The organism is Rhizobium subbaraonis (assembly GCF_900220975.1).
Taxonomy (GTDB): Bacteria; Pseudomonadota; Alphaproteobacteria; order Rhizobiales; family Rhizobiaceae; genus Mycoplana; species Mycoplana subbaraonis.
This window is the reverse complement of record NZ_OBQD01000020.1, coordinates 55,350-98,700: the sequence shown is the minus strand read 5'-3', so window position 1 is coordinate 98,700 and position 43,351 is coordinate 55,350. Positions and strand designations below refer to the sequence as shown.

At 63.5% G+C, this 43,351-nt stretch carries 44 protein-coding genes and 2 pseudogenes (1 of these 46 running past the window's edge); 25 read left to right on the top strand and 21 right to left on the bottom strand.

From position 1 onward, the window contains the following. Positions 1 to 288 precede the first annotated feature (288 nt). Positions 289 to 618, bottom strand: a pseudogene (locus CRO48_RS25100) (IS6 family transposase); the annotation flags it as partial. A gap of 123 nt (positions 619 to 741) precedes the next feature. Then, positions 742 to 1,974 (bottom strand): LysR family transcriptional regulator, encoded by a 1,233-nt coding sequence (locus CRO48_RS25095; RefSeq protein WP_097142499.1) that lies wholly within the window; start codon positions 1,972 to 1,974, stop codon positions 742 to 744. Between the two features lie 112 nt (positions 1,975 to 2,086). Here CRO48_RS25095 and CRO48_RS25090 point away from each other — a divergent pair, with 112 nt between their 5' ends. The 7 genes from CRO48_RS25090 to CRO48_RS25060 are packed head-to-tail and all read left to right on the top strand — an operon-like array spanning position 2,087 to position 8,557. Continuing rightward, positions 2,087 to 2,821 carry a PIG-L deacetylase family protein gene (locus CRO48_RS25090; RefSeq protein ID WP_097142511.1) on the top strand — a complete coding sequence of 245 codons (735 nt, stop codon included), beginning with the start codon at positions 2,087 to 2,089 and terminating at the stop codon, positions 2,819 to 2,821. Further along, positions 2,818 to 3,492 carry a 4-carboxy-4-hydroxy-2-oxoadipate aldolase/oxaloacetate decarboxylase gene (locus CRO48_RS25085; RefSeq protein ID WP_097142498.1) on the top strand — a complete coding sequence of 225 codons (675 nt, stop codon included), beginning with the start codon at positions 2,818 to 2,820 and terminating at the stop codon, positions 3,490 to 3,492. The genes CRO48_RS25090 and CRO48_RS25085 overlap by 4 nt, the downstream gene beginning before the upstream one ends. A 47-nt stretch (positions 3,493 to 3,539) precedes the next feature. Continuing rightward, a complete protein-coding gene (locus tag CRO48_RS25080) occupies positions 3,540 to 4,424 on the top strand; it encodes an NAD(P)-dependent oxidoreductase (RefSeq protein WP_097142497.1) in 885 nt (294 codons plus the stop codon). Between the two features lies 1 nt (position 4,425). Continuing rightward, complete coding sequence (locus CRO48_RS25075) at positions 4,426 to 5,940, top strand: tripartite tricarboxylate transporter permease (protein ID WP_097142496.1); 1,515 nt, start codon at positions 4,426 to 4,428, stop codon at positions 5,938 to 5,940. Positions 5,941 to 5,965: 25 nt separating this feature from the next. Further along, positions 5,966 to 6,955 carry a tripartite tricarboxylate transporter substrate binding protein gene (locus CRO48_RS25070; protein WP_176526886.1) on the top strand — a complete coding sequence of 330 codons (990 nt, stop codon included), beginning with the start codon at positions 5,966 to 5,968 and terminating at the stop codon, positions 6,953 to 6,955. Then, complete coding sequence (locus CRO48_RS25065; RefSeq protein WP_097142495.1) at positions 6,952 to 7,458, top strand: tripartite tricarboxylate transporter TctB family protein; 507 nt, start codon at positions 6,952 to 6,954, stop codon at positions 7,456 to 7,458. The genes CRO48_RS25070 and CRO48_RS25065 overlap by 4 nt, the downstream gene beginning before the upstream one ends. A 31-nt stretch (positions 7,459 to 7,489) precedes the next feature. Beyond that, positions 7,490 to 8,557, top strand: a complete 1,068-nt coding sequence (locus tag CRO48_RS25060; protein WP_097142494.1) for a 4-oxalomesaconate tautomerase — start codon at positions 7,490 to 7,492, stop codon at positions 8,555 to 8,557. 267 nt (positions 8,558 to 8,824) lie between these two features. Here the strand turns inward: CRO48_RS25060 and CRO48_RS25055 are convergent, their stop codons facing one another. Then, the gene (locus tag CRO48_RS25055) at positions 8,825 to 9,649 is read right to left on the bottom strand and encodes an IclR family transcriptional regulator (RefSeq protein WP_097142493.1); all 825 of its coding nucleotides are present in this window, start codon (positions 9,647 to 9,649) and stop codon (positions 8,825 to 8,827) included. Positions 9,650 to 9,802: 153 nt separating this feature from the next. Between CRO48_RS25055 and CRO48_RS25050 the strand changes: the two genes are divergently transcribed. From CRO48_RS25050 to CRO48_RS25025, 6 genes are all read left to right on the top strand, one after another. Beyond that, on the top strand, positions 9,803 to 10,576 hold the full coding sequence (locus tag CRO48_RS25050) for an enoyl-CoA hydratase/isomerase family protein (protein ID WP_097142492.1): 774 nt from the start codon (positions 9,803 to 9,805) through the stop codon (positions 10,574 to 10,576). A 59-nt stretch (positions 10,577 to 10,635) separates the two neighbouring features. Then, positions 10,636 to 11,712 carry a polyamine ABC transporter substrate-binding protein gene (locus CRO48_RS25045; RefSeq protein ID WP_097142491.1) on the top strand — a complete coding sequence of 359 codons (1,077 nt, stop codon included), beginning with the start codon at positions 10,636 to 10,638 and terminating at the stop codon, positions 11,710 to 11,712. 12 nt (positions 11,713 to 11,724) lie between these two features. Then, on the top strand, positions 11,725 to 12,804 hold the full coding sequence (locus CRO48_RS25040) for an ABC transporter ATP-binding protein (protein WP_097142490.1): 1,080 nt from the start codon (positions 11,725 to 11,727) through the stop codon (positions 12,802 to 12,804). After that, entirely contained in the window at positions 12,801 to 14,573 is a 1,773-nt protein-coding gene (locus tag CRO48_RS25035; protein ID WP_097142489.1) for an ABC transporter permease subunit, read from the top strand. The genes CRO48_RS25040 and CRO48_RS25035 overlap by 4 nt, the downstream gene beginning before the upstream one ends. Positions 14,574 to 14,587: 14 nt before the next feature. Next, the gene (locus tag CRO48_RS25030; protein WP_097142488.1) at positions 14,588 to 16,117 is read left to right on the top strand and encodes an AMP-binding protein; all 1,530 of its coding nucleotides are present in this window, start codon (positions 14,588 to 14,590) and stop codon (positions 16,115 to 16,117) included. Between the two features lie 637 nt (positions 16,118 to 16,754). Further along, on the top strand, positions 16,755 to 17,219 hold the full coding sequence (locus CRO48_RS25025; protein WP_097142487.1) for an Lrp/AsnC ligand binding domain-containing protein: 465 nt from the start codon (positions 16,755 to 16,757) through the stop codon (positions 17,217 to 17,219). A 133-nt stretch (positions 17,220 to 17,352) separates the two neighbouring features. Here CRO48_RS25025 and CRO48_RS25020 read toward each other — a convergent pair whose 3' ends face one another. The 6 genes from CRO48_RS25020 to CRO48_RS24995 form a co-directional block, all read right to left on the bottom strand. Then, positions 17,353 to 18,078: an ABC transporter ATP-binding protein gene (locus CRO48_RS25020; protein WP_097142486.1), complete on the bottom strand. Its 726-nt coding sequence runs from the start codon at positions 18,076 to 18,078 to the stop codon at positions 17,353 to 17,355. Beyond that, positions 18,075 to 18,833 carry an ABC transporter ATP-binding protein gene (locus tag CRO48_RS25015; protein WP_097142485.1) on the bottom strand — a complete coding sequence of 253 codons (759 nt, stop codon included), beginning with the start codon at positions 18,831 to 18,833 and terminating at the stop codon, positions 18,075 to 18,077. The genes CRO48_RS25020 and CRO48_RS25015 overlap by 4 nt, the downstream gene beginning before the upstream one ends. Further along, a complete protein-coding gene (locus CRO48_RS25010) occupies positions 18,823 to 19,713 on the bottom strand; it encodes a branched-chain amino acid ABC transporter permease (protein ID WP_097142484.1) in 891 nt (296 codons plus the stop codon). Before CRO48_RS25010 ends, CRO48_RS25015 begins: the two co-directional genes overlap by 11 nt. Next, the gene (locus CRO48_RS25005) at positions 19,706 to 20,599 is read right to left on the bottom strand and encodes a branched-chain amino acid ABC transporter permease (protein WP_097142483.1); all 894 of its coding nucleotides are present in this window, start codon (positions 20,597 to 20,599) and stop codon (positions 19,706 to 19,708) included. Before CRO48_RS25005 ends, CRO48_RS25010 begins: the two co-directional genes overlap by 8 nt. 91 nt (positions 20,600 to 20,690) lie before the next feature. Then, the gene (locus CRO48_RS25000; protein ID WP_097142482.1) at positions 20,691 to 21,806 is read right to left on the bottom strand and encodes an ABC transporter substrate-binding protein; all 1,116 of its coding nucleotides are present in this window, start codon (positions 21,804 to 21,806) and stop codon (positions 20,691 to 20,693) included. Positions 21,807 to 21,989: 183 nt separating this feature from the next. Next, on the bottom strand, positions 21,990 to 22,259 hold the full coding sequence (locus CRO48_RS24995; protein WP_097142481.1) for a hypothetical protein: 270 nt from the start codon (positions 22,257 to 22,259) through the stop codon (positions 21,990 to 21,992). Between the two features lie 238 nt (positions 22,260 to 22,497). Between CRO48_RS24995 and CRO48_RS24990 the strand changes: the two genes are divergently transcribed. The 7 genes from CRO48_RS24990 to CRO48_RS24960 all read left to right on the top strand — a co-directional run bounded on the left by CRO48_RS24990 (position 22,498) and on the right by CRO48_RS24960 (position 27,968). Beyond that, positions 22,498 to 22,998 (top strand): gamma-glutamylcyclotransferase family protein, encoded by a 501-nt coding sequence (locus CRO48_RS24990; RefSeq protein ID WP_097142480.1) that lies wholly within the window; start codon positions 22,498 to 22,500, stop codon positions 22,996 to 22,998. Positions 22,999 to 23,097: 99 nt separating this feature from the next. Beyond that, positions 23,098 to 23,967, top strand: coding sequence for an ABC transporter substrate-binding protein (locus CRO48_RS24985; RefSeq protein WP_097142479.1), 870 nt, complete (start codon positions 23,098 to 23,100; stop codon positions 23,965 to 23,967). 20 nt (positions 23,968 to 23,987) lie between these two features. Further along, on the top strand, positions 23,988 to 24,836 hold the full coding sequence (locus CRO48_RS24980; protein WP_097142509.1) for an amino acid ABC transporter permease: 849 nt from the start codon (positions 23,988 to 23,990) through the stop codon (positions 24,834 to 24,836). Continuing rightward, entirely contained in the window at positions 24,833 to 25,621 is a 789-nt protein-coding gene (locus CRO48_RS24975) for an amino acid ABC transporter ATP-binding protein (RefSeq protein ID WP_097142478.1), read from the top strand. The genes CRO48_RS24980 and CRO48_RS24975 overlap by 4 nt, the downstream gene beginning before the upstream one ends. Positions 25,622 to 25,706: 85 nt before the next feature. Further along, positions 25,707 to 26,144, top strand: a complete 438-nt coding sequence (locus tag CRO48_RS24970; protein WP_097142508.1) for a VOC family protein — start codon at positions 25,707 to 25,709, stop codon at positions 26,142 to 26,144. 8 nt (positions 26,145 to 26,152) lie between these two features. Further along, the gene (locus CRO48_RS24965; protein ID WP_097142477.1) at positions 26,153 to 27,088 is read left to right on the top strand and encodes a DMT family transporter; all 936 of its coding nucleotides are present in this window, start codon (positions 26,153 to 26,155) and stop codon (positions 27,086 to 27,088) included. A gap of 229 nt (positions 27,089 to 27,317) precedes the next feature. Then, complete coding sequence (locus CRO48_RS24960; protein WP_097142476.1) at positions 27,318 to 27,968, top strand: GntR family transcriptional regulator; 651 nt, start codon at positions 27,318 to 27,320, stop codon at positions 27,966 to 27,968. 370 nt (positions 27,969 to 28,338) lie between these two features. On the opposite strand, the gene CRO48_RS24955 is transcribed toward CRO48_RS24960, so the two are convergent. The 3 genes from CRO48_RS24955 to CRO48_RS24945 are packed head-to-tail and all read right to left on the bottom strand — an operon-like array spanning position 28,339 to position 30,780. Beyond that, complete coding sequence (locus CRO48_RS24955; protein WP_097142475.1) at positions 28,339 to 29,772, bottom strand: DUF1254 domain-containing protein; 1,434 nt, start codon at positions 29,770 to 29,772, stop codon at positions 28,339 to 28,341. Positions 29,773 to 29,797: 25 nt separating this feature from the next. Continuing rightward, entirely contained in the window at positions 29,798 to 30,451 is a 654-nt protein-coding gene (locus CRO48_RS24950) for a hypothetical protein (protein ID WP_245423656.1), read from the bottom strand. Positions 30,452 to 30,489: 38 nt separating this feature from the next. Further along, on the bottom strand, positions 30,490 to 30,780 hold the full coding sequence (locus tag CRO48_RS24945; RefSeq protein ID WP_141402120.1) for a hypothetical protein: 291 nt from the start codon (positions 30,778 to 30,780) through the stop codon (positions 30,490 to 30,492). 168 nt (positions 30,781 to 30,948) lie between these two features. Here CRO48_RS24945 and CRO48_RS24940 point away from each other — a divergent pair, with 168 nt between their 5' ends. Further along, positions 30,949 to 32,649 (top strand): hypothetical protein, encoded by a 1,701-nt coding sequence (locus CRO48_RS24940; protein WP_097142473.1) that lies wholly within the window; start codon positions 30,949 to 30,951, stop codon positions 32,647 to 32,649. Positions 32,650 to 32,740: 91 nt separating this feature from the next. Here CRO48_RS24940 and CRO48_RS24935 read toward each other — a convergent pair whose 3' ends face one another. The 3 genes from CRO48_RS24935 to CRO48_RS24925 all read right to left on the bottom strand — a co-directional run bounded on the left by CRO48_RS24935 (position 32,741) and on the right by CRO48_RS24925 (position 33,954). Further along, positions 32,741 to 33,127: a type II toxin-antitoxin system VapC family toxin gene (locus CRO48_RS24935; protein ID WP_097142472.1), complete on the bottom strand. Its 387-nt coding sequence runs from the start codon at positions 33,125 to 33,127 to the stop codon at positions 32,741 to 32,743. Then, positions 33,127 to 33,381 (bottom strand): type II toxin-antitoxin system VapB family antitoxin, encoded by a 255-nt coding sequence (locus CRO48_RS24930; protein WP_097142471.1) that lies wholly within the window; start codon positions 33,379 to 33,381, stop codon positions 33,127 to 33,129. Before CRO48_RS24930 ends, CRO48_RS24935 begins: the two co-directional genes overlap by 1 nt. Positions 33,382 to 33,570: 189 nt before the next feature. Further along, positions 33,571 to 33,954, bottom strand: a complete 384-nt coding sequence (locus tag CRO48_RS24925; RefSeq protein ID WP_097142470.1) for a winged helix-turn-helix transcriptional regulator — start codon at positions 33,952 to 33,954, stop codon at positions 33,571 to 33,573. Positions 33,955 to 34,059: 105 nt separating this feature from the next. Here CRO48_RS24925 and CRO48_RS24920 point away from each other — a divergent pair, with 105 nt between their 5' ends. Next, on the top strand, positions 34,060 to 35,073 hold the full coding sequence (locus tag CRO48_RS24920; RefSeq protein ID WP_097142469.1) for a zinc-binding alcohol dehydrogenase family protein: 1,014 nt from the start codon (positions 34,060 to 34,062) through the stop codon (positions 35,071 to 35,073). Positions 35,074 to 35,123: 50 nt separating this feature from the next. On the opposite strand, the gene CRO48_RS24915 is transcribed toward CRO48_RS24920, so the two are convergent. The 3 genes from CRO48_RS24915 to CRO48_RS24905 form a co-directional block, all read right to left on the bottom strand. Further along, positions 35,124 to 35,963 carry an alpha/beta hydrolase gene (locus CRO48_RS24915; RefSeq protein ID WP_097142468.1) on the bottom strand — a complete coding sequence of 280 codons (840 nt, stop codon included), beginning with the start codon at positions 35,961 to 35,963 and terminating at the stop codon, positions 35,124 to 35,126. Between the two features lie 107 nt (positions 35,964 to 36,070). Next, entirely contained in the window at positions 36,071 to 36,694 is a 624-nt protein-coding gene (locus CRO48_RS24910) for a TetR/AcrR family transcriptional regulator (RefSeq protein WP_097142467.1), read from the bottom strand. A gap of 2 nt (positions 36,695 to 36,696) precedes the next feature. Then, the gene (locus tag CRO48_RS24905) at positions 36,697 to 37,161 is read right to left on the bottom strand and encodes a nuclear transport factor 2 family protein (RefSeq protein WP_097142466.1); all 465 of its coding nucleotides are present in this window, start codon (positions 37,159 to 37,161) and stop codon (positions 36,697 to 36,699) included. A gap of 238 nt (positions 37,162 to 37,399) precedes the next feature. Between CRO48_RS24905 and CRO48_RS33640 the strand changes: the two are divergent. Continuing rightward, positions 37,400 to 37,725: pseudogene (locus tag CRO48_RS33640) on the top strand (transposase); the annotation flags it as partial. Between the two features lie 22 nt (positions 37,726 to 37,747). Here CRO48_RS33640 and CRO48_RS24895 read toward each other — a convergent pair. From CRO48_RS24895 to CRO48_RS24885, 3 genes are read right to left on the bottom strand one after another with little or no spacing between them, the layout of a single operon-like run. Continuing rightward, positions 37,748 to 39,211, bottom strand: a complete 1,464-nt coding sequence (locus CRO48_RS24895) for an NAD-dependent succinate-semialdehyde dehydrogenase (RefSeq protein ID WP_097142465.1) — start codon at positions 39,209 to 39,211, stop codon at positions 37,748 to 37,750. 19 nt (positions 39,212 to 39,230) lie between these two features. Next, positions 39,231 to 40,430 (bottom strand): iron-containing alcohol dehydrogenase, encoded by a 1,200-nt coding sequence (locus CRO48_RS24890; protein ID WP_097142464.1) that lies wholly within the window; start codon positions 40,428 to 40,430, stop codon positions 39,231 to 39,233. A 22-nt stretch (positions 40,431 to 40,452) separates the two neighbouring features. Then, positions 40,453 to 41,457, bottom strand: a complete 1,005-nt coding sequence (locus CRO48_RS24885; protein WP_097142463.1) for an Ldh family oxidoreductase — start codon at positions 41,455 to 41,457, stop codon at positions 40,453 to 40,455. Positions 41,458 to 41,551: 94 nt separating this feature from the next. On the opposite strand from CRO48_RS24885, the gene CRO48_RS24880 reads away from it, so the two are divergent. Beyond that, positions 41,552 to 42,244, top strand: a complete 693-nt coding sequence (locus CRO48_RS24880; RefSeq protein WP_176526885.1) for a GntR family transcriptional regulator — start codon at positions 41,552 to 41,554, stop codon at positions 42,242 to 42,244. Then, positions 42,241 to 43,351, top strand: the 5' portion of a protein-coding gene (locus CRO48_RS24875; RefSeq protein ID WP_097142461.1) for a sugar ABC transporter ATP-binding protein. It continues 482 nt past the right edge of the window; the window shows 1,111 of its 1,593 coding nt (coding positions 1–1,111); it begins with the start codon at positions 42,241 to 42,243; its stop codon lies beyond the right edge, outside the window. The genes CRO48_RS24880 and CRO48_RS24875 overlap by 4 nt, the downstream gene beginning before the upstream one ends.

Below are 43,351 nucleotides of genomic sequence, written 5' to 3'. Positions count from 1 at the left end.
TACGTCTATGGCGACGTCAACGGCGACGGCAAGGCCGACTTCGTCATCCACATCGACAGCCTCGTGAACCTCAAGGAAGGGGACTTCCTGCTGTAACGGCAGCATGCATTGCATCATTCGAAAGCAGGGAGCGGCCGTCAGGGGCGCTCCCTGCAGCCTTTTCATCGGATCGCTTGCCGCCCGGCGGAGCGCTTGCGGCTCGGCGTCGGGCGTTGCCCAAACGGAGCGCGGACGCTTGGGGATCTCAGGTTAATCGGGACGAGTGCACAGCCGACAGCCTCGGAATGATCATATGGTTGTCCCGGTCACGCCCCTCCGATGTGCCATCGCCCTGAGACGATGCAGGTGGACGTCGATGGCTGCCTTTTTCAGGTGAGCTGGGAGGAAGAGATTTCGGACCGCGAGACGACTGACGAAACGTTGCAACGCAGTCGATGAACGGAACCGCTGCATCACCCGCTCCCGCTTCCGCGGCGGAAGGCGCGAGTTTTCGGCGCGGTTGTTCAGCACCTTGTGCGATCGATGCTCTACCGTCGGGGTGATCTGGCGCCGTGCAGCGCCACAAGAGCGGACCTTGTCGGCGACACCGCGCTCCAGCAGCATCTCCTCGACCAGACGCGGGCTCAGCGGAAAGCGCAGTGGCTCGTGACAGTGAGGTGGTCGCAAATCTTTCACCCGCGGTTAACCTGAGATCACCCAACCCACACACTGATAGTGCGCCAGAACCAAATCTCTCTGTCCTCAAGAATCGGCCAGAGTTGGCTGCGATCTCAGCTGCTCCAGAAAACGGGACTGCAGCCCGCTCGGCAGCCAGTTTTCGCGCATGGTGATGCCAATCGTCCGCGTGCCGAGACGATGGCGCACATCCTCGGCAACGGGGATGCATTTGAGCAGGCCCTCTCGTTCTTCGATGGCGATCTGTCGGCGGGAAAGCATGGACAGGCGGTCACTCTCCAGGATCACGGCGCGCGTGAGAACGAGGGAGCTCGTCTCGATGCTGGCACGGGGAGGGGTGGAGCACTTCTCGAACAAGGCGTCGAATGCTGCTCGGATCGGGGTTCCCGGTCGCTGGGCCACCCATTCCTGCCGCGCAAGGTCATCGAGAGACGCCTCAAGATCGCGCGCCAGAAGGGGATGCCCGGGCCGCCCGACGATCGCATAGGGATCGTCGAACAGCGCTTCTGTCCTCAGGCCGGCAAGATCGTTTCCCGAGCGCAGTGCGCCGACGAGGATGTCGCTTGCGCCTATGCGCAGTTGCTGGGAGAGGAGCTCGTAGGACCCGTCGGCGATCTCGACCCGGGCGTTGGGATGGGCCGCCAGCAGCGGGTTGATCGCGCGGGCGAGCAACAGGGTGCGGGCAAGTGGCAGGCTGGCGATCTTGATGCGTCCCTCCATTCGGCCTTCGAGTTCCCGCAATTCATCGACCGCCTGTTCAAGCTCGGTCAGGGCCACGCGCCACCGCATGGCGAGCCTCTGGCCGACCGCGTTCGGCGCCACGCCGCTCGGGCTGCGGACAAGGATCGCCTTTCCGACGTTCGCCTGCAATTCGTGAAGGGTCCGGTGCAGCGCTGCGGGCGAGGCGCCGCCACTGCGGGCGGCCTCCGTTATGGAGCCGCTGCCGGAAAGCGCGATCAGGGCCTCGATCTGGCGAAAGCCGATGCGGGCCAGCGCCTTGGAAAGCAGGGCCGGGTCGCGCTGCAAACTAGCGCCGAGAGCCTGGCCGAGCGCGGCGCTGAGCTGGTCGTCCATGCGGCGCAACCGGGCCAGCAGCACCTCGCCGGCCGCCGTCGGCTGGCTGCCAGCGGCATACCGGTCGAGGAGCCTGGTGCCGAAGTGGGCCTCGATGCCGGCCAACGCCACCGTGACGGAAGGCTGTGACACGTTCAGTTCGGCCGCGGCACGGTTAAGGCTGCCGGTCGCGCAGACTTGCATGAAGAGACGCAGGTGGCGAAGGTTGAGGTTAGTGGCGATCATGCTGTTCCCTAAGACGGATTCGCAAAAAGCTATAACACGGCGCAGCTTTCGTATTAGCACCGTGCCCCCGATCGGTGCCAGTGTCGCCATCGAAAATCGGAGGAGCATGGATATGCAGAACAAGACCGGACTCGTCGTCAGCGCACACTCGGCGGACTTCGTCTGGAGGGCCGGCGGCGCGATCGCGGCGCATGCACGGCAGGGTTACGACGTCACCGTCGTCTGCCTGTCGTTCGGGGAGCGGGGCGAGTCGGCAAAGCTGTGGCGCAAGCCCGGCATGACTCTTGAGGCCGTGAAAGCGGACCGCCGCCGCGAGGCGGAAAATGCGGCCCGGGCGCTCGGCGTCCACGATATCCAGTTCTATGATCTCGGCGACTATCCCATGCAGGTCACACCGGCAGCCTTCGACCGGCTGGTCGATCTCTATCGCGCCCTCCGCCCGGAATTCATGCTGACGCATTCGCGGCAGGATCCTTACAACTTCGACCATCCGATGGCGACCGAGTTCGCCCAGCATGCGCGGGTCATCGCCCAGGCGCATGGCCATAAGCCCGAGACGCCGGTGCTCGGTGCCCCGCCTGTCTATCTGTTCGAGCCGCATCAGCCGGAGCAGTGTAACTGGAAGCCTAATTTCCTTCTGGACATCAGCGAGGTCTGGGAGAAGAAGCTGGCGGCGATCAAGTGCATGGAGGGGCAGGAGCACCTCTGGGAATATTATACCCGGGTGGCCCTCCAGCGCGGCGTCCAGGCCTCTCGCAATTCCGACCACAAGATTGTCTATGGCGAGGCCTATGAAGCGGTGTTCCCGCATGTGACGGGCACGCTCGGCCATGGAGCACTGGCATGAGCGTCGTCTATCGCACGATCGACCGTGCACCGCTCGACACCGTGAACGGCCTTGCGGAATGCGGGGTGGCAACGGTGCATGAAGCCATGGGGCGCGTCGGCCTGATGCAGTCACATATGCGCCCCATCTGGCGCGGCGCGCGGGTTGCGGGCACGGCGGTGACCGTCTCGATCCCGCCGGCGGACAACTGGATGATCCATGTTGCGGTGGAACAGTGCCGCGAGGGCGATATTCTCGTCGTCGCCCCCACCTCGCCGTGCGACGCCGGCTATTTCGGGGAACTGCTCGCGACGTCGCTCAAGGTGCGTGGCGTGCGCGGCCTGGTGATCGAGGCCGGCGTACGCGATGTCGCGGAGCTTGAGGCGATGGGCTTTCCCGTCTGGTCACGTTTCATCTCCGCGCAGGGTACGGTGAAGGCGACACTGGGTTCCGTCAACATTCCGATCGTCTGTGCCGGTGCCGCGATCACGCCCGGCGACGTCATCATCGCCGACGACGACGGGGTGATGGTCGTGCCGAGGGCCAAGGCGGGAACTGCGCTGGAGGCATCGCGGGCAAGGCTCGACAAGGAGCAGCAGACCCGCGCGCGACTTGCCGCCGGCGAACTCGGCCTGGACATCTACAAGATGCGCGAGACGCTTGCGGCAAAGGGGCTGACCTACATCGATTGATTGGAAGCCGGGAAAGGTGGAGGAACCTTTTCCGCACGGGAGGACGAATGACCACGATAGCTTTCATCGGCTTCGGCGAGGCGGCGCAATCCATCGCCGGCGGCCTCAGCGGCCGCAACGCCGCGCGGCTTGCCGCCTACGACCTGCGTTTCAAGGATCCGGCAGCTTCTGCCGCACTGCGCGATATCGCCGCGCAGAGGCGCGTCGAACCGCTAGACGACATTGCCGGTATCGCCTCGGCAGATGTCGTCCTGTCACTCGTCGTCGGTGCGGCGACCAAGGCCGTCGCGGCGTCGGCAGCGCCGTATCTTTCGCAGCAGGCGATCTTCATCGACCTGAACTCCGTCGGTCCCGACACCAAGGCGCTGGCTGCAAAGGAGATCGCGACCGGCAAGGGAAGCTTCGTCGAAGGCGCCGTCATGGCGCGCGTACCGCCGTATGGGGAAAAGGTGCCGATCCTGGTTGCCGGCAAGCGGGCGGGCGAGGTCGCCGAGCGGCTGAATGCGCTTGGAATGAACCTCGAAGCCGTGGGCGATACGCCCGGACAGGCCTCGTCGTTGAAAATGATCCGCTCCGTCATGATCAAGGGTGTGGAAGCCCTCCTGATCGAGGCGTTGTCCTCGGCGGAGCGCGCCGGCGTCACCGAACGCATCCTCGATTCCGTTGGGCAAACCTTTCCCGGGCTCGACTGGCGACAGGTTGCGGACTACTACCTGTCGCGCACCTTCGAACATGGCGCACGGCGGGTGACCGAGATGACCGAGGCGGCCGAAACCATCGAGACGCTCGGGTTGAAGGCATGCATGTCGCGGGCCGCCTGCGAGACGATCGCAGCCGCCCATGCGGCGATGAAGGATCAGGGCCTTGCCGTGACGGACGGTTACCGCGGTTTCGTACCAGTGCTGGCGCGCCGCCTGGCAAAGGATCTCTGAGATGGACGGCATTCTTCAGTCGCTTGGCGTCATCTTCTCCTTTTCGGGCCTGGCGGTCCTCATCATCGGTGCCCTGCTCGGCATCGTCATCGGCGCCCTGCCGGGCCTCGGCCCGTCGATCGGGCTGAGCCTGCTCATCCCCTTCACCTACAATCTCGGCCCCGAGCTCAGCATGCTGATGATGATCTCGCTTTATACGTCGGCCGAATATGGCGGGTCGATCAGCGCGATTCTGCTCTCGACACCCGGCACGGCGGCGGCGGCCGCGACCGCCATCGACGGTTACGCCATGGCGCGCAAGGGCAAGGCGAACGAGGCGATCTCGATCTCGCTGACCGCTTCCACCGTAGGCGGTGTGTTCGGCGGACTGGCCCTGCTGCTGCTGGCCATGCCGCTGGCATCGCTCGCCCTCAAATTCGGCCCGGCGGGCTATTTCGCCGTCGGCATCTTTGGCCTCACCTCGGTCGCTGCCCTGTCCGGCGGCTCGCTGGTGAAGGGCCTTATCTGCGCGGCCTTCGGGCTCGCGCTTGCGACGATCGGGATCGATCCGATCGCGGGCACGCCGCGCTTCACCTTCGGCCTGTTCGAACTCTACGAAGGCGTGCCGTTCCTCGCCGCACTCATCGGTCTCTTCGCCGTGTCGGAAGCGCTTGCCATGATCGAGAGCCGTGTCGTTGCAGCCCCTGTCATCAAGGACAAGGTCGGCCATGTCTTCATGTCAGGCGCGCTGTGGAAGGAGACCTGGCGGTCCATGCTTTCAGGCTCGGTGATCGGCACCCTGCTCGGCATTCTCCCCGGCGTCGGCGGCAACATCGCCTGTTGGGTCGCCCGCGACTATGCGCGGGCTCGCGATCGCCATCCGCAGGAATTTGGCAAGGGGTCGGCCAACGGAATCGCGGCGCCGGAAGCCTCCAACAACGCGACGGTCGGTGGTGCACTCGTTCCGCTGCTCGCACTCGGCGTGCCGGGGTCGCCGACGACCGCCATAATGGTCGGCGCATTGATCATGCATGGCCTGCATCCCGGTCCCCAGCTTTTTACCGAAGCGCCGTCGCTGGTCTATGCGATCCTCTTCGGCACGATCATCGCGTCGCTGGTGCAGTATGCCGCGGGCTCCCTGTTCCTGCCGCTGATGGCGCGGGTGATGCGCCTGCCGGATGCGGTCATCGCCGTCGGCATCATGGCCTTTGCCGTGCTCGGCGCCTTCGCCATCCGAAACCTGATGTTCGACGTCTACCTTATGCTCGGCTTCGGCGTGGTCGGCTATCTGATGAAGAAGCTCCGCTTCCCCGTCGCGCCCATCATCCTTGCCATGGTGCTGGGTTACCTCGTGGAATCCAACTACCGCACGGCGCTGGTTTCCTCGCAGGGCGACTACATGATTTTCATAACCGACCCCGTCAGCCTGCTGTTCCTCGTGCTCAGCCTCGTCAGCCTGCTGACGCCGCTGTGGCGCCGGCTCCAGGCACGCCGCATGCGCCGGCTCGAAGGAACGGCGAACGGCGCGGCGCACTAGACACCGTATCAATGGAGGAGAAGACATGACGATAAACAGAAGAACGTTCGGCACGCGAATGGCCGGGGCGGCCCTGGGACTGGCGCTTGCGCTTTCGAGCGTCGCCCTGCCAAATCCTGCCGCCGCAGCAGGCTTCCCGGAAAAGGCTGTGACGCTGGTGGTCTGGGCGGGTGCTGGAGGAGCGCTCGATACCTATGGCCGCAAGCTGGCCGAGCTTCTGGAAAAGGAGTCCGGCTGGACCGTGAAGGTCGACAACCGGCCGGGCGGCAGCGGCGCGGTCGGTGTTTCCCAGATCATGACGCAGCCAGCGGATGGCTACAATATCCTTGTATTCACCGGAACGCTGACCTTCGGTATCGCCCAGGGGCTGATCCCCTTTGAACTCAAGGACTTCCGCATGCTGCGCGCCATGCAGTCGGAGCCGTCCTCGCTGGCTGTCCTGTCCGACAGTCCGTTCAAGTCGGTGGACGACTTCGTGAAATACATGAAGGAAAATCCGAGCGGGCTGAAGGTCGGCGGTCATGCGCCCGGCGGTTTCCACCAGTACATGCTCTATCAGCTGATGAAATCGGGCGGTTTCGAAAGCGGCTGGATACCGCATGACGCCTCGGGCAAGGTGACGCTCGCCCTGCTCGGCAAGCATATTGACGCCGCGATGATGACGCCGTCGACCGGACTGGCTCAGGTCAAGAGTGGCGATATCCGGCTGCTCGGCATCTCCACCGACAAGCGCAGCGAATTCCTGCCCGACGTGCCGACCTTCAAGGAGCTCGGCTATGACGTCGAGGGTGCGGTCTGGCGTGGCATCGCCGTGAAGGCCGGAACGCCGGATGACGTCGTCGGCACCATCCAGGCCGCGGTGGACAAGGTCACGGCCTCCGAGGACTGGAAGAAATTCCAGACAGAGCAGTTGCAGGACAGTCCCGACTGGAAGGAGGAGGAATTCACCGAACGCGCCGAAAGCGATCTCGCCAGCCAGCTCGAGTTCCTCAAGGCGAACGGATACGCCCAATGACAAACCAGGCTTCGGCTGTTCCGGGTTCCAATCTCTCCCCCGCGCCGGGGGGAGAGGCCACCCGCAAGCACTTCTGGCAGAACCTCGTCGCCGCCTGCATCGCCATCGCCTGGAATGCGGGCTTCCTCTTCATGAGCCTTGGGCTGCCGGCCGGCCATTCACGCGGCGATGTCGGGCCGGGCTCGCTGCCCATGCAGGTGTCCGTCTTCGGGCTCGTCGTTTCGGTTGTCTACCTGGTTCAAGTCCTGCGCGGCATCGACTTCGGCGGGTCGAGCGAGAAGATCGACGTGGCGCGCGTGGCCGGCCTGCTCGGCATTTTCGTCGCCGTGGCACTCAGCGCGAACTGGATCGGGCTGGCGCTTTGCCTCGGCATCGGCACGGGAGTGGCGACGCTGCTTTTCCCAGGCGAAAGGCCCCTGGTGCGGGCGCTCGCGACAGGCGCCGGCTTCTGGCTGATCGCCTGGGGGCTTTTCGGCAAGCTGCTCGAGCTTCCACTTCCCTGACCCGGACCATAGATCGATAGGAGTGACGGATATGACGCCGGATGGCATCCCTTGCATGATGATGAGAGGCGGCACGTCGAAGGGGGCCTATTTCCTTGCCGACGACCTGCCTTCGGACCCGGCAGAACGCGACCGGCTCCTACTGCGCATCATGGGCTCGCCGGACGCCCGCCAGATCGACGGCATCGGCGGCGCGGATCCTCTCACCAGCAAGGTGGCCGTCGTGCGGGCCTCGGCGCGCCCGGGCTTCGATGTCGATTTCCTGTTCCTCCAGGTCTTCGTCGACCAACCGCTCGTCAGCGACGGCCAGAACTGCGGCAACATTCTTGCCGGCGTCGGCGCATTTGCCGTCGAGCGCGGGCTGGTGGAGGCCGGCGAAGGCGAAACCGCCATCCGCATCTACATGGAGAACACGGCGCAATCCGCCGTGGCGCGCATCCGCACGAAAGGCGGCCGACCCGTCTATGCCGGCGAGGCGCACATCGACGGGGTGCCCGGATCGTCGGCGCCCGTCTACCTTGCCTTCACGGATGCCGCCGGTTCGAGTTGCGGTGCCCTGCTGCCGACTGGATCGGCCGCGACGGAGATCGAGGGTGTTACCTGTACGTTGATCGATAACGGTATGCCCGTCGTTGTGATGCGCGCTGCGGATTTCGGCCTGACCGGCTATGAAAGCCGCGAGGAACTGGAGGCGAACGAGGCCGCCAGGGCGCGCATCGAACGCATCCGGCTCGCCGCTGGCCCCCTGATGAACCTTGGCGATGTCGCGAAGAAGTCCGTTCCCAAGATGACGCTCGTCGCCCCGCCGACCGGGGGTGGTGCCATCATGACCCGCAGCTTCATTCCCCACCGCGTGCACGCGTCCATCGGGGTCTTCGGTGCGCTCAGCGTGGCAACGGCCTGCATGTTCCCGGATAGTCCCGTCGCAGCCCTGGCCGCGCTTCCCGACGGCGATGCCAAGACGGTCGCCGTCGAACATCCGACCGGCAACCTGGAAATTCTCCTGCTGCTCGACGCGGATGCGCCGGGTGGCTTGAAAGAGTGCTCGTTCCTGCGCACGGCTCGCAAGCTCTTCGACGGTCGAGTATTTGCGGAGTAGCTTCCGCGGGCGAGCGGTGTATTGAGGGGGGAGGGTTGCAGAGGCGGCGGATGGTTTCGCCATGATCTGCAAGCCTCCACCTTGTTTCGCGGATCTCGTCGCGTCCAAAAGGTTGGCGGTCAACGCGGCGATCTGCCGTTCACCCAGGCCGGTGGCCACTCCATTTCACCTGATCGGCAGTCTTTACGACCGGACTTCGATCGCCGTCACCCCGAACCCGGCCTCTGGAGAGCGGGAGACGATGGTCGCCGGGCCCTGCGCTGTCACTTACCTTCGGGCGCCGCCGGCCATTGAGATGGATCGTGCAGCGGCCGTCACCAGCGCGGAAAACCGCTGTTCGGTTTCCTCTGGCGCGTAGCGACTGCGCGATACCGCAATGTTGATCGCACCGTAGGGTTTTCCGTTCGCGTCGAGCACCGGTGCGGCGACCGAAAGGTCTCCGTGAAAATATTCCTCGAAAGCGGTGGCGTAGCCCCGCAGCGCAGATTTTTTCAGCTTCTCCCGCAGCGCGTCCAACTCCCAAGTGGTGTGGGGGGTATAGGGGTGAAGATGGGACCTTTCCAGGACCCCATAGGCGTCCTTCTCCGGCAGGGACGAGAGGATGGCGATCCCCGGGGCGGTACAATAGGCGGGCAGCCGTGTGCCGGTGATGACGTCGTTGTTCAGCACGTGACGGCTCATGAAGCGCGAGACGAAAACGATGTCCGTATCGTCGAGAACCGTGAGGTTGACCGTTTCCTCCGTCTCCTTGCTGAGATGCAGAAGATAGGGCATGCCACGCTCCACCAGGCTGCTCGCCCGTGTGTAATGATAGCCGAAATCCAGCGACTTCACGGTCAGTTCAAACCGCCTCGTATCGGTGTCCTTGCTGAGATAGCCAAGCTTCGTCAACGTATGGGTGAAGCGCTGCGCAGCACTCATGTCGAGACCGGCCTCGTCGGCAATCTGCGACAGGCTGAGATTGGGTCGCGTGCCGTCGAAGGCCCTCAGCACCCTGAAGGCCTTCTCCACCGATTGCACCAGCAGCGGATCGCGATCCTCGCCCGAAGCCTCGATTCCGTCCGCTGTCGCCTTGTCTGACCTGCGCGCCATCTGTCCCCGCAATCGCTTCCCTCGCCGCACATACCGATAGCAGAACCATCGCATCGCGGAAAAGCTTCTTGACATAAAAAATATATATGAACACACTATTCCATATTAGTTATTGCATTGCAATAGTTACTGCATCGAAACGGAGAGAGAAACATGGATCGCTTCATCCTGACGGAACAGCACGGCGAGGTCGGCGTCATCACCCTGAACCGCCCGGAAATCCTGAATGCCTGGCACAGCGCGATGCGCAAGCAACTGGTCGAGGCGTTCCAGGCTTTCGAGAAGGACGAGGGGATCCGCGCGATCATCCTCACCGGCGCCGGAGACCGTGCCTTCAGTGCCGGCCAGGACCTGAACGAGACCAAGACCTTCGACGCCGAGCGCGGCAAGGAATGGGTCGGCGAGTGGGAGCGTCTCTATGACGCGATGCGCTCGCTGTCGAAGCCGCTGATCGCGGCGCTGAACGGCGTGGCCGCCGGCTCGGCCTTCCAGGTCGCGCTGCTCTGCGACTTCCGCATCGGCCATCCGGGCGTGCGCATGGGCCAGCCCGAAATCAATTCCGGCATCGCCAGCACCACCGGCCCCTGGATCATGCGCGAGATCATCGGTCTCGCCCGCACCATCGACCTGACGCTGAGCGGCCGCCTGATGGAATCGGACGAGTGCCATGCGATCGGCATCATCAACCGCATCGTGCCGCAGGAAAAAGTCATGGAAGAGTCGCTTGCGCTTGCGCGCGAACTCGCGGCAAAGCCGCCGGTCGCCATGCGTCTGGACAAGCAGCGCTTCAAGGAAATGACCGAAGCCGGGTTCCGCGACTGCCTCGAAGCGGGTGTCCGCATCCAGCGGGAGGCGTATGCTTCCGGTGAACCGGCGCGGATGATGGAGCTCTTCCTCGCTGAGCGCGCCGCCAGAAAGGCAAGCTGACAGGTCGGGAAGCCGTCCCGGGAGGCGGCGCAACAATCCACAAACCAGAGGGTAAGAGAATGACCAACGACAAGCGAATGCTGATTGACCGCCGCAACCTGCTGAAAATCGGAGGCGGCCTCGGCGTAGCGCTGGCCGCTCCCACCATCCTGACGAGAACGGCATGGGCCAATGAACAGCTCACCGTGGCAGATCCCGGTGGACCCTACGGCCCCGGCTACCGCAAGGCCTTCTACGATCCCTTCGAAAAGGCGACCGGCATCAAGGTCATCAACGTCGCCCGCGACGCCGAGCCGACCGCCCAGTTCCGCGCGATGGTCGAGACCCAGTCCTACAGCTGGGACGTCTGCACGCTGACGCTTTCGGCGCGCGACATTCTCGAAAAGCGCGACCTTCTGGAGCCGATCAACCTCACTGCTGCCGACGCACCCGGCCTGATGCCGGATTCGCTGACGCCGGTCTGGCTCGGCATCGACGTGTACTCGACCATCATGGCCTATCGCACCGACAAGTTCGATGCAGCCAAGGCGCCGGCGTCGTGGACGGACTTCTGGAATGTCGAGAAGTTTCCCGGCCGCCGTGCGCTCCGCAAGAACCCGATCGATACGCTGGAACAGGCTCTGCTTGCCGATGGCGTGGCCCTCGACCAGCTCTATCCGCTCGACATCGAGCGCGCCTATGCGAGCCTGGAGAAGATCAAGCCGCATGTCGACGTCTGGTGGACCGGCGGCGCCCAGTCGAGCCAGCTTATCCAGAGCGGCGAGGTGGACCTGATCGCACTGTGGAACGCCCGAGCCCAGGCCGTCATCGACGGTGGCGCGCCGGTCAAGATCGTCTGGAACCAGGGTCTTTACTCGATCGAAGGCTGGGGCATTCCCAAGGGCTCGCCACGCGCGGAAATCGCCCGCCAGTTCGTGAAGTTCTGCGCCGATCCGAAGCAGCAGGCGGTCTTCACCGAATTCCTCGCCTACGGCCCGACGAACCTGAAGGCCTACGACAGCATCCCGGCCGAGCGGGCGGCAGCTCTGCCGACGTCCGAGGCGAACCTGAAGCTCATGACCATTGCGCGTGAAGACTGGTGGAGCGCCCATCGTTCGGAAATGACGGAACGGTTCAACGCCTGGATCCTCGGTTAAGGGAGAAAACTCATGCTCGCCAAGCCCGATCAAGCCAATCAGCCAAAGCTCCTCGTCGATGGACTGGCAAAAAGCTACGGCCCTGCCGTTGCGCTCAAGCCCACGCATCTTGCGGTCGAACCGGGCGAGTTCCTGACGCTTCTCGGGCCTTCGGGCTCCGGCAAGACGACCTTGCTGCAGATGGTCAGCGGACTGGTCGCCCCCACGCAGGGGCGGCTGTTCATCGACGGAAGGGACGAGACCCAAACGCCGGTCCACAAGCGCGATATCGGCCTCGTCTTCCAGCACTATGCCCTGTTTCCGCACCTGACGGTGGCCGAGAACATCGGCTTTCCGTTGAAAATGCGGGGCCTCAGCTCCGCCGATATCCAGAAGCAGGTCGCGGGCGCACTGGAGATGGTGCAGCTCGGCCACCTGGCCGGCCGGTTCCCGCGCGAGCTCTCGGGTGGCCAGCAGCAGCGCGTCGCCCTCGCACGTTGTTTCGTCTACAAGCCCGCCATCATCCTGATGGACGAGCCGCTCGGCGCTCTCGACAAGAAACTGCGCGAGCACATGCAGTTCGAAATCAAGGACCTGCACCGCAAGACCGGTGCGACGATCATCTACGTCACGCACGACCAGGAAGAAGCGCTGGCGCTCTCGGATCGCATCTGCCTGATGAACCATGCCCGCGTCGAGCAGATCGGGCCGCCGCACGAAATCTATGCGCGTCCGCGCACCGCGTTTGCCGCGGATTTCATCGGCATCTCCAATATATTCCGGGGTCGCGTCGAGTGCGGTGCCGACGGCGCAACGCATCTCGCCACCGCCAGCGGCCGCCTGCGGATCGACGGCGACAACCTTGCAAATGACGCAGAAATGGCGCTCGTCGTACGGCCGGAGCATATCGAGCTCGGCTCTGCCGGCGAAAACGAAGTTCGCGGAAACGTGGCCGAGATCGTCTATGCCGGATCGGAAACCCGACTCCTCGTCGAGGTCGCCGCGGACGAGCGCGTGACCGTCCGCGTCCTGCCGGGCAAGCCGCTGCCTAAGCTTGGCGAGAACATTACGCTGAGCTGGAAGCCCGAAGCAGCCGTACTGGTGACGCCATGACCACGACCGCTGTTTCGCACGCCGTTTCGCCCGCACCCCGCCGCTTCCGCTTCGGCCCGCTCTGGTTGGCCGCACCGGGCCTTGCCTTCCTCGCCGTGTTTTTCCTCGTTCCCGTGGCGCGGTTGATGGGGCTCAGCCTCGAGGACGCCGATACCGGCGCGCTGACGATGGCGCACTACGCGCGCATCTTCGATACCGACGTCTATTTCCGCGTCCTGCTGATTACCTTCCGCATCGCCGCGCTGACGACGCTTTTCTCGCTTCTTTTCGGTTATCCGCTGGCCTACTGGCTGGCACGCCTGCCGGAGCACAGGCGCGGCACGATGATCCTGCTGGTCATGGTCCCGTTCTGGACCAGCTATCTCGTCAAGAGCTTTGCCTGGGTCATCGTTCTCGGACGCACCGGCGTCATCAACCAGATCGGCATGGGAACGGGCCTTCTGAGCGAGCCGCTTGAGCTGTTGCACAACGAGTTCGGGGTGATGGTCGGCATGGTGCATGCCATGACGCCACTCGCCGTGCTGACCATGCTGCCGGTGATGACGGGTATCGACCGCAGGTTGACGCAGGCCTCCGGTACGCTTGGAGCGACGCCTGCCAAGGGCTTCTGGCTTGTCTATTTCCCGTTGTCGCTGCCCGGTGCCGCGGCGGCAGGATTGCTGACCTTCATCTCCTCGCTCGGGTTTTTCATCGTCCCGGCGCTGCTTGGCGGCCGCCAGCAGACCATGCTGGCCCAGCTCATCATCGTGCAGGTGCAGGAGATCCTGAACTGGGCTTTCGCTGGCGCTCTGGCGGCTTTGATGCTGACAACGGCTCTCGTCACGTGCTGGCTCTATGACCGTGTCTTCGGGCTTTCCAGCCTTTCAGGCGAGCCTTCGGATGGAAAATCCGGGCGCAAGGGCGTGCTGCGGGGGCTCGGACTGGCTGTTCTGGACGCATTGGCCGGCGTCAGCAGCGCCGTCAGCACCGGCGCCAATCGGGTGCTGGGGCAGGCGGTCTCCACGCGCATGCTGGCGTTCTACTGTGCGCTGATGTTCGCCTTCCTGATGCTGCCGACACTCGTTGTGCTGCCAATCGGCTTCACCAGTTCGCAGTTCCTCGAGTTCCCGCCGCCGGGCTATGGCCTTGACTGGTTCCGCACCTATTTCACGTCCGATCTCTGGGTCGCAGCAACGATCCGCTCGTTCGGCGTGGCGTTTGCGACCGCCATCGTCGCGACCGCGATCGGCGGTTTCGCGGCCCTGGCGCTTGCCCGGTCCAACTCGCGCTGGCGCGGCCTCATCTTCGCGCTCTTCCTCGCCCCGATGATCGTGCCGCGCATCGTCATCGCCGTCGGCCTGTTCTACCTGTTCGCCCAGATGGGGCTCGTGGCAACCGACGTCGGCCTGGTTATCGGCCATACCGTCCTGGCGCTGCCGTTTGCCTTCGTTGCCATCGCCGCCGTGCTGAAGAGCTACGACTGGCGCCTCGATCAGGCCGCAGCCACACTGGGTGCGAACAGGGTCCAGGCATTGCGCTTCGTCACGGTCCCGCTGATCAAGAGCGGCCTGACCGCCGCCTTCCTCTTCGCGTTCATCACGTCTTTCGATGAGCTGACGGTCGCGATCTTCGTCAGCGGCGGCGTCAAGACGACCCTGCCCAAGCAGATGTGGGACGACATGATCCTCCAGCTCAATCCGACGCTGGCCGCGGTCTCCGTCGTCGTCTTCATCGTCGTGACGACACTTCTCCTTGCAGCGGAACGACTCCGCCGCTCCTCCCAAGCATAGATAGAGTGCCTCCCATGACTGTATCGATCGAAGGCTTCATCGGAAGCTTCAAGACCAAGGCTGCCCGCGTGCCCGACCAGGTGTTCGCGCAGTTCAACGGCGAGCCGATCACCTTCGGCCTGCTGGATGCGATGTCCGGCAACTTTGCCGCCGAGCTGCGCCGGCGTGGGCTGAAGCCCGGCGACCGCATCGCAGTGATGATGCGCAACTCGCGCTTCTCGCTTGCCGTCCTCTTCGGCCTCGCCAAGGCCGGCGTCGTCTGGGTCCCGGTCAACGCCCAGCTTCGCGGCGAGGGGCTGCGCTACATCCTGGAGCATTGCGAGCCCGGTGCCGTCGTCTGCGACGCCGATCTGACGCAGACCGTCCGGGACTGCGGTGCGGCGATCGATCGGGGCGCGATAATCGTCGCGGGGGATGAAACCTCTTCCGGTGCACTCGAGGCGATCCTCAACATGGATGCGAGTTTCGACGCGCCCGCACCTGCCGCCAACGACCTCTTTGCGATCATGTACACGTCGGGTACCACCGGGCGGCCGAAGGGCGTGCTCGTGACCCACGGCATGATCCGTCTCGCCGGCGAGGCTGTGCGCACGCTTTCGCTCGCAAAGGCCGGCGACGTGTTCTTCGTCTGGGAGCCGCTCTATCACATCGGCGGGGCACAGCTCATCGTCCTGCCGATCATCGACGATATAAAGCTCGCAATGGTCGACCGCTTCTCCGCCAGCCGCTTCTGGGATCAGGTCCGCACCTACGGCGCGACGCACATCCATTATCTCGGCGGCATTCCGCAGATCCTCCTGAAGCAGCCGGAAAGCGAGCTGGACAAGAAGCACCCCGTTCGGATCGCCTGGGGCGGCGGCTGCCCGAAGGAGGTCTGGCCGCTGTTCAGCGAACGCTTCGGCGTCGAGATGCGTGAATGCTACGGCATGACCGAGGCATCGAGCATCACGACCTGCAACGACAACGGCGTCGTCGGCGCGGTCGGCCGGGCGATGCCTTGGTTCACCGTCGAGATCCTCGACGAGAACGGCAAGCCTGTGCCGGTCGGCGAGAAGGGCGAGATCGTCGTCCGCACGTCCCTGGAGGGTGCCTTGTTCAAGGGTTATCTGCGCAATCAGGAAGCCACGGAAAAGGCGCTGCGCAACGGCGCGCTGCACACCGGCGACTCGGGCTCCTTCGACGCGGACGGCAATCTCTGGTTCCACGGTCGCCTGACGGACAGCGTCCGCTGCAAGGGCGAGAACGTGTCCGCGTGGGAAGTGGAGCACGTCGTTGCCTCTTATCCGGCGGTGGAAGACTGCGCCATGATCGGCGTTGCCGCCGAGATCGGCGAGCAGGACATCAAGCTCTTCGTCAAGCCGAAGCTCGGTAGCGCGATCGTGCCCGCTGAGCTTTCCATCTGGCTCGGCGAACGGCTGGCAGCCTACCAGAACCCGCGCTACATCGCGGTGGTCGACGAGTTCGAGCGCACGCCCAGCCAGCGGATCATGAAGCACAAGCTGCCGACCGGGCTGAACAATTGCTGGGACCGGCTGGCCATGTGAGTTGCAGCGCACGCTTGGCCAGCGCGCGGAAAGGTCGGCCAGCGACCATGCTGCCTGCTAGGGAGTAAACACTCCAATAGGCACGCGATATCGTTTCGCAGGCTGAGGCGCAACGCCTCGAACACCACCTGCCGCTGTTGTCGGTGAGCGCGACGCACCTGCGTCGCGTCATCCGCATCGGTCTGGCAGGATGCAACATCCTCGGCCGCCGTCATCTGCTTGCCATGGTATCATATGACGGCGTCGAGACGACAATGACCTCCGTCCGGCTTCGCCGCCGAGGACGGCCGTTCCTGGGCCGCAGGCGCCGCGAGAGCTCGAATGATCCCAAATTTGCAGTGGGCGGTCCTCCCTCCCGCCATGGCGTCCACAGCGCATGTGCCTTGTCGCGACGATGATGGCGTCAGCCTGACATGTCGCCGGGAGGTGGTTTTGGCGACAGACCATTCGTTGGGGCTACCGACGGCGGCTGCAATCGTCGTCGGACGTGCGAGCCGGGCGCATCATTTCCGTGGATGCGACAGCATGACCGCCGCTTCGTCGGTCTCGGGGTTGAAAATGCCAACCTCCGGTCTTGAACGCTCGGATCTGTTAATATACGAGACAATATATGTCAGGTTTTTGAGAGCTTCACCCGTTGGCCCTGGACAAGATCGATCGCCGGATACTCACCATCCTGCAGACGGATGGACGCATCTCCAATTCCGACCTCGCCCAGCGTGTTGGCATACCCGCCACATCGATGAGTGACCGTTTCAAGCGGCTGCAGCGCCAGGGTTTCATCACCGGCTTCGCCGCTCGGCTCGATCCGATCCTGATGGGGCTCGATCTCCTCGTCTTCATCGAGGTGCTGCTCGACAAGACGACGCCGGACGTCTTCGAGAAGTTCGCCCAGGCGGTGCGCAAGGCGCCCGAGGTCATCGAATGCCACATGGTGGCGGGTGGCTTCGACTACCTCGTCAAGACCCGCCTGACGAACATGGTGTCCTACCGGCGCTTCCTCGGCGAGGTGGTTCTGGCCTGGCCCGGCGTGTGCGAGACGCGCACCTACGCCGTCATGGAAGAGATCAAGAACGACAGCCCGCTGCCGATCCTGCTCTGACGCCGACGCTGCTTGCGATGCCGCTGCGACGTGCAACCGGCAGCCGGAATCTTGAGATGCGCCGTCAGGCCTGCGACCTTTTCCGTCACAGGCCTGACGGCGCACCCGGCGCATGCGCGCAGCCCGGTCCGCCTCACTCGGCGTGGACTTCCCCGCCGAGGTAGAGCTTGCGCATGGCCGGATCTTCCAGGAGATCCGATGCCTTCGCCGTCATCGCCACCTGGCCAAGCGAGAGCACGTAGGCGCGGTCGGCAATGCCGAGCGCCTCGAAGGCGTTCTGCTCCACCATGAGGATACACATCCCTTCGCTGTCGCGGATCGCGCCGATCGCATCGAAAACCTCGTGCATCATCAGGGGCGAGAGGCCGGCCGAGGGCTCGTCGAGCAGCAGGATCTCGGGGCCGGCGATCAGCGCGCGGGCGAGCGAGAGGATCTGCCGCTCGCCGCCCGAGAGGGCGGACGCCTTACGGTTCTTCTTGCCGGCCAGCGCAGGGTATTGATCCATCAGCGCGGCGAAGCGCTTTTCCTTCTCCGCCTTTGCGAGCTGGCGGGCACCGAGCAGGATGTTCTCGGCGACCGTCAGCGTGCCGAAGACGTTGTCGGTCTGCGGCACGTAGCCGACCTTGTGATGGCGCACCTTCTCGTGGATGGGCACGGCGGTCACGTCGGTGCCGCCGAAGGTGATGCTGCCGGCGCGCGGGCGCACATAGCCCGCAATCGTCTTCAAGAGGGTCGACTTGCCGCATCCGTTCGGGCCGAGGATGGTGACGATCTCCCGGCGGTCGGCGGAAAGCGAGATTCCGGTGAGGATGTCGGCCCCGTCGCCGTATCCGGCCCTGATGTCCTTTGCTTCAATCACAGGGCCACCTTTCCTTTCTCGACGGCCTTGCCGAGGTAGGCCTCGACGACGCGCGCGTTGTCTTCCAGTTCGCGCGGCGCGCAGTCGGCGATGATCTCGCCGCGGTCCAGCACCACGCAGCGCGAGCAGAGCTCGCGGATGAACAGCATGTCGTGCTCGACGACGAGGATGGCGACGCCCTTGTCACGGTACCGCTTCAGGATCGTTACCATGTCAGAGCGGAGGTTCGGGTGGACGCCCGCGGTCGGCTCGTCCAGGCACAGCAGCTTCGGCTTGCTGCGCAAGGCGGTTGCGACCGACAGGAGCTTCTTTTGCCCGCCGGAAAGCGCGCTTGCCGGCAGGTCCGCGACATGCGTCAGCCGGAACGACTCCAGAAGCTCGTCCAGCTCGTCGTCGAAGCGGAACGGCTTGAGCATCGAGGCGAGGCTTGCGTTGCCGCTCGCGCCTGCCTGGAGCACTTCGCGCACGGTCATGCGGTGCGGCATCGAGGGCAGCTGGAACGTGCGGACAAGCCCATGCCCGGTGATGCGCTGCGCCGAAACGTTGGTGATGTTGTCGCCCTGAAGCCGGATCTCGCCGCCATCCGACGGCAGGAAGCCGGAGATGACGTTGAGGGCCGTGCTCTTGCCAGAGCCGTTGGGCCCGAGCAGGCCGACGATCTCGCCGGCACTGACGCCGAAGCTGATGCGGTCGAGCACCTTGTGGGCGCCGAAGGCCTTTGAGACATCCTTGAGTTCCAGAAGCTTACCGGCCATTGCTGCCTCCTACTTTCTCGGGGAAGAGCCCCTTCGGCCGCCACAGAAGGAAGGCGAGCAGCCCGCCGCCGACGATGATGAGCCGGGCGGCGGCGACGAAGTCGGTCGGCAGGTCCAGCGCGTCCTTGACGAAGGGCACGTAGGCCATGGCGAACTGCATGAGGAAGGCGCCGGCGATGACGCCGCGGTTGTTGGCGATGCCGCCGATGATGACCATCGACCAGATCAGGAAGGTCTCGGGCGAGACGAGCTGGTCCGGCCCGACGAAGGTCAGGTAATGCGCATAGAGGAAGCCGGCGAAGGCGGCGATGGCCGCACTGACGAGCATCACCACACGGCGGATCCGGTCGAGATCGTAGCCGAGCGAGCGGGCCAGCTGCGGCTCCTCGCGCATCAGCTTCATCGACAGGCCGAAGGCGCTTTTCACCAGGCGCTGGCAGAAGAGCCAGACGAGCGCGAGCACGGCGGCATAGAGGGCAAGCCGCGCCACGCCGTCATAGGGCTTCAGGCCGGCAAACAGCAGCGGCAGGCCGGATATGCCCTGCGCGCCGCCGGTCAGCGCTTGCTCGTTGGTGACCGATATGCGGATGATCTCGGCGATCGAGAGCGTCGCGATGCCCCAGTAGTCGCTGGAAAGCTTGCGGCCGAGCCGGGCGTAGAAGAGCCCGAGCAGGGCTGCCATGGCGATGCCGGCGGGCAGGCCGAGAAGCGGATGCCAGCCCATGCCGCTTGCCAGTGCTGCGCCATACGTGCCGCAGCCGAACAGCGCGATCAGGCCGAAGTTGACGAGCCCGGTGAAGCCCGCCTGCAGGTTGAGACTGAGGGCCAGCACGCCGTAGAGGCAGGCGATCGAGGCCACGTGGATGAAGAAGTCAAACACGGCTCACCTCGCTGACGAAAAGACCCCTCGGACGGAAGAGCAGGAAGATTACCAGGATCGCGAAGGAGGCGACCGGGGCGTAGCTCGCCGGAAGGAAATAGAAATCCGCGCCGACGAGGGGGCCGACGTTGGTGTTGGTGACGACGGTCTCGGCTGCGGCAATCACGATGGCGCCGACGACGGCGCCGAGAGCGTTGCCGAGCCCGCCGAGGATGGCGGCGGCAAAGACCGGCAGCAGCATGTTGGTGCCGAGGTCGATGCTGACGCTGCCGCGCATGGCGAGCGTGATGCCGCCCAGCGCCGCCAGCATGCCGGAGAGGAAGACGACGACATTGGTGACGCGGCGGGTATCGATGCCCGTGGCGGCGGCGAGTACGCCGTTGGTGGCGGTCGCCCGCATCTCGCGGCCGAGGCTCGTCCTGAACAGGACCAGCGCGAACAGGCCAAGCGAAATGGCGGTGACGACGAGTGTGGTGATCTGGTGGTCGGTGATCCGCGCGCCGAGGATGCGCATGGCCGGCGTGACCTCCAGCTTGAAGCGGTAGGCGGTCGGCCCGTAGGTCAAGAGGAACACCGCCGACAGGATCATGCTCAGCGCCAGCGAGCCGATCAGGGCGATGGCGGAATCGACCTTCAGCAGCCGCTCGAAGATCAGCACGTTGAAGAGAACGGCGAGCAGGCCCACGAACAGGGCTGCGAGCAGGCCGGCGAGGAGGATGGGGAGGCCGGCGGCATGCAGCGACATGGCGACGAAGGCGCCGACGACCGCATACTGCACGAGCGCGACATTGGGAAACTTGATCAGCGAGTAGACGGCGCTCAGCGCGACGGCAATGAGCGCCAGGTCGACCGACCTGATCAAGGTATCGAAGATGAATTGAAACATGGATAAGTCCGTCTGTTGGCGGCGGGCTTCAAGAGCGCTCGAGGCGCTGCGAAAAAGGGGGCGCCGTTGCCAGCAGCCCCCTCTGTTCGAATTACTCGTAGGCGACGAGCTTTTCGCCCTCGACCTTGAACTTCAGGTAGGGCTGGTGCGTGCGCTGGCCGTCGGCATCGAGCTTGATCTCGCCGGTCGCGCCCTTCACGCCTTCCTTGCCGAGGTCTTCGATGGCCTTCAGGACAGCGGCCTTGTCGGTGCTGCCGGCCTTGTTCAGAGCTGCGGCGGCGAACAGGACCGCGTCATGGGCGTAGCCGCCGTAGGCCGACAGGAACGTCTCGCCATAGGCGGTCTCGTACTCGCTCTTGTAGGAGTCCCCGTCTTCGCCGATGTAGCCGACGTCCATGCCGATCAGGCCCTTCTTGAACTCGGCCGGCGTATCCTTGTTCATCATCGTGATGAGGATCGAGTACCAGGGCTTGCCTTCCTGCATGCCGAGCTCGAAGGCTTCCTGCATGATCAGCGCGCCCTCGGTGCCATAGGCGGTGAAGACGTATGCGTCCGGCTCGGCGGCCTCTACCTGCTGCAGTTCGCGGCGATAGGTGGACTGGCCGATCGTGTACATCACGGTCGTTGCGACCTCGCCGCCCTTGGCGGTGAAGTGCTTCTTGAACTCCTCGGCGACGCCCTGGCCGAAGGCGTTGTTCATCGCCAGCACGGCGACCTTCTTCCAGCCATGGTCGAGGACGTCCTGGGCTGCGAATTCGGTCGAGACGTTGTCGAGGCCGACGACGCTGTAGGACGTGGCGCCGATGTCGCGCACCAGGCCGCTGGTCGAGGCCGGATTGATGTGCGGCATGCCTTCCTGGACGAGGTACTGTCCGAGCGGGATCGTGTTGCCCGAGGAGTACTCGCCGATGACGATCGGCACCTTGTCGACCGACACGAGCTTCTTGGCGGCGTCGATCGCCGTCTGCGGCTTGCCGCCGGAATCCTCGACGATCACCTTCAACTGCTTTCCGAGCACGCCGCCGTTGGCGTTGACCTGCTTGACGGCCAGCTCGATGCCCCGGCTCTGGTCCTTGCCGGTCGTGGCGCTGGCGCCGGACAGCGGAATGACCGCACCGATGGTTATGTCCTCAGCCATGGCCGGCGCGATGCCGACGAGGCCGCCAAAAAGCGCTGCGAACGCCGCTGCGAATGCTGTTGTTTTCATTGTTCACCCTCTCTCCGTTCCGTTGCGGGGACGGGTGAAATCTAGGCTGCCTGCGATCGTAGAAATATACGAATAATCTGACACTTGCTCGGAGGCTGCGTATCCCGGCGGCGCTCCTTTCGTGTTTTCTCCGAGGATGCCGCTGAAATTCCATCGGGTGTCGGATGCGGCGATTCATGTGGCTCAGGTCGGCCCTGGAAGGCGGGCAGTCACCTTCCAGCCATTGCCGGTTCGTGCGAGCCGCCAGCGCTTCGCCGGTATGTCCGTGCCCCGCACCGTCCGGTAGGGTGAAACCGACAGGATGATATCGGGGCCGTCGCCGACTTGGGAGCCGCGCGCGATGCTGCCGTCGCTGAACTCGACCGTCGCGTCTGCCGCCGCATCGCTCCGATCGCCTTCGATGCTGACCCTGCAACCGGGAAAGGCATGGGTGTGGTGGAAGCTGAACTGCATCGAACACCTCCGGATCCATCGCAAGGCACCGACGTGCAGGCCCCGCCAACCGCTGCGTGCGTTCTGCCTTTTCAAATCGCAATCGAGCCTGCTTGACAAGATATACGGTAAAATATACGAACAAATATACGAACGATTGGGAGGCGGCTTGAGACATCGCAAGTCGGTGCCGATCCTTCGATAGAATCCTTCAGCAGAGAGGCGGCGCGAAAATGCCCCGCCCGGAAAGAGGTTACGTATGTACTATTTCGCCTATTGCACCTGGCTGCACGACATCGAAATCGCCCGGTTCATGCCGCAGGCAAAGGCCGTGACCAAGGGCTATGCCGCCAATCACGCGCTACGCTTCCATGCTGCCGGCGACCGTACCGATCGCGGCTGGTGCCACTTCCTCAACACCGCGGAAGCCTATGGCAACAAGGCGTTCGGCGTCGTGTTCGAGCACGATCCGAAGCACTTCGAGGAAGACTATGACGATTTCGAGCGTTGCTGCGTCACGGTCTACGGCGACGATGGCAAGAGCTACGACTGCTGGACCTACCGTCTGATCACCCCCGGTATCGCGATGCGTCCGCCGAACTTCTACTGGGAGCATATTCCGGCCGGTCTGAAGCAGTGGGGCTTCCCACAGGACTACATCGACCAGGTCAATGCGGTCTTCGAGGCTGCCGCGCCTTGCCCGCGCGCCGACCGCCCCAATCCGTCGAACATCCCGGGACGCGGCGCCGACACGCGCTAACCGCGAGCGATCGCCCGGTGATCGAATGTGGAGGGCGGCGGAATCATGTCGCCTTCCCCTGCCGCTCAACCATAATGTCAATGAAAAGGGGAATCAGAAATGAAAGCAGGAAATACAGCCAAGGGCCTTGCCGTCGCGGCACTCGCGATGTTTGTGGCGGGCACGGCGCTCGCCCAGGATGCGGCCTCGCTCGTCCCGTCCGAAATCAGGGATCGGGGGACCCTGAAGGTCGGCTCTCAGCAGACCTTCCCGCCGATCGAGTTCCGCGAGCCGGGCAGCCAGGAGGTTTCCGGCGCCAGCGCCGATCTCCTGCGCGAGATCGCCAAGCGCCTGAAGCTCGAACTCACCTTCGTCCAGGCCGAATACGCAGCCCTGATCCCCGGCATCGAGGCCAAGCGCTTCGACATGGCTTCGGGCGGCATCAGCGATACCGAGGAGCGCGAACAGAAGCTCGATTTCGTCAACTACATGCAGTCCGGCGGTAGCATGATGGTCCGTGCCGAGGACGATGCGAACTACAAGACCATCGCCGACTTCTGCGGCAAGTCGGTCGCCACGCTTCTCGGCAGCCGCGTGATCATGGAGAAGGTGGAAGCTGCCTCGGCCGAATGCGTCGCAGGCGGCAAGGAGGCGATCCGCGCCGAGCAACTGCCGTCCGCCCCCGATGCCCGCATGCAGCTCGACCTGAAGCGCGTCGACGCCTATCTCGGCGACTTCCCGGCGCTCGCCTACATGGGCACCCAGTTCCCCGGCAAGTACGCCATCGTCGGCGGCAACTACATCCTGACCCCCTACATCACCTCATGGGGCTTCGCCAAGGATCAGGCGGCGCTGCGCGATGCCGTGAAGAAGGCAACGGACGAGATGCTTGCCGACGGCAGCTACAAGCAGATCATGGACAAATGGGGTGTTGGTGGCGGCGCACTGGCCGAGATCACCATCAACCTGCCGGCAAGCAAGCGTAACTGAGATACAGCAGGGCAATGGCAATGACCGCCGCAAGTGTTCCATCAATTCCCGACCTTCCCATCATCCACAGGCGCCGGTGGGGCTCCTGGGTGCTGGGTGCCCTTGCCCTGTTCGTCGTCGCGTCGATCGTGATTGCGTCCGTCCGGTCGCGGATCCTCGATCTGTCGGTCGTTGGCGAGTACATCTTCAGCCCGATGATCGTGATGGGCGCCTTCAACGCCCTGGTCCTCGGCACGCTCGCGCTGGTGATCGCCAGCATCATCGGCTTTGTCGTCGCCCTGATGCGGGTCAGCGGCAATCCGATCCTAGTGGCGATCTCGGCGACCTATGTCTATCTTTTCCGCGGCACGCCGATGCTGATCCAGCTCGTGTTCTGGTTCAACGCCGTGCCGATCATGTTCCCCAACATCTACCTGGCGTTGCCCTTCATGGACGCGCCGCTGATCAACGCGCCGACGACCGCCGTGGTCACGCCCTTCCTGGCAGCGCTTGCGGGGCTCAGCCTCGCGGAGGGGGCCTACATGGGCGAGATCATCCGCGGTGGCATCCTGGCCGTGGACAAGGGCCAGCGGGCCGCCGCAACGGCACTCGGCATGACGCAGCTGAAGGTCCTTAGCCAGGTCATCATCCCACAGGCCGGCCGCATCATCATCCCGGCGGCCGGCAACCAGTACATCATGCTGCTGAAATCCTCTTCGCTCGCCTCGGCCATCGGCTATCTTGAGCTGCTGCGGGTTGCGACCGACATCTATTCCTCGAACTTCCGGGTCGTCGAACTGCTGGCCGTCGCCGCCTTCTGGTATCTCGTCATGACCGCGTTCGCGACAGCGATCCAGACCGTCCTCGAAAAGGTTTTCCCGCAAAGATGAGCACCGCGCCTGAACAGTCCCACGCCGTCTCCATGGTCGGCGTCTCCAAGAAATGGGGAGCCGTCTCGGCCTTCACCGATGTCACCTTTGATGTGCCGCAGGGCGAGGTCGTGGCGCTGCTCGGCCCTTCGGGGGCCGGCAAGTCCACCCTCCTGCGCTGCGTCAACCACCTCGAAACCATCTCAGCGGGCCGCATCTACGTTCATGGCGACCTCATTGGCTACAGGCTGGAAAAAGAGGCTCTGTATGAACTGACAGACGCCGACATCAGCCGCCAGCGGCAGAAGATCGGCATGGTCTTCCAGCACTTCAACCTGTTCAAGCATATGACGGCGCTGCAGAACGTGATGAGTGGTCCGGTGCACGTGTTGAAAAGGTCGAAGGCGGAAGCCGCCGAGCTGGCGCTCGACCTGCTCGACAAAGTGGGTTTGAAGGCCAAGGCGGGCGCCTATCCCTCGGAACTTTCCGGCGGCCAGCAGCAACGTGTGGCAATTGCCAGGGCGCTCGCCATGCGGCCGCGTGTGCTTCTGCTCGACGAGCCGACCTCCGCGCTCGACCCGGAGCTGGCGCAGGAAGTGGTCGAGACGATCCGCAGGCTCGCCGAGGAAGGGCAGACCATGCTGATCGCCACCCACGACATGAGCCTCGCCCGGGACGTGGCCGACCGGGTGATCTTCATGGAGGGCGGCGGCCTTGCAGAAGATGCCCCCTCGAAGGACTTCTTCACCGCGCCGAAGAGCGAACGAGCCCGGCAATTTCTGGCGCGATTGTTGCAGGCGCACTAGCCCGCCAGACATCCCGTCGTAAACCCGGCGGCTCGCTCATCGGCGAGCCGGCAGGACCTTGCGCATTCCGAAAGAAGAAACCGACATGACCCAGCTCTTCCAGAACCTCCATCACGTCTGCATCGTCGTCCACGATCTCGAAAAGACCGTCGCCTATTATGAGAGCCTCGGGGTCGGCCCTTGGTTCGACTATCCCAAGAAGGGTGCCTATGTTGAGTTCGACGTACCCAACAAGGCGGCCTCGGACGCCATGCGTTACAAATGCTGCGACATCGATAATGTGCAGATTCAGCTCTGTGATCCGGGGAGCCTTGATTCCCCACAGAAGCATTTCCTCGACGAGCGGGGCGAGGGTGTCTACCACCTCGGCTTCGAGGTAGCCGACCGCGATGCGGCCGAAGCTCAGGGCCGCGCGCTCGGCCTTGGCGTGGTGGCCCGGGGCAAGCGCACGGACGGTTCGGGCTTCTGCTATTTCGACACGCGGGAAAAAGCCGGCATCGTGCTCGAAGTCCGCAAATCCTGAGCGCTTCCATGGCGCGCCTTTTCTCTGCACCGGGAACCGCCCTCGGCCTGTCCGGTGTGGTCCAGGGCCGCGAAAGTGTCTTTCTCTGTCTTGTCGCCATGGTGCTGTTTGCGGCATCGGACGTCATCGCCAAGCATCTGGCGGTGACTTTTCATCCCTTGCAGATTGCCTGGTTTCGTTATCTGGCGGCGTTGATGCTGCTGGGAGTTGTCCGCCTGCGTTTCGGCAGGCCGGCGCGCAGCGCGGCTCCGGCCGCACAATTTGTCCGCGGCGTCGGCATGGCCGGAGCGACAATCATGCTGGTGGCTGCCCTCAACTTGCAGCCAATGGCGGAGGCGACGGCGCTTGTCTTCATCTCCCCCTGCCTCGTCACGCTGCTTTCGGTGCTGATCCTGAAGGAACGCGTGCCCGCCTGGCGGTGGATTGGCGTCTTCGGCGGCCTTCTCGGGGTGCTGGTCATCCTGCGTCCGGGCCTTGCCGGCTACAATCCCGCCGCACTGTTTTCGATCGCCTCTGCCGCCTGCTGGGCGACGGCCCTGGTGATGACGCGCCGGGCGGTGGTTGCCGACAGCCTGGCGACCACGCTCGCCTATTCCTCCCTGACGGGCTTCGTTCTCTTGACGGCGGCGCTGCCCTTCGTCTTCCGGGGATTGTCGGTCATCGACGTGGCGCTGTCGGGCGCGATGGCTGCGTTATGGCTGGCGGCGCATGTCGCCATTGCCTTCGCCTATCGCCGGCCCGAGACGCAGGTCTCGCGTCTGGCGCCGATTTCCTACACGCATCTCCTCTGGGCCACAGCTTTCGGCTACCTCGTGTTCGGAACGATACCGGACGCGGTAACGGTCGCAGGTGCGGCATTGATTATTGCCAGCGGGCTGGTGGCCCGCCGGGGAGAAGGCAGCCGGCGTGACGCCGCGGAAGCAACGGAATATCGCCATGACTGAGGTCTCGCTGATCGCTGCCGCTCCGTCGACCCTTGCCGGCAGTTGCCATGGACTGGTGCCGCGCATGAAGTGGGCCGTCAGGCAGCGCATCGGCGTTATTTGGGAGAGCAGGTGTAACTGGGCTTTGTGACTTCCCAAGCTTGAATGTCGGAAGTCCTTGCCCCATACGAAGAGATATATCGCCTCCGGTGAATCGGAGATACCGGTCACCGAGAAAGGGACAGGCTTCATGGCTTCAAGAAAGACTTCGGCGGGCGAATTCATTGCATCGGACGTTCGCAATCGCCTGCGCAGCATGATTCTCGGCGCAGAGCTGAAGCCCGGGCAGCGTCTGGTCGAAGACGACCTGTGTGAACGCCTGAACGTCGGGCGTACGCCGGTGCGCGAAGCGTTGCTGTTGCTCCAAGGCGAGGGTTTTCTGAGCCGCGAACGAGGGTGGGTCGTCGAAACGATCGATCGGACCCAAGTGCGCGCCATCTTTGAAAGCCGGGCCGCGATCGAGGCGGCCACCGCCAGGCTTGCTGCGCGCCACGCTGATCCGGCCGAGCTCGACCAGCTTGCGCGATTGATCGAGGCTATGGAGCCTGTTGAAACGTTGACTCGTGCAGACCTGAACAGTCTCAACACACAGTTTCACAAGCTGATTGTCACAGCCTCGAAGAACCTGTTTCTTGCCCAGTTCCATGAACGGACGCAGTTCCACTACTGGATGCTCAGGGTGCCGATCCTGTTTTCCGAGGCCGAGGTTAAAGAAACCAATCTCCAGCACCGGCGCATATTTCAAGCGCTCGTCGACCGCAATGAAGACGAAGCGGAGCGGGCGGCGCGCTATCACGTCGAGGCCACGATGGCGATTGTGGAGCCGGCTATCGACTTGTGACGTCACCGCGCCATCCATCGGGATCAAGGCTCACCAGGACCATGCGGTCTCAATGCAGGCGGAGCAGGTTCGCTCGCTTCCAGGCGTAAGTTTATCGGAGTTGGCAGCACGCAAGGAAGGCCACTTCCGGCTGACTCGGCCTTGTCCCTTGCTGCTCCCGAGATAGGTCGATCGGCATGACGTCCTCCTTCCGGGGAAGTCGCCATGGAAGGCCGTCACGTACGTCTCTGGCCGCAATATGAAGCCGGAAAGCGCCAGGGCCTGCGAGGGGCCGCCGTCGAGGCCGCCGGGACTGGAGGGGTGCCGGCCGAAACCGTACACTTGCCTTCCGCTGCCCTATCCCGGACGGCGTCGAGCGGATGCCGAACGCTCAGTCTATGCGTTTGGCGGACGGGATCACCCACGAGCCGTTCAGGATCGTCGGATCGTTCTCGTCGGGCCAATAGAGCCGCATCATCAGGTAGAACTTGCCTTTGGGCGCAGGCAGCCAGTTTGCTTCCTTCTCTGTGCCGGGCGATTTGTTCTGTATCAGAATGTCGACGGAGCCGTCCGGATTGGCCTTCAGGTCCTGGCGTGCGCTAATCGAGTACCGATTGATGGGATTGTCCACGAAGAAATAGTTCTCGTCGTACATGGTGATCGACCAGAAGCCCCTGACGGGGGGAAGCTGTCCCTTCTTGAAAGTGACGACATAATGGTTGGCCCCGTCATAGCTGCGAGCGAAAACGCCATTTCCGTCCTTGCGCGACGTCGGGTACACGGCGTCCTGCGGTCGATTCGCGCCTAGCCCGATGGCGGTGACGAGCGCCCGCTGGAGATAGTTCGTGCCGTAGACACCTGTCTTCGTCGTGAACCCCCAGCCGTTGATGTTCTCAATATCGCTGGACTTGAAATGCAGCATGAGGCGCGCAAAGCCGATCTCCGGGACGCGTTTCTCGAAGGCCGGGACGAACTTGGTCTTGTCGAAGGGCTGGCCGGGGGTGATGCCGATCGTGGCGAACCTTTCGAGGGCCGGTGCGTCGGCTTCAGCCGGCGGATTGCGCAGCATCAGCTCGCTGAGCAGGGTGAAATACTCGACCGCGGTCATGCGGTTGACCTGGTCTCGCACGGCGGTTTTCATGTCGATGGCCGGATCGACCTTTCCTGCAGGCGGCGTATAGTCCTTGCCCCACGTTGATAAGGGCTGCAGCTTGCAGGCATCCTGGATCCTGTGCACCTCCGCATAGTCCTCCGGCGTGCCGGTGCAGTAGATGCGACCAAGAAGCCAGACGATGGCTGTCGGCGACTTGTACTGGGTGATGCCGTCCGGCAGCGAGCCGGACCAATTCGGCCCGGTGATGGCAAAGGTCTGCGCCTTTTCGCCCGTGGTCCGGGTGCCCGGTACCTGGAATACATTGGTCCAGCCATCGAGCATGGGGAAGAGGTAGTAGCGCTCGTCCATGTCCGGGAACGAGAAGACCCAGGGTTCGTCGCCGACATCGACGAAGGCGGTGGTATAGAGCGTGTCCGCATTTGGTGCCGTGACGTCCCGGAAGGACGCATTCGGATATTCCCTGAGCTTGATGAGATGGCCCATCGGGCCGCGCGAGCCCTTTGCCTCGGCGACATTCGTGATGACGCGTCGCGTCATCTCCATCGTCACGAGCGGATAGCCGTAGATATAAGCATCGACGGCCGTCCAGAATTCCTCCGAACCGGTCACAATGTCGGTGAGCGGCCCGTCGAAGGCATTTGCCGGAAATGCGGTTGTCGAGGCGAGGAGGCTGGTGCCGCCGATCATCGCGGCACGGCGTGAAATGTTCATGGCTGATCTCCCTCAAATTAGCTGGTTAGTAGGGCAATGGGGCAGGGTAATAGGGGTGATAGTAGGGATAGGGCGCGGGCGGCAGCGCCCGATAGCCATAGGCCGCACCCGCCGCAGCACCGGCGTAGAACGCCCCGCGATATGCCGTGCGACGGGCTGCGCCGGCAAAGGACAGAGGCGTAAACGGCATGCCGATGATATCGATGAAGACCGAGGCGGGGCCGTCCGCATCGGCGGGAAGCGCCCCTTCGAGAACGGCGACGTCGAACGTTATGCTGTCGGCGTCGGCCTTCGGGGATTTCAGCGTCACGACGACGTCCTTCACGGTCGAGCCGTCCTTGGCAAACACCGATACGGTGGCGTTGGGCGGATCCTTGGCGAAGCTGTCGGAACCCTCGTCCCATTCCTCCAGCAGATGCGAAGTGAGCGCATGGCCGGCGGCCCGGACAGGCCGGTCGGCGAAGATGATCGCGTTGGGGGCGGCTCCCACAAGCGTCAGTTTGTTGCCCTCGAGTTTGGCGCCGGCCGCGTTCATGACGATCAGCGCCGGCTCGACCTGCGGCTTCTGCGTGCCGCCGATCATTTTCTGCGCCGGTGCCTGGATCGCATCCTGTGCAACCGCTGGCCCGGACATCGCCGCGCAAAGAAGCACAGCAAGAGCCGTAAATGTCGATTTCATTCCACGCTCCTCTTTGATTTTCAAAAAATTTGGGACTGTCACGGCTGTCCCCGGTTGCCGCGTTCGATCGGCACGATTTTGATGCGCCGAAGTTCGGCGCCAATCTCCGCCAGCGCGCCGCGAATAAACGAAAGCCACTCTAGCCGTCTCTCCGCTCGCGCGGCCTCTGCAAGGCGGTCGACTGCCGCAAGCGCCTCCTCGGCTGCCGCAAGTTCGTCACACAGGTCTCTGAAGCCCTCGTTTTCGCATGCGAGCGCCTCGATCCGTCTGGCACTGTCCGGAAAATGCCGGATGGCCGCATGCACTCCGTCTGCCGTCACTCTTGTCATGACGAACTCCGACCTCGCTGTCGTCACGGCTGGTTTATAAGATGACAGAGCGCAACTTCTGCGTAACATTACGCATAGTTTGGGGTAACAATCGCCATGCGTCATTGGTTGGGAAGCGTACGGAGCATCCGGAGGCCACGCGGAACGACCGAGGGGCCAGATGGGTTTGTGACCGACGTTCCCCCGGGGGGATCGACGGCAGAAGCTGGCCCCGTCAGCGTTCGAAACGCGCTGGCGCGCATCTTGCAGAGCCCGGACTTCGACGCCACGCCGCGATCGCGCCGCTTTCTCACCTACATCGTCGAAGAGACCCTGGGCGGCCGCGCCGAGCGTATCAAGGCCTTCTCCATTGCTACGGATGTATTCGGGCGGGGTGCTGATTTCGACGCCCACTCCGATCCGATCGTCCGCCTTGAGGCCGGCCGACTGCGGCGCGCACTGGAACAGTACTATCAGCGCGCGGGATCTGAGGATCCTGTCGTCATCTCGATCCCGAAGGGCGCCTATGTCCCCGTATTTCAGCCACGCGTCGTCCTGCCTGCCAATCAGCCGGGTGCCGCGGCCGAGCGGCGACCTCTTGCTGTCGGTGCTGCCGCGGTTCTTGGTCTGCTAGCCGTCGCAGCCTGGTTCGTTGGTGCTTCGCCCTGGCGGGGCGATCCTGCCGCGCCTGCCGTGCCGCGCCTGCTTGTTCGGCCCTTCGAAGACCTCACTCAGTCCGGCAGCTCGGCCAACTTCGCGAAGGGCCTTACGCACGAGATCATTGGGCAGGTCGCGAAGTTCAAAGACATAGTCACCGTTGAGGATAGGGATGCCGACGCCAACGCCGCGCAAAGCGCACGCTACGAACTGTCGGGTAGCGTCAGCCTGGCGGAGGACAAGGTCCGTTTGCAGGCGCGCATTTTAAGCACGGAGGATGCCAGCGTCTTGTGGGCGCAGACATACGAGGCCGATTTCGAACCCTCACAGGTGATCGCGATAGAGAAAGCCATCGCAAGTCAGGTGGCCACAGCGCTTGGACAGCCATACGGCGTCATCTTCCGGGCGGATTCGGAACGGAGCGTGCCTCAGGCGCCCGACGACTGGGCGGCCTATTCGTGTACGCTGTCCTACTACGCCTACCGCGCCAATATCGACGCCAAGACCCATCCTGTTGTCCGCCAATGTCTCGAGGATGCCGTTGAGCGGTTTCCCAACTACGCGACGGCCTGGGCACTCCTCTCGCAGACCTATATCGACGAGATCCGCTTCGGGTACCCGATTGATCCGACGATGTCGCCTGCATCGCTCGACCGGGCGCTGGCCGCCGCGCGTCGTGCGATGGAACTGGATCCACAAAATGTCCGCGCCCTCGAAGCCGAGATGTTCGCGCTCTACTTCAGCGGACAGATCGATGCGAGCCTCGCGCTGGGCAAGCAGGCGCTGGCTACCAACCCGAACGACACTGAACTGATGGGGGAGTATGGCTCCAGGCTCGCCGTGTCGGGACGCTGGGAGGAGGGGTGCAACCTGATCGCTGAGGCGCGCGAACGCAACCCTGGGCCGCTTGGCTATTATGAGGCCATCCTGTCGGTCTGCGCGTATTTCCGCGGAGACTACAAGACGGCCATCATGTGGATCGGGAAGTCGGGTGCGATCGAAAATCCCGCCTATCACCTGATCGCGGCGGCCGTCCTCGCGGAAGCCGGCCGCGCAGAGGAAGCAGCGGCCGAGCGGGATTGGCTGATGGCCCATGCGCGTGGCTTCGTCGAGGACATATGGGCCTGGACGGCGCTTCGCTATGCAAGAGCCGAGGACCGAGAGCGTTTTGTCGGGTCCTTGCGCAAGTCAGGTCTTCCGATACCGCCCCGGCCGGCCGTATCAGACCGATAAACGTCGCTGGGTGGTGTGACCGTCTGCACTTACCGAATGGTCGACGCCACCGACTTTATCGCCAACGCGTTCGGCGTCTTGCGCTGCAGCGTCATGCCGGGGCGATGTCCGTCCGCGAGAAATCATCGCCCTTGAAAAGCAGCGGCTCCCCGCGCGTCTTGGCCAGGGCATAGGCGAAGCAGTCGCCGTAGTTCAGTCCTGCCGGATGGCGCCCCTTGCCGAAGTTGCGCCATGCCCGGCGTGCAATGGCGATCTGGTCGGTGTCGACCGGGACGATTTCGACGCCGGCCTTGTGCAGCCACAGGTCCAGTTCGGCTGCTCCTGCATCGCCAAGGCGCGCCTCAATGACGATGGAAAGCTCGAGGATCGTGGCCGCGGACATGAAGCGCCGCGGCGCGTCGACGATTTTCGTTTCGAATGCTTCGGCTTCCGGCTCGTTGAACGCAATCGCAACGATTGCTGACGTGTCGATGACCATCAGCTCGGCAGTCCGTTTTCGTCATACTCCAAGATCTCGTCGGCGGGACGGTGGTCGAGAACGGGTAGTTTTGCCCAGCGCTTGCGGCTTGCGGCGAGTTCCTCGAGCAGAACGGTGCGGTTGCCGGCATTGGCAACGCGCCGCAGGCGCTCCTCGAGCGCGCGACGGGTCGCCATGGTGATGGTCTCCCCCGTTTTCTCAGCCAGTGCCTTCGCCAGGCGTTCGGTCTCGGTATCCTTGATGCTGAGCGCCACGGTTCGGTTCCTTGGTTCCTATTTTGCCATATTCTACCTGACCGATCGAGAGTGGCAAGCGGCCTGTTCGTTTGCGTTGGCATTTCGACTGAGTGCCAATCCCATTACCGCGGTCGCGAGGCGCTTCCGGTCGCACTCCGCCTCACCTCCAACCTGGTGATTGAGGTTGCGCGGCGGGAGGTTTCGTCCCTATGCGGCATCACTGACTTCCCGCGGATCGGTGGCGCGCGGCTTGCCGTAGAGACCGATGTTCGTATCGCCCCAGTCCTTCAGGGCGAGCAGGATAGGCTCCATGCTGCGGCCGAGCGGAGACAGGCTGTATTCCACCTTTGGCGGCACCTGCGCGTAAACCTTGCGCTCGACAAGCCCATCCGCTTCGAGTTCGCGCAACTGGTTCGTCAGCATGCGCGGAGTGACGTTGTGAACGTGGCGTCGAATCTCGTTGAACCGGAGAGTTCCTGAGAGAAGGTGGAACAGAACAACCGACTTCCACTTTCCATCGATGAGGCCAACGGCGGCTTCCACCGAACAGCCGGGGGAGCAGTCGAACCGGGAATGGCGAACCTTGCCCATCTACAGTATCCTTTTTGGTACTATATGTTGGTTTTGTGCGTATTGCGTGTTTGGCAATGTATGCCAAGTTATCTTGCATATCAAACAGCGAAAGCAGGGCAGAAAATGAAGGCGGTAGCTTACAAGACAGCAAGATCCATCGATCGTGAAGACGCGCTGCAAGACGTCGAACTCCCGCGTCCGACGGCGGCAGGTCGCGATATCCTCGTCGAGGTGCAGGCGGTATCGGTCAATCCTGTAGACACCAAGATCCGCAAGGGCGTGAACCCGGAACAGGACCAGTGGAAGATTCTCGGCTGGGATGCCGTGGGCAAGGTCGTGGAAGTGGGCTCTGACGCCAAGGATTTCGCGATCGGTGACGAGGTCTTCTACGCGGGTTCGTTGATCCGGCCCGGCGCGAACTGTCAGTTCCATCTGGTCGATGAGCGGATCGTCGGAAAGAAGCCGAAGACGCTCTCTAATGCGGAGGCTGCCGCTCTTCCTTTGACGGCCATCACGGCCTGGGAAATGCTCTTCGACCGTCTCGACATCCGCAGGCCTGTTCCCGGCGCGGAAAACGCCGTCGTTATCATCGGTGGAGCCGGCGGAGTGGGATCGATCGCGATACAGCTCGTCAGGGCGCTGACGGACCTCACAGTCATCGCCACGGCGTCGCGTCCGGAAACGCAGGATTGGGTGAGGGAACTGGGCGCCCATCACGTCGTCGACCATTCAAGGCCGATCGCCGAACAGGTTGCCGCTCTCGGCATCGGCGCTCCGGCCTTCGTCTTCTCGACAACGGAAACGCATCGTCATCTCAAGGAGATCAGCGAGCTGATCTCACCTCAGGGCCGCTTCGGCCTGATCGACGATCCCGAAACCCTTGACGTAAATGGGTTCAAGCGCAAGGCGGTGTCGATCCACTGGGAGCTGATGTTCACGCGTTCGATGTATGAGACGGCAGACATCGCGGAGCAGGGCAGGCTGCTGAACGAGGTTTCCCGCCTTGTCGATGAAGGCAGGATCCGCACGACCGTCACCGAGACCCTGTCGCCGATCAATGCCGCAAACCTGAAGAAGGCGCACCTGGCCATCGAGAGCGGCAAGACCAAAGGCAAGATCGTTCTCGAAGGCTTCTGAGACGTGCCCCGGGGCGGACTTGGGTTCACGGTCGATGGTCACCGACGAACTTAGCTCGATGAGACCATGTCGGAGACAAGACCGCCCAGATGGCCTGAAGGATCTGCCAGATCCAGGACGACGTTCATGTGGTTGAGGCCCGGTACAGGGACCAGTTCCACGGTTTCGCTCTGGCCGGCAAGCCGCGAATGCAGTGCCGCAGCCTGCTCGTGGAACGGCTGCGTTTCCTCCGTGCCGAATGCAATGATCCGCTGAGGGCACGGGAGCTGACGTGACGTCAACGGTGACCAGGCTGCCGCCTCCGCCGGCGTCATCTCGGCTTCGTCTCGCAGGAAGCTGTTGGGAATTCCTGCGAGATCGTAGATGCCGCTCAGGAGCAAGAGGCCCCGTATGGAGGGAAGCGAGGGCGCGGCTCTTTCCGTCGGGCCAGTCGCCGCGAGGAAGGAGGCAAGGTGGGCGCCGGCCGAATGGCCGCTGACCGTCATCCTCAGCGGGTCCGCGCTGAAATCGCCGGCATGGTGCTGGAGCCAGAGAACCGATCGCCGCACCTGATCGACCAGCACATCAAGCCGCTCGCCCGGCATCAGGTCGTATTCGACGATGGCGGCAACACCCCCGGCCGCCAGGACCGGAGAGGCCACGAAACGGTAGTTTTCCTTTTCGCCGGATCGCCAGTAACCGCCATGGACGAATATGTGCAGCGGCGCGCCCGCTATCTGACGCTCCGGCCGGATGACGTCGAGAACCTCCCGGCGGCGTGCGCCGTATCGCACGTCCGCCAGCACGGTGGCTTCGGCAGAAAGTGCCCGGCTGCGTTCGGCGAATTCGGCGGCGATGGCGTCGAAATCGGGCACGAAGTCACGAATTCGGTAAAGGTCGCGTGACGTCATCTAGGTTCCGTTGACAAAGTTCTACCCCCTCCTCCTGCGGACGCTTTGCTGACTCCTGCTGCTGGCCTTTGACCGCTCGTGGAGTCGCGAGAACATCTCCGCTATTCTCAGACAAGACAACCTTCATTTTGCGATGAATCGTCGATTGTGCCTCTGTTGTTGGAGGCATCGTTTTCGATCACCAATCGTCCGCGGAGTTGGTCGATAGCCCGTTGAAAAACGGCCGGATCGTCCAACGCCCGAGAAAGAACAATTGCTCCCTGAATAGCAAGAACGGCCTCTTCCGCGAGGATGCGCGATTGATCGGCGTCACGGCCCTGCCGAATAAGCGCTGACTGCAACGCGTCCACCCAAGATACGAAATAGCCTCGGATGGCTTGCGCGAAGAGGTCACGCGTATTGGCGACTGCCAAGGCACCGACGAGGCACACACGCCTGCCGGACCTGAAATACTGGTCCGTCGCGTCGAGCATTGCACCGATGGCACCATTAGCATCGCTCTCGTTACGCAACGGGGAATATACGGCATCCTCGAACCATTGGCCGATTTCGCCGAGAACAGCCCGCACCATCTCTTCCTTTCCGTTCGGGAAGAAGTGGTAGAGGCTGCCCTTGCCGAGACCGGTAGCCTTGCCGATCAAGGCAAGGCTTGCGCCTTCATAGCCATGTTCGCGGAAAACTTCAGCCAACGGGGCTATGGCGTCGGATCTCTCAGCGACCATGCGGGCCATGATTAGAGGCCCAGATCGCTGAGGCTGGCGTGATCATCCGGCCGACGGCCAAGAGGCCAGTGGAACAAACGATCGCTTTCAGCAATCGGCATTTCATTGATGCTCGCGTGTCTGTGCGCCATCAGACCGTCCTCCGCGAATTCCCAGTTCTCGTTACCATAAGCGCGGTACCAGCGGCCGCCATCGTCGCGATATTCATACGCGTAGCGTACCGCGATGCGGTTGCCGGTGAAAGCCCAAAGCTCCTTTATGAGGCGGTATTCGTGCTCCTTGTTCCACTTACGTGTCAGAAATGCCTGAGCTTCTTCGCGATTGCTTGCGAACTCGACGCGGTTCCGCCAGCGGGTGTCGAGCGTATAGGCCAGAGCGACTTTGGCCGCGTCTCGAGTGTTCCAGCCGTCTTCGGCCAGTCGAACCTTTTCGATGGCGGTTTCGCGGGTGAAGGGGGGAAGCGGGGGACGTGACATCTTCAGTTCCTTGTCTAGCTGAGGCATTTGTACCGATTGGTAATTACTTTACCGATTGGTACAATCTCGTATGGACGTGTCGTTGTCAAGTGGCATTTCCGTCTGGCTGTTTGAGATCGATTTGGAGCGGCGCGTGGTAGCCTCGCTGGCGGCGACTGCCGACCAGCCCGGAGCGTTCTCACTCTGGTGCGATCACGAAGGAAGCCGTGCGCGTAGCGTATTGTCCTGAAGACGGAGGCACGCTCGCGCAGACGGTCTGGGACGTCCTCTCGGCTTTGCCCTGACCGGTGGCGAGGCCCCGGATTAGAATGCAGTACCTGATCTTCCGGCAATACCGGTCGGTAAACCGAGACTGTTGTTGCTGGCAGGGGCTATGGTGGTGATTTCCTGCGCGAGGAACTTCTGACCCACGGGATCAGACCATTGATCCCGCCGAAGGCAAACCGGAAGAACCCGCTGGCATGCGACTTCCGGGCCTACAAGGACCGAAACCGCATTGAGCGGATGCTCAACCGCCTCAAGCAGTTCCGGCGCGTTGCAACCCGATACGAGAAGACCCGACAACAGAACCTAATTTCCTCCACGATCAGTAGTCCACTGCGTAGTACTTTGCCTCCATGAATTCCAGAATGCCCGTCACCCCACCTTCGCGGCCAAGGCCACTCTGCTTGACGCCACCGAAGGGAGCGGCGGGGTCGGACATGAGGCCCCTGTTGATGCCGAGCATGCCCGTTTCGAGGCGCTGGCCGACCCGCATCGCACGTTTCAGATCGCCTGTGTAGATATAGGCGGCAAGGCCGTACTCCGTGTCGTTTGCGAGGCGGATGGCCTCGTCCTCGCTCTCGAACCTGTAGACCGGCGCGACGGGGCCGAAGATTTCCTCTCTTGCGATTGCAGCGCCTGCGGGGACGTTGTCGAGCACGGTCGGCGGATAGAAATAGCCGTTCTCCGCAAGCGGCTTGCCGCCGGTCGTCGCCCGGGCGCCTGCCGCGATCGCGTCGGAGACGAGCCGGTCGATCTTGCGCACGGCGTTCATCGTGATCATCGGTCCACACTGCGTGGCCGGATCGTAGCCGGGGCCGATCTTCAGCGCGGCCATGCGGGCCGTGAGACCGGCAACGAAAGCGTCGTGTATTCCCGACTGGACATAGAAGCGGTTGGCAGCGGTGCAGGCCTCACCGGCATTGCGCATCTTGGCGATCATCGCGCCGTCGATTGCGGCTTGGAGGTCGGTGTCGTCGAAGACCAGGAAAGGCGCGTTGCCGCCGAGTTCCATTGAGCAACTGACGACAGACTTCGCGGCCTCTGCGAGAAGGGTGCGACCGACGCCGGTCGAGCCGGTGAAGGACAGTTTCCGCACGCGCTGGTCGGCGAGCATGGCATTCGTCACCGCGGCCGGTCTGGTTGTGGTCAGCACGTTTACGACGCCCGCCGGCACGCCTGCTTCTTCACCGAGCCGCACCATGGCATAGGCCGTCAACGGCGTTTCGGAGGCCGGCTTCAGGATCACCGTACAGCCGGCGGCAAGGGCAGGGCCGATCTTTCGCGTCGCCATCGCGGCGGGAAAATTCCACGGCGTGATAAGTACGGCGATGCCGATCGGCTCATGGTCGACGAGGATATTGTGTGAGCCGGAAGGGGTGCGCCGGTATTCTCCGGCAATGCGCGTGGCCTCTTCAGCGTACCAGCGGAAGAATTCGGCGGCGTAGGCCACTTCGCCACGTGCGTCAGGAAGGGCCTTGCCGTTCTCCAGCGCGATGAGGGTGGCGAGTTCCTCGGCATGCTGCGTCATCAACTCGAACCAGCGGCGCAGAATTTCCGAGCGCTGGCGGGCAGGGGTGGCGCGCCATCCGGCGGCGGCGGCCTCGGCGGCATCGACGGCGCGCATCGCATCTTCGACAGAGGCGTCCGCGACCTCGGCCAGCCTGGCGCCCGTCGAGGGGTCCATGACGGCAATGCCGCCGCCCTTGTACCATTTACCGCCGATATAGAGGCCCTCGGCGTGAAGGGCGGGATCGGCATAGCCGGAAATCCGGGCTTGGAATGTCATGGCGGTTATCCCTTCCAATTCAGTTGAGGCTCGCCCGGTCGCCGCGATAGGCGGCGGCGACGAGGTTGCGCATTTCGTTCGGGTTCAAGGGGCGGGGATTGTTCTGGATCAGACGCGTAATGCCGGAGCTTTGCTCCGCCACCCAGTCGATCCGTGCCTCTTCGAGGCCGAGGTCGCGAAGGGTTGCAGGAATGCCGATCCGGGCGAGAAGGGAGGCGAGGGTCGGGATCACATCATCGGGGCCATCCAGGTCGGTGGCGTGCGCAATCTTTGCCAGTTCGTCTCCTATGACGGGAGCATTCCAAGTCATCACGTAGGGCATGAGGCAGGCCACGCCGAGGCCGTGGGCGGTATGGGTGAGCGCGCCGACGGGATACTGGATGGCGTGGGCGGCGGCAGTGCCCGCCACGCCGAAGGCAAGGCCGGCGAGCGTCGCCCCAAGCATTACCTTTTCGCGCGCGGCCCGGTCGGCGCCATTCTGGCAGGCGGCTTCCAGCCCCTGCCACAGGAGCGCGATGGCGCTGAGCGCAAAATGGTCAGACAGTTCGTTCTTGCCGACGAAGACGCGTTGCTGCGAGATGCCGGGTACGGGATCGCGCCGGATCGCGGTGAAGGCCTCGATTGCGTGGGTCAGCGCATCCGCGCCCGCGATCGCCGTCAGTGCGGGTGGGCAGGAAAGGGTGAGTTCCGGGTCGCAGATAGAGACGATCGGGATGAGGTAAGGGCTCGAAATGCCGACCTTCAAGCTGCGTTCGGCATCCGAAAGGACTGCGACCGGGGTCACCTCCGAGCCGGTGCCGGCAGTAGTCGGAATGGCAATCAACGGTATCACGGGCCCCGGCACGGCATGCTCCCCATAGTAGTCCTGCGGCCGGCCGCCATGGGCCAGCAGCAGGGCGACGCATTTGGCCATGTCGAGGCACGAGCCGCCGCCGATGCCGATGACGAGGTCCGGCGCAAAGCGGCGGGCATCCCTGGCGCTGGCGGCTGCCGATTCGACGGGAACGTCCGGCAGGGTGGAACTGTCGACCATGACAGCTACCCCGGCCTCTTCGATCTGCCGGGCGAGCGCGAGAAGATCCGCGTCGGCTGCAAGGCGCGCGTCCGTGACGATCAGCGCGCGCTTACCCAATCGGGAGGCGATGCTGCCGAGCGCATGTCGCTGGCCGGCGCCGAAAAGTAGTTCGCGTGGCGCCCTCAACGTGGCAAATAGGTTCATTCCGTGTCTCCTCCGATAAAGTTCAGGCAGCCTCGAGAGCCATAAGGTGTTCGAAAAGCGGCTGCGGCAGGTCTATGCCGGCTTCCATCGCCGCGGCGCGGCGAGCGCGCGCGCCGTCGCCCGGAACGGTGACCGGGCTCCCGGGGTCAAGAGGCAGGGACCGGCGCAGGCGGTCGAGATACATCGCGAGCGACCGGGCGCTGCCGGCGCCTGCCGCTGCATCGATCAAAACGAGGAGGTCGCCCTTGTTGGCGGCATGGATGTCGTCGAGGGTGCCGTGCACATCGGGGGCGAGGTCAGAGCCGGCGAGGGCGGCGACGAGAAGCTCAATCGCAAGGCCGATCCCGTAACCCTTCGCGCCGCCGAAAGGCGCGATCGCCCCGGTTTTTGCTGCCTGCGGATCGATCGTCGGGCGACCTTCGCCATCCACGGCCCAACCGTGCGGGATCGGTATGCCGCGCATGGCATGATTGTTGATTTTGCCCATGGAAACGATGCTGGTTGCAAGGTCGAGCCCGAAAGGGCGGTCGCCGGACGGAATGCCAATGGCGAACGGGTTGGTGCCGAGCATGGCTTTGGTGCCGCCGAACGGGTGGACCAGCGCCTCGCTCGTCGACATGACGATGCCGATCAGGCCGTATCTTGCGGCAGCCTCGGCGTAAAAGGCGAGCATGCCGATATGGTTGGCGTTCCGGATCGCTGCGATGGCGATCCCCGTTTCGGCCAGCACGCTTCGGAGGCTTTGCATCGCGTTCATCATGACGACCGGCCCCAGCCCGCGCTCGCCGTCAACGCTCAGAAACGCTTGACGCCGCCATGTCCCGGTGCCGCGCGCGCGGCCGTCTGCCAAGCCCTTGTCCAGCCGCGAAAGCAGGAGAGGCAGCCGCTGCAGCCCGTGGGACGGCAGCCCGCGCAACTCAGCCTCCAGAAGGAGATCGGCCTGGAGGCTGGCATTCTCGGATGGGGTGCCGCGCCTTTGAAGCAGGTCGGTTGTCAGATCGCGGAGCCGTGCTGGCTGCATCTTCATTCCAGAATCCTATATCAGATCGTATATGATATTGTATTTGACATACGATATCTTATTTGCAACAAATGCTGGCGTGTCAAGCAGCAGTCGGAGAGTGAAAGTGGCATTTGCGGCGGAACGGGAAGGAAGACCGGCGAGCATTCGTCCGAGCAGCGTGGTCGACGGTGTTTACGACAGCATCTACCACCGTTTGATGTCCTTGGAGATTACGCCGGGCGCGCGCATTCCGATCGACGTGTTCGCTCGGGACCTGGGGGTGTCGCAGACTCCGATCCGCGAGGCCCTGAGCCGGCTGGAGCGCGAAGGTCTCGTGCGCAAGGAGCACTTGATCGGCTATAGCGCGGCGCCGCAGTGGACGCGCAAGCAGTTCGAGGACCTGTATGCGTTCCGCCTGCTGGTAGAGCCGGAAGCTGCAAGACTTGCGGCAATCAACATGACTCCCGAAGCGCTCCAGCAACTTGATGAATCCGCCGCCGACATGGGGCATGGCGAGGCGCCCGTTGACCGCAACACGCGTTATTCCCGTTTCGCGCGCGCCGACGCGCACTTCCATGACGCGATCCTCAAGATCGCTGGCAATGAGGTGATCCGCAGCACGTTGTCGAACCAGCACGTCCATCTCCACATTTTCCGGTTGATGTTCCATACGCGTGTGACGCAGGAGGCGCTCGAGGAGCACGAGAACCTGCTCTCTGCCTTTCGGGCCGGCGATCCGCAGGCAGCATTCGACGCCATGCGGACCCACATCGAACGCTCGCGCGACCGTTTGCTTTCGGCCTTCGAATGAACGCGGTTGTCTCTTCTCCAATGGTATCGTCACCGGAACGGCCGGCCGTTGCCGCCCTCCGGGCCGAGGATATCGGTAAGGTCTACGGCCAGATCACCGTCCTGTCGGACGTCACGCTCGATATCCACCCAGGAGAGGTTCACGCCATCATCGGCGAGAACGGTGCGGGCAAGTCGACGCTTATGAAATTGCTTTCAGGCCATGTCGTGCCGACGACAGGCCGTCTGCTCATGGCGGGGCAACCGATCGAATTCCGCACCGCAGTCGAGGCGGAAGCCGCCGGCATAGTGCTCGTGCACCAGGAAATCCTCCTGGCCGCCGATCTGACTGTGGCTGAAAACCTGTTTCTCGGCAGGGAGGCCGGCCGCGGCCTGATGGTGGACGACACGTTGATGAACCGGCGCACGGCCGAATTGCTGGCGCGGGTCGGTTCGACCGCCCGCCCGCGTGACCGGGTGGGCACGCTGTCGCTTGCCCAGCGCCAGCTCGTGCAGATAGCGCGAGCGCTCCTGGATGAGCGCAAGGTTGTCATCTTTGACGAGCCGACGGCTGTCCTTGCCAATGAAGAGGTGGCGGCGCTGCTCGATATCGTACGCAGCCTGCGCGATCAGGGGGTGGCGGTGCTTTATATCTCCCACCGTCTCGACGAAGTGCAGGCGCTTGCCGACCGCATCACCGTGCTGCGCGATGGCCGCATGATCGGCACCTGGCCGGGGGCGAGCCTCGGCCAGCGCGAAATGGCAGAGCTGATGGTGGGGCGTGAACTCGACATGCTCTACCCACACAAGCGCCCCGCCACCACAGAGGCGCCGGCCCTGTCCGTGACGGATCTGTCGGTCGACAACGGCGGGCAGAAGGTTTCCTTCGCCGTCAGCCCCGGCGAGGTGTTGGGCATCGGAGGCATGATCGGTGCGGGCCGTACCGAACTGATCGAGGGACTGATGGGCCTGCGTCCGTCGCAGGCGCGAAGTGTCGTTCTGAACGGCAAGGACATCAAACACCGGTCGGTCCGCACGATGATGGAAGCCGGCCTCGTCTACCTGACCGAAGACCGAAAGGGAAAGGGCCTGCTTCTGGAGGAGAAGCTTGGACCGAACCTGACGCTTC

Bases quoted from the DNA above. Each gene is read 5' to 3' on its own strand.
- CRO48_RS25030 (WP_097142488.1), top strand. From the start codon at position 14,588: ATGACTGTATCGATCGAAGGCTTCATCGGAAGCTTCAAGACCAAGGCT.
- CRO48_RS25060 (WP_097142494.1), top strand. From the start codon at position 7,490: ATGACGCCGGATGGCATCCCTTGCATGATGATGAGAGGCGGCACGTCG.
- CRO48_RS25065 (WP_097142495.1), top strand. From the start codon at position 6,952: ATGACAAACCAGGCTTCGGCTGTTCCGGGTTCCAATCTCTCCCCCGCG.
- CRO48_RS24890 (WP_097142464.1), bottom strand. From the start codon at position 40,430: ATGAACCTATTTGCCACGTTGAGGGCGCCACGCGAACTACTTTTCGGC.
- CRO48_RS24950 (WP_245423656.1), bottom strand. From the start codon at position 30,451: ATGAAATCGACATTTACGGCTCTTGCTGTGCTTCTTTGCGCGGCGATG.
- CRO48_RS25015 (WP_097142485.1), bottom strand. From the start codon at position 18,833: ATGGCCGGTAAGCTTCTGGAACTCAAGGATGTCTCAAAGGCCTTCGGC.
- CRO48_RS24995 (WP_097142481.1), bottom strand. From the start codon at position 22,259: ATGCAGTTCAGCTTCCACCACACCCATGCCTTTCCCGGTTGCAGGGTC.
- CRO48_RS25005 (WP_097142483.1), bottom strand. From the start codon at position 20,599: ATGTTTCAATTCATCTTCGATACCTTGATCAGGTCGGTCGACCTGGCG.
- CRO48_RS25055 (WP_097142493.1), bottom strand. From the start codon at position 9,649: ATGGCGCGCAGGTCAGACAAGGCGACAGCGGACGGAATCGAGGCTTCG.
- CRO48_RS24965 (WP_097142477.1), top strand. From the start codon at position 26,153: ATGGCGCGCCTTTTCTCTGCACCGGGAACCGCCCTCGGCCTGTCCGGT.
- CRO48_RS25085 (WP_097142498.1), top strand. From the start codon at position 2,818: ATGAGCGTCGTCTATCGCACGATCGACCGTGCACCGCTCGACACCGTG.
- CRO48_RS24905 (WP_097142466.1), bottom strand. From the start codon at position 37,161: ATGTCACGTCCCCCGCTTCCCCCCTTCACCCGCGAAACCGCCATCGAA.
- CRO48_RS24885 (WP_097142463.1), bottom strand. From the start codon at position 41,457: ATGAAGATGCAGCCAGCACGGCTCCGCGATCTGACAACCGACCTGCTT.
- CRO48_RS24960 (WP_097142476.1), top strand. From the start codon at position 27,318: ATGGCTTCAAGAAAGACTTCGGCGGGCGAATTCATTGCATCGGACGTT.
- CRO48_RS24925 (WP_097142470.1), bottom strand. From the start codon at position 33,954: ATGGGCAAGGTTCGCCATTCCCGGTTCGACTGCTCCCCCGGCTGTTCG.
- CRO48_RS25000 (WP_097142482.1), bottom strand. From the start codon at position 21,806: ATGAAAACAACAGCATTCGCAGCGGCGTTCGCAGCGCTTTTTGGCGGC.
- CRO48_RS24955 (WP_097142475.1), bottom strand. From the start codon at position 29,772: ATGAACATTTCACGCCGTGCCGCGATGATCGGCGGCACCAGCCTCCTC.
- CRO48_RS24980 (WP_097142509.1), top strand. From the start codon at position 23,988: ATGACCGCCGCAAGTGTTCCATCAATTCCCGACCTTCCCATCATCCAC.
- CRO48_RS24895 (WP_097142465.1), bottom strand. From the start codon at position 39,211: ATGACATTCCAAGCCCGGATTTCCGGCTATGCCGATCCCGCCCTTCAC.
- CRO48_RS24990 (WP_097142480.1), top strand. From the start codon at position 22,498: ATGTACTATTTCGCCTATTGCACCTGGCTGCACGACATCGAAATCGCC.
- CRO48_RS25095 (WP_097142499.1), bottom strand. From the start codon at position 1,974: ATGATCGCCACTAACCTCAACCTTCGCCACCTGCGTCTCTTCATGCAA.
- CRO48_RS24910 (WP_097142467.1), bottom strand. From the start codon at position 36,694: ATGGCCCGCATGGTCGCTGAGAGATCCGACGCCATAGCCCCGTTGGCT.
- CRO48_RS25035 (WP_097142489.1), top strand. From the start codon at position 12,801: ATGACCACGACCGCTGTTTCGCACGCCGTTTCGCCCGCACCCCGCCGC.
- CRO48_RS24915 (WP_097142468.1), bottom strand. From the start codon at position 35,963: ATGACGTCACGCGACCTTTACCGAATTCGTGACTTCGTGCCCGATTTC.
- CRO48_RS25075 (WP_097142496.1), top strand. From the start codon at position 4,426: ATGGACGGCATTCTTCAGTCGCTTGGCGTCATCTTCTCCTTTTCGGGC.
- CRO48_RS24945 (WP_141402120.1), bottom strand. From the start codon at position 30,780: ATGACAAGAGTGACGGCAGACGGAGTGCATGCGGCCATCCGGCATTTT.
- CRO48_RS25045 (WP_097142491.1), top strand. From the start codon at position 10,636: ATGACCAACGACAAGCGAATGCTGATTGACCGCCGCAACCTGCTGAAA.
- CRO48_RS24970 (WP_097142508.1), top strand. From the start codon at position 25,707: ATGACCCAGCTCTTCCAGAACCTCCATCACGTCTGCATCGTCGTCCAC.
- CRO48_RS25070 (WP_176526886.1), top strand. From the start codon at position 5,966: ATGACGATAAACAGAAGAACGTTCGGCACGCGAATGGCCGGGGCGGCC.
- CRO48_RS24985 (WP_097142479.1), top strand. From the start codon at position 23,098: ATGAAAGCAGGAAATACAGCCAAGGGCCTTGCCGTCGCGGCACTCGCG.
- CRO48_RS25050 (WP_097142492.1), top strand. From the start codon at position 9,803: ATGGATCGCTTCATCCTGACGGAACAGCACGGCGAGGTCGGCGTCATC.
- CRO48_RS25090 (WP_097142511.1), top strand. From the start codon at position 2,087: ATGCAGAACAAGACCGGACTCGTCGTCAGCGCACACTCGGCGGACTTC.
- CRO48_RS25040 (WP_097142490.1), top strand. From the start codon at position 11,725: ATGCTCGCCAAGCCCGATCAAGCCAATCAGCCAAAGCTCCTCGTCGAT.
- CRO48_RS24975 (WP_097142478.1), top strand. From the start codon at position 24,833: ATGAGCACCGCGCCTGAACAGTCCCACGCCGTCTCCATGGTCGGCGTC.
- CRO48_RS24935 (WP_097142472.1), bottom strand. From the start codon at position 33,127: ATGGTCATCGACACGTCAGCAATCGTTGCGATTGCGTTCAACGAGCCG.
- CRO48_RS24920 (WP_097142469.1), top strand. From the start codon at position 34,060: ATGAAGGCGGTAGCTTACAAGACAGCAAGATCCATCGATCGTGAAGAC.
- CRO48_RS25080 (WP_097142497.1), top strand. From the start codon at position 3,540: ATGACCACGATAGCTTTCATCGGCTTCGGCGAGGCGGCGCAATCCATC.